General features: G+C 72.6%; 38 protein-coding genes. 10 read left to right on the forward strand and 28 right to left on the reverse strand.

Translation table 11 applies throughout. The features are described 5' to 3' along the window. Positions 1 to 251: 251 nt before the first annotated feature. The 6 genes from ACWD4B_RS23195 to ACWD4B_RS23220 all read right to left on the reverse strand — a co-directional run bounded on the left by ACWD4B_RS23195 (position 252) and on the right by ACWD4B_RS23220 (position 8,045). The gene (locus ACWD4B_RS23195; RefSeq protein WP_451422530.1) at positions 252 to 842 is read right to left on the reverse strand and encodes a TetR/AcrR family transcriptional regulator; all 591 of its coding nucleotides are present in this window, start codon (positions 840 to 842) and stop codon (positions 252 to 254) included. Next, positions 830 to 1,570, reverse strand: coding sequence for an enoyl-CoA hydratase family protein (locus ACWD4B_RS23200; protein ID WP_451422531.1), 741 nt, complete (start codon positions 1,568 to 1,570; stop codon positions 830 to 832). The genes ACWD4B_RS23195 and ACWD4B_RS23200 overlap by 13 nt, the downstream gene beginning before the upstream one ends. Before the next feature lie 65 nt (positions 1,571 to 1,635). Beyond that, a complete protein-coding gene (locus tag ACWD4B_RS23205) occupies positions 1,636 to 2,793 on the reverse strand; it encodes an acyl-CoA dehydrogenase family protein (protein WP_451422532.1) in 1,158 nt (385 codons plus the stop codon). Continuing rightward, the gene (locus tag ACWD4B_RS23210; RefSeq protein WP_451422533.1) at positions 2,793 to 4,715 is read right to left on the reverse strand and encodes an acetyl/propionyl/methylcrotonyl-CoA carboxylase subunit alpha; all 1,923 of its coding nucleotides are present in this window, start codon (positions 4,713 to 4,715) and stop codon (positions 2,793 to 2,795) included. The genes ACWD4B_RS23205 and ACWD4B_RS23210 overlap by 1 nt, the downstream gene beginning before the upstream one ends. A 7-nt stretch (positions 4,716 to 4,722) precedes the next feature. Beyond that, complete coding sequence (locus ACWD4B_RS23215; protein ID WP_451422534.1) at positions 4,723 to 6,321, reverse strand: acyl-CoA carboxylase subunit beta; 1,599 nt, start codon at positions 6,319 to 6,321, stop codon at positions 4,723 to 4,725. Continuing rightward, positions 6,318 to 8,045, reverse strand: coding sequence for an acyclic terpene utilization AtuA family protein (locus ACWD4B_RS23220; RefSeq protein ID WP_451422535.1), 1,728 nt, complete (start codon positions 8,043 to 8,045; stop codon positions 6,318 to 6,320). Before ACWD4B_RS23220 ends, ACWD4B_RS23215 begins: the two co-directional genes overlap by 4 nt. A gap of 164 nt (positions 8,046 to 8,209) precedes the next feature. Between ACWD4B_RS23220 and ACWD4B_RS23225 the strand changes: the two genes are divergently transcribed. Then, a complete protein-coding gene (locus tag ACWD4B_RS23225; protein ID WP_451422536.1) occupies positions 8,210 to 8,770 on the forward strand; it encodes a Uma2 family endonuclease in 561 nt (186 codons plus the stop codon). A gap of 3 nt (positions 8,771 to 8,773) precedes the next feature. Here the strand turns inward: ACWD4B_RS23225 and ACWD4B_RS23230 are convergent, their stop codons facing one another. Beyond that, positions 8,774 to 11,566 (reverse strand): FAD-binding and (Fe-S)-binding domain-containing protein, encoded by a 2,793-nt coding sequence (locus tag ACWD4B_RS23230; protein ID WP_451422537.1) that lies wholly within the window; start codon positions 11,564 to 11,566, stop codon positions 8,774 to 8,776. A gap of 101 nt (positions 11,567 to 11,667) precedes the next feature. Here ACWD4B_RS23230 and serC point away from each other — a divergent pair, with 101 nt between their 5' ends. Then, positions 11,668 to 12,786, forward strand: a complete 1,119-nt coding sequence (serC, locus tag ACWD4B_RS23235; RefSeq protein ID WP_451422538.1) for a phosphoserine transaminase — start codon at positions 11,668 to 11,670, stop codon at positions 12,784 to 12,786. Positions 12,787 to 12,872: 86 nt separating this feature from the next. On the opposite strand, the gene ACWD4B_RS23240 is transcribed toward serC, so the two are convergent. The 3 genes from ACWD4B_RS23240 to ACWD4B_RS23250 all read right to left on the reverse strand — a co-directional run bounded on the left by ACWD4B_RS23240 (position 12,873) and on the right by ACWD4B_RS23250 (position 14,380). Further along, on the reverse strand, positions 12,873 to 13,109 hold the full coding sequence (locus tag ACWD4B_RS23240; RefSeq protein WP_451422539.1) for a hypothetical protein: 237 nt from the start codon (positions 13,107 to 13,109) through the stop codon (positions 12,873 to 12,875). Between the two features lie 58 nt (positions 13,110 to 13,167). Further along, the gene (locus ACWD4B_RS23245; RefSeq protein ID WP_451422540.1) at positions 13,168 to 13,683 is read right to left on the reverse strand and encodes an RICIN domain-containing protein; all 516 of its coding nucleotides are present in this window, start codon (positions 13,681 to 13,683) and stop codon (positions 13,168 to 13,170) included. Between the two features lie 106 nt (positions 13,684 to 13,789). Then, complete coding sequence (locus ACWD4B_RS23250) at positions 13,790 to 14,380, reverse strand: TetR/AcrR family transcriptional regulator (RefSeq protein ID WP_451422541.1); 591 nt, start codon at positions 14,378 to 14,380, stop codon at positions 13,790 to 13,792. Positions 14,381 to 14,484: 104 nt separating this feature from the next. Between ACWD4B_RS23250 and ACWD4B_RS23255 the strand changes: the two genes are divergently transcribed. Beyond that, positions 14,485 to 15,246 (forward strand): SDR family oxidoreductase, encoded by a 762-nt coding sequence (locus ACWD4B_RS23255; RefSeq protein WP_336414714.1) that lies wholly within the window; start codon positions 14,485 to 14,487, stop codon positions 15,244 to 15,246. 73 nt (positions 15,247 to 15,319) lie between these two features. On the opposite strand, the gene pip is transcribed toward ACWD4B_RS23255, so the two are convergent. Further along, complete coding sequence (gene pip / locus ACWD4B_RS23260; protein ID WP_451422542.1) at positions 15,320 to 16,282, reverse strand: prolyl aminopeptidase; 963 nt, start codon at positions 16,280 to 16,282, stop codon at positions 15,320 to 15,322. Between the two features lie 44 nt (positions 16,283 to 16,326). Here pip and ACWD4B_RS23265 point away from each other — a divergent pair, with 44 nt between their 5' ends. Together ACWD4B_RS23265 and ACWD4B_RS23270 are read left to right on the forward strand one after the other, a co-directional pair. Beyond that, a complete protein-coding gene (locus tag ACWD4B_RS23265; protein ID WP_336414712.1) occupies positions 16,327 to 16,746 on the forward strand; it encodes a TIGR03668 family PPOX class F420-dependent oxidoreductase in 420 nt (139 codons plus the stop codon). A gap of 178 nt (positions 16,747 to 16,924) precedes the next feature. Next, positions 16,925 to 17,503, forward strand: coding sequence for a hypothetical protein (locus ACWD4B_RS23270; RefSeq protein ID WP_451422543.1), 579 nt, complete (start codon positions 16,925 to 16,927; stop codon positions 17,501 to 17,503). 60 nt (positions 17,504 to 17,563) lie between these two features. On the opposite strand, the gene ACWD4B_RS23275 is transcribed toward ACWD4B_RS23270, so the two are convergent. The 7 genes from ACWD4B_RS23275 to ACWD4B_RS23305 all read right to left on the reverse strand — a co-directional run bounded on the left by ACWD4B_RS23275 (position 17,564) and on the right by ACWD4B_RS23305 (position 24,236). Beyond that, complete coding sequence (locus tag ACWD4B_RS23275) at positions 17,564 to 19,495, reverse strand: ABC transporter ATP-binding protein (protein ID WP_451422544.1); 1,932 nt, start codon at positions 19,493 to 19,495, stop codon at positions 17,564 to 17,566. Next, positions 19,492 to 20,217 carry a LuxR C-terminal-related transcriptional regulator gene (locus tag ACWD4B_RS23280; protein WP_451422545.1) on the reverse strand — a complete coding sequence of 242 codons (726 nt, stop codon included), beginning with the start codon at positions 20,215 to 20,217 and terminating at the stop codon, positions 19,492 to 19,494. The genes ACWD4B_RS23275 and ACWD4B_RS23280 overlap by 4 nt, the downstream gene beginning before the upstream one ends. Positions 20,218 to 20,336: 119 nt before the next feature. Further along, positions 20,337 to 20,822 (reverse strand): lasso peptide biosynthesis B2 protein, encoded by a 486-nt coding sequence (locus tag ACWD4B_RS23285; protein ID WP_451422546.1) that lies wholly within the window; start codon positions 20,820 to 20,822, stop codon positions 20,337 to 20,339. Continuing rightward, on the reverse strand, positions 20,819 to 21,076 hold the full coding sequence (locus ACWD4B_RS23290) for a lasso peptide biosynthesis PqqD family chaperone (RefSeq protein ID WP_451422547.1): 258 nt from the start codon (positions 21,074 to 21,076) through the stop codon (positions 20,819 to 20,821). Before ACWD4B_RS23290 ends, ACWD4B_RS23285 begins: the two co-directional genes overlap by 4 nt. Before the next feature lie 17 nt (positions 21,077 to 21,093). After that, complete coding sequence (locus ACWD4B_RS23295) at positions 21,094 to 22,950, reverse strand: asparagine synthase-related protein (RefSeq protein ID WP_451422548.1); 1,857 nt, start codon at positions 22,948 to 22,950, stop codon at positions 21,094 to 21,096. A gap of 32 nt (positions 22,951 to 22,982) precedes the next feature. Beyond that, positions 22,983 to 23,096, reverse strand: a complete 114-nt coding sequence (locus ACWD4B_RS23300; RefSeq protein WP_451422549.1) for a keywimysin-related RiPP — start codon at positions 23,094 to 23,096, stop codon at positions 22,983 to 22,985. A gap of 300 nt (positions 23,097 to 23,396) precedes the next feature. Continuing rightward, on the reverse strand, positions 23,397 to 24,236 hold the full coding sequence (locus ACWD4B_RS23305; protein ID WP_451422550.1) for a class I SAM-dependent methyltransferase: 840 nt from the start codon (positions 24,234 to 24,236) through the stop codon (positions 23,397 to 23,399). A gap of 125 nt (positions 24,237 to 24,361) precedes the next feature. Between ACWD4B_RS23305 and ACWD4B_RS23310 the strand changes: the two genes are divergently transcribed. From ACWD4B_RS23310 to ACWD4B_RS23320, 3 genes are all read left to right on the forward strand, one after another. Beyond that, on the forward strand, positions 24,362 to 25,045 hold the full coding sequence (locus ACWD4B_RS23310) for a GDSL-type esterase/lipase family protein (RefSeq protein WP_451422551.1): 684 nt from the start codon (positions 24,362 to 24,364) through the stop codon (positions 25,043 to 25,045). An 89-nt stretch (positions 25,046 to 25,134) separates the two neighbouring features. After that, entirely contained in the window at positions 25,135 to 26,004 is an 870-nt protein-coding gene (locus tag ACWD4B_RS23315; protein ID WP_451422552.1) for an AraC family transcriptional regulator, read from the forward strand. A 98-nt stretch (positions 26,005 to 26,102) separates the two neighbouring features. After that, positions 26,103 to 27,077 carry an aldo/keto reductase gene (locus tag ACWD4B_RS23320; RefSeq protein WP_451422553.1) on the forward strand — a complete coding sequence of 325 codons (975 nt, stop codon included), beginning with the start codon at positions 26,103 to 26,105 and terminating at the stop codon, positions 27,075 to 27,077. Between the two features lie 133 nt (positions 27,078 to 27,210). Here ACWD4B_RS23320 and thpR read toward each other — a convergent pair whose 3' ends face one another. The 4 genes from thpR to ACWD4B_RS23340 all read right to left on the reverse strand — a co-directional run bounded on the left by thpR (position 27,211) and on the right by ACWD4B_RS23340 (position 31,520). Next, positions 27,211 to 27,777, reverse strand: coding sequence for an RNA 2',3'-cyclic phosphodiesterase (gene thpR / locus ACWD4B_RS23325; RefSeq protein WP_451422554.1), 567 nt, complete (start codon positions 27,775 to 27,777; stop codon positions 27,211 to 27,213). 163 nt (positions 27,778 to 27,940) lie between these two features. Beyond that, positions 27,941 to 29,356 (reverse strand): MFS transporter, encoded by a 1,416-nt coding sequence (locus tag ACWD4B_RS23330; RefSeq protein WP_451422555.1) that lies wholly within the window; start codon positions 29,354 to 29,356, stop codon positions 27,941 to 27,943. 79 nt (positions 29,357 to 29,435) lie between these two features. Continuing rightward, a complete protein-coding gene (locus ACWD4B_RS23335; RefSeq protein WP_390780406.1) occupies positions 29,436 to 29,885 on the reverse strand; it encodes a MarR family winged helix-turn-helix transcriptional regulator in 450 nt (149 codons plus the stop codon). Positions 29,886 to 30,017: 132 nt separating this feature from the next. Then, positions 30,018 to 31,520, reverse strand: coding sequence for an NCS2 family permease (locus ACWD4B_RS23340; RefSeq protein ID WP_451422556.1), 1,503 nt, complete (start codon positions 31,518 to 31,520; stop codon positions 30,018 to 30,020). A 164-nt stretch (positions 31,521 to 31,684) separates the two neighbouring features. On the opposite strand from ACWD4B_RS23340, the gene ACWD4B_RS23345 reads away from it, so the two are divergent. Together ACWD4B_RS23345 and ACWD4B_RS23350 are read left to right on the forward strand one after the other, a co-directional pair. Further along, positions 31,685 to 31,957 (forward strand): DUF2530 domain-containing protein, encoded by a 273-nt coding sequence (locus ACWD4B_RS23345; RefSeq protein ID WP_451422557.1) that lies wholly within the window; start codon positions 31,685 to 31,687, stop codon positions 31,955 to 31,957. A gap of 77 nt (positions 31,958 to 32,034) precedes the next feature. Beyond that, positions 32,035 to 34,410: an HAD-IC family P-type ATPase gene (locus tag ACWD4B_RS23350; RefSeq protein WP_451422558.1), complete on the forward strand. Its 2,376-nt coding sequence runs from the start codon at positions 32,035 to 32,037 to the stop codon at positions 34,408 to 34,410. A gap of 155 nt (positions 34,411 to 34,565) precedes the next feature. Here ACWD4B_RS23350 and ACWD4B_RS23355 read toward each other — a convergent pair whose 3' ends face one another. The 6 genes from ACWD4B_RS23355 to ACWD4B_RS23380 form a co-directional block, all read right to left on the reverse strand. Then, positions 34,566 to 34,754: a DUF1059 domain-containing protein gene (locus ACWD4B_RS23355; protein WP_336414694.1), complete on the reverse strand. Its 189-nt coding sequence runs from the start codon at positions 34,752 to 34,754 to the stop codon at positions 34,566 to 34,568. A 24-nt stretch (positions 34,755 to 34,778) separates the two neighbouring features. Continuing rightward, the gene (locus ACWD4B_RS23360) at positions 34,779 to 35,621 is read right to left on the reverse strand and encodes a hypothetical protein (RefSeq protein WP_451422559.1); all 843 of its coding nucleotides are present in this window, start codon (positions 35,619 to 35,621) and stop codon (positions 34,779 to 34,781) included. A 386-nt stretch (positions 35,622 to 36,007) separates the two neighbouring features. Continuing rightward, complete coding sequence (locus ACWD4B_RS23365) at positions 36,008 to 36,817, reverse strand: helix-turn-helix domain-containing protein (RefSeq protein WP_451422560.1); 810 nt, start codon at positions 36,815 to 36,817, stop codon at positions 36,008 to 36,010. 225 nt (positions 36,818 to 37,042) lie between these two features. After that, positions 37,043 to 37,483 (reverse strand): hypothetical protein, encoded by a 441-nt coding sequence (locus ACWD4B_RS23370; protein ID WP_451422561.1) that lies wholly within the window; start codon positions 37,481 to 37,483, stop codon positions 37,043 to 37,045. A 204-nt stretch (positions 37,484 to 37,687) separates the two neighbouring features. Continuing rightward, positions 37,688 to 40,822, reverse strand: a complete 3,135-nt coding sequence (locus ACWD4B_RS23375; RefSeq protein ID WP_451422562.1) for a sacsin N-terminal ATP-binding-like domain-containing protein — start codon at positions 40,820 to 40,822, stop codon at positions 37,688 to 37,690. Positions 40,823 to 40,915: 93 nt separating this feature from the next. Next, positions 40,916 to 41,806 carry a DUF3027 domain-containing protein gene (locus ACWD4B_RS23380; protein WP_451422563.1) on the reverse strand — a complete coding sequence of 297 codons (891 nt, stop codon included), beginning with the start codon at positions 41,804 to 41,806 and terminating at the stop codon, positions 40,916 to 40,918. Positions 41,807 to 42,130: the final 324 nt, after the last annotated feature.

Here is a 42,130-nt window from a genome sequence, read left to right on the forward strand (position 1 = left end):
GAAGTGGTGTTCGAGGCCCCAGCCCCGCCCTTTCACCGTTTCTGGGGGGGCAAGCCCCCCAAACCCCCCGCTTCGGGGGCTGCGCCCCGAAGGGGCGCGGGGAACTGCGCGACCAGCCACGACGCGCCCGCAGTCGACGTCCCGGGGCTGCGCCCCGGACCCCCCAGGTAGTGCGTCGGCTGCAAGTCGTCCGTGGCTGGTCGCGCAGTTCCCCGCGCCCCTGACGGGGCGCACCTCCGGGACAGGGGCGCCTACGGGGCGCCCCCCAGCGCCCCGTCCAATATCCGTACCCACTGCGCCACCACCCGTTCCCGTCGCGCCGCGTCGTCCGTCAGCAGGTTCGCCAGGCCCAGGCCCCGTGCCATGTCCAGCAGGCCCTGCACCGTCTCCCGTACCCCCGGTACCGACTCGTCCGCGTCGAGCAGGTCCACCGCCATGCGGTGGACCTCGCGGCCCACCCTTGCCTCCAACGCCGTTACTTGCGGGCGCAGTTGTTCCTCGTACGTCGCCGCCACCCACAGCTGCAGTGCGGCGCGGAACAGCGGGCCCGTGTAGAGGGCGACCAGTTCGGAGACCACCGCCGTCCGGCAGGCGGGGCCCCGTAGCGCGCGCAGTGCTGCCGAGCGTTCCTCGGCCACGTACTCCACCGCTGCCGTGAACAGGTCCTCACGCGTGCGGAAATGGTGCTGTGCCGCCCCCCGCGACACCCCCGCCCGTTCCGCGACGACCGTCACCGTGGAGCCCGCCCAGCCGTGTTCGGCCAGGCAGGCGATCGCGGCCTGGAGGAGGCGCTGCCGGGTGAGGCGGCTGCGGTCCTGCTTGGGGGCGGTCACCGCAGCCATGCGGGGTCCCGCCGTTCCAGGAAGGCCGTCATGCCCTCGCGGGCCTCGGCCGAGGCGAACAGCCGGGCCGACAGGGCGACGAGTTCCGCCTCGTCCCGGTCGAAGGCGCGCCGTACCTCCGCCGTCGCCAGTCTCTTGGACTCGGCCAGGCCCTGCGGGGAGCCGCGGCGCAGGCCGTCGAGGACGGGGGCGAGCGCCGCGTCCACGTCGTCCGCGACCACGCTCACGAGGCCGATGCGGGCCGCCTCCGCCGCGCTGAACCGTTCGCCGGTGAGGTAGTAGCGGGATGCGGCCCGCGGTTCGAGGCGGGGCAGCAGCGGCAGGGAGATCACGGCGGGCGCCAGGCCCAGCCGCGCCTCGGTAAAGGCGAAGGACGTGTCCGCCCGGGCCGCGGTGATGTCGCAGGCCCCCAACAGCCCGATCCCCCCGCCCCGTACGTGCCCCGTGACCCGGGCGACGACGGGCTTGGGCAGCTCCACGATGCTGCGCAGCAGCCGGGCCATCCCGTCGGGGCCCGTGGGCACCCGGTCGCGCAGGTCCGCCCCGGCGCAGAACGTGGTGCCGGTGTGGGTGAGGACGACGGCGCGGGTGCCGGAGTGCTCCGCCGCCCGGGACAGTTGCTCGTGCAGTTCCGCCAGCAGGCGGGCGGAGAGGGCGTTGTGGTTGCGCGGGGAGTCGAGCGTGAGTGTCGTGACGCCCTGGTCGTGCGTGCGGCGGACCACCGGCATGAGCGAAGCTCCCTTCTTTCAGCAGAACTTTCAGCAGGACCTTCAGCAGGACTTCAGCAGAACTTTCAGTAGGACTTGGGGAGGCCGAGCGTCCGGTGCGAGACGTAGTTGAGGATCATCTCCCGGCTCACCGGGGCGACCCGTGCCACGCGCGACGCCGTGATCAGCGCAGCGAGGCCGAACTCCTTCGTGAGGCCGTTGCCGCCGAGGGTGTGCACGGCCTGGTCGACGGTGCGGACGGCCGCCTCCGCGGCGGCGTACTTGGCCATGTTGGCGGCCTCGCCCGCGGCCGCGTCGTTCCCGGTGTCGTAGAGGTACGCGGCCTTGTACGTCATCAGCCGCGCCAGTTCTGTCTCGATGTGCGCCTGGGCGAGCGGGTGCGCGATGGCCTGGTGGGCGCCGATCGGTACGTCCCACACCTGCCGGACCCGCGCGTAGCCGACGGCCCGGGCGAGCGCGTGGCGGGCCATGCCGATCGCGAAGGCCGCGGTCATGATGCGCTCGGGGTTGAGGCCGGCGAAGAGCTGCTGCAGCCCGGCGTCCTCGTCGCCGACGAGGGCGGAGGCGGGCAGCCGGACGTCGTCCAGGACGAGCTCGAACTGCTTCTCCGGCGCGGCCAGTTCCATGGGGATCGGGCGGCGGACGAAGCCCGGGGCGTCGCGCTCGACGACGAAGAGGCAGGGCTTGAGCCGGCCCGTCCGGGCGTCCTCGGTGCGCCCGACGACGAGGGTCGCGTCGGCGATGTCCGCACCGGAGATGAAGATCTTGCGCCCCGTGAGGATCCAGCCGTCGCCGTCGCGGCGGGCGGTGGTGGTGAGGCGGTGGGAGTTCGACCCGGCGTCCGGCTCGGTGATCCCGAAGGCCATGCGGAGGGTGCCGGCCGCCAGGCCGGGCAGCCAGCGGTGCTTCTGCTCGTCGGTGCCGAAGCGGGCGATCACGGTGCCGCAGATGGCGGGCGAGACGACGAGCAGGAGCAGCGGACAGCCCGCGGCACCGAGTTCCTCCAGGACGATCGCCAGCTCGGTGATGCCGGCGCCCCCGCCGCCGTACTCCTCGGGGAGGTTGACGCCGAGGTAGCCGAACTTGCCTGCCTCGGCCCACAGTTCGTCGGTGGTGCGGCCGTCGCGCGCGGCGGCGGCGAAGCAGTCGTGGCCGTAGCGGGCCGCGAGGGCGGCGACGGCGGTGCGCAGGGTGCGTTGTTCGTCGGTCTCGATGAGGGTCATCAGGCCTCCTTCTCCGTGACGACTGCGAGGACCTCCCCGACCTCGACCTGCCGGCCGGGGACCGCGTGCAGGGCGGTGAGCGTGCCGGGGGCCGGTGCGACGATGCGGTGCTCCATCTTCATGGCCTCCAGCCAGAGCAGGGTCTGTCCGGCTTCCACGGGTCCGCCCACGGTGATGCCCTCGGCCACCCGGACGACCGTGCCCGGCATGGGGGCGAGCAACGAGCCGGACTCCCGCGGGGCGACGGGTTCGGGGAAGCGGGGCAGGGCGGTGAGGGCGTGGCCGCCGACGTGGATACGGGTGCCGGCCGCGTAGGCCGCAACGTCGAACGGGCGGCGCACACCGTCGACTTCGAGGACGACGCGGCCGGGCGCGGCGTGCAGCAGGCGGATGCCGTCGAAGCCCTCGGCGGTGAGTCCGCCGTTGCGGGTGAGGAGGTAGCGGATCTCGTGCTCCGCGCCGTCCGGCTCGGACCGGTAGCGCTTGACCTGCGGCTGGGAGGGCAGGTTGCGCCAGGCGCCGAAGCGGTGGCGGCCCTGCGCGTCGGCGAGGGCTGCGGCAAGCGCGGCGAGCCGGGTCCCCTCGCGCGGGGCCGCGAGTTCGGCGAGGTGCCGGTCGTAGAAGCCGGTGTCCATGCGGGCGGCCGTGAACTCGGGGTGGCGGAGGGAGCCCACGAGGAGGTCGCGGTTGGTGAACGGGCCGTGGATCTCGGCGCGTTCCAGCGCGGCCGCCAGCAGGCGGACGGCCTCCGGCCGGGTGGGGGCCCAGGCGATCAGCTTGGCCAGCAGCGGGTCGTAGTGGGGGGTGACCGTGTCCCCGTCGGCGACCCCCGCGTCGGTGCGGACCGCGCCGTCGGCGGGGACGCGGAGCCGGTGCACCGTTCCCGTCCGCGGCTGCCATCCCCGCCCCGGGTCCTCCGCGTACAGCCGCGCCTCGACCGCGTGCCCGCGCGGCTCCGGCGGCCCCTGCGGGTCCAGCCGGCCGCCCTCCGCCACACGGATCTGCAGGGCCACCAGGTCCACGCCGTGCACGCGTTCCGTGACCGGGTGCTCCACCTGGAGCCGGGTGTTCATCTCCAGGAAGTACGGACGGCCGTCCCGGCCGACCAGGAACTCCACCGTCCCCGCGCTCGCATAGCCCACCGCCCGCGCCGCGGCCGTCGCCGCCGCCGCGAGCTCCGCGCGCAGGGCGTCCGGGAGGGCGGGCGCGGGAGCCTCCTCGATCACCTTCTGGTGGCGGCGCTGCAGCGAGCAGTCCCGCGTCCCCAGGGTCCACACCGTGCCGTGGGTGTCCGCGAGGACCTGCACCTCCACGTGCCGGCCGCCCTCCACATACGGCTCCGCGAAGACCTCGCCGTCCCCGAAGGCGGCCTCCGCCTCCGCGCGTGCCGAGGCCGACTCGCCCTGCAGGGCGGCAAGATCGCGCACCACGCGCATCCCGCGCCCGCCGCCCCCGGCCGCCGCCTTGAGCAGCAGCGGCAGGTCGGCTGCGGTGGCCCGTTGCAGGTCGACGGGCGAGAGCAGGGGCACCCCGGCCTCCGCCATGATCCGTTTGGCGTGCGTCTTGGACGCCATGGCGGCCATGGCCTCCGGCGGCGGCCCGATCCACACCAGCCCCGCGTCCGTCACGGCGCGCGCGAACCCGGCGCTCTCGGAGAGGAATCCGTACCCCGGGTGCACGGCGTCCGCGCCCGCGGCGAGGGCGGCTCGGACGATCAGGTCGCCCCGCAGGTACGTGTCCGCGGGCGCCGCCCCTGGCAGCCGCACCGCGCTGTCCGCCTCGCGGACGTGCAGGGACTCCGCGTCCGGGTCCGCATGGACGGCCACCGTCCGGATGCCCAGTTCCCGGCAGGTGCGGATGATGCGGCAGGCGATCTCGCCCCGGTTGGCGACGAGTACTGATGCGATTGCTGGTGGGATCATCTCCGCCTCACATCCGGAAGACACCGAAACCGCCCCGCACCCCTTCGACCGGTGCCGTGTGGATCGCGGACAGGCAGATGCCCAGCACGGTCCGCGTGTCGCGCGGGTCGATCACCCCGTCGTCGTACAGCCGCCCGGAGAGGAACGCGGGCAGCGACTCCGACTCGATCTGCTGCTCCACCACGGCCCGCAGGCCGGCGTCGGCGTCCTCGTCGTACGGCTGCCCCTTCGCCGCCGCCGACGCCCGGGCCACGATCGACAGCACCCCGGCGAGCTGCTGCGGCCCCATCACGGCCGACTTGGCGCTCGGCCAGGAGAACAGGAACCGGGGGTCGTAGGCCCTGCCGCACATCCCGTAGTGCCCGGCCCCGTACGAGGCGCCCATCAGCACGGACAGGTGCGGCACGCGGGAGTTCGACACCGCGTTGATCATCATGGCGCCGTGTTTGACGATGCCGCCCTGCTCGTAGGCGCGGCCCACCATGTAGCCGGTGGTGTTGTGCAGGAAGACGAGCGGAATGTCGCGCTGATTGGCCAACTGGATGAACTGCGCGGCCTTCTGGGACTCCTCGCTGAAGATCACGCCCTGCGCATTGGCCAGAATGCCGACGGGATACCCGTGCAGCTCCGCCCAGCCCGTCGTCAGGCTCGTGCCGTAAAGCGGCTTGAACTCGTCGAAATCCGAGCCGTCGACGATGCGGGCGACGACCTCGCGGGGGTCGAAGGGGATTTTGACGTCGCCCGGGACGATGCCCAGCAGTTCGTCCTCGTCGAGGAGCGGGGGCACGCCGGGCGGCGGATCGGGGTGCGCCTTGCGCCAGTTGAGGCGGGCGACGATGCGGCGGGCCCGTCTCAGCGCGTCGGTCTCGTCGACCGCGAAATGGTCGGCGAGTCCGGAGGTTCTCGCGTGCATGGCGGCCCCGCCGAGCGACTCGTCGTCGCTCTCCTCCCCCGTGGCCATCCTGACCAGGGGCGGGCCGCCGAGGAAGACCTTGGCCCGGTCCTTGACCATGACGACGTGGTCGGACATTCCGGGGACGTACGCCCCGCCCGCCGTCGAATTGCCGAACACCACGGCCACCGTGGGGATTCCGGCCGCGGAGAGCCGGGTGAGGTCCTTGAAGAGCGCCCCGCCGGGAATGAAGATCTCCTTCTGGGACGGCAGATCGGCGCCGCCGGACTCGACGAGCCCGATGAGCGGCAGCCGGTTGGCGTGCGCGATCTCGTGGGCCCGCAGGGCCTTCTTCAGGGTCCAGGGATTACTGGCCCCGCCGCGCACGGTCGGGTCGTTGGCCGTGATGACGCATTCGACGCCCTCGACGACGCCGATGCCGGTGACCATCGAGGCGCCGACGGCGTAGTCGCTGCCCCAGGCGGCGAGCGGGGAGAGTTCGAGAAAGGGCGTGTCCGGGTCGACGAGCAGCTCGATCCGCTCACGGGCGAGCAGTTTGCCGCGGGCCCGGTGCCGGGCGGTGTATTTCTCCCCGCCCCCGGCGAGGGCCTTCGCGTGCTCACTGTCGAGTGCGGCGAGTTTCTCCAGCATGGCGGCGCGGTGGGCGGCGAATTCGGGCGCGTCGGTATCGAGGGCCGAGTTCAGGACCGTCACAGGAGCACCTCCTCCGGTATCTCCAGGTGGCGGGCGCGCAGCCACTCCCCCACGGCCTTGGCCTGGGGGTCGAAGCGGGCCTGCGCGGCGACGCCCTCGCCGAGCAGGCCGTCGACGACGAAGTTGAGGGACCGGAGATTGGGCAGGACGTGCCGCTCGACGGGCAATGCGGCGGTCTCGGGCAGGAGTTGCCGGAACCGCTCGACGGTGAGCTCGTGGGCGAGCCAGCGCCAGGCGGTCTCGTCGCGGGCCCAGACGCCCACGTTGGCGCTGCCGCCCTTGTCCCCGCTGCGCGCCCCGGCGACGAGGCCGAGCGGTGCCCGGCGGGTGGGCCCGGCGGGCAGCGGCTCGGGCAGCGCATCCTGCACGGGCGGTCCGTGCACCTCCCGTACGGGTGCCGGGAGCACCGGCACCCGGGTGCCGTCGGGCAGCACGGCCACGTGCCGCACGCTCTCCGGCTCGGCGCACGCGGCCTCGAACACCCCGTACACCGAGCCCTGCCCGGGCGGGGCCGTGAGGTGGAACCCGGGGTACGAGGCCAGGGCCAGCTCCACGGCGGCGGCACCGACCGCCCGGCCGACGGTCTCCGGGTCGCGGTCGCGCACGACGAGCCGCAGCAGCGCGCTCGCCTCCTCCTGCACGGGCGCATCGGCGTGGTCGGTACGGGCCAGGGTCCAGCGCACCTCGGCCGGCCGCCGGTCGCCGAGGGCCTCCTCGACCTGGTCCTGCACCAGCCGTGCCTTGTCCTCGATGTCGAGCCCGGTCAGCACGAAGACGACCTCGTTGCGCCAGCCCCCGGCCCGGGTCAGCCCGACCTTGAGCGTGGCCGGCGGCGGCTCGCCGCGCGCTCCGCCGACGCGCACCCGGTCCGGCCCGTCCTGCGCGAGCCGGACGGTGTCCAGCCGGGCGGTCACATCGGGCCCGGGGTAGCGCGGCCCGGCCGTCTCGTAGAGCAGCTGCGCGGTGACCGTGCCGACCGTGACCGCGCCGCCGGTGCCGGGGTGTTTGGTGATGACGGCCGAGCCGTCGGCGTGGATCTCGGCGAGGGGGAAGCCGGGGCGGCGGACGTCGTGCTCGCGGAAGAAGGCGTAGTTGCCGCCGGTCGCCTGGGCCCCGCACTCCAGGATGTGCCCGGCGACGACCGCGCCGGCGAGCGGGTCCAGGTCCTCGGCGCACCACCCGAAGTGCGCGGCGGCGGGCCCGCTGACGAGGGCCGCGTCGGTCACCCGGCCGGTGACGACGACGTCCGCCCCGGCCCGCAGGCACTCGGCGATCCCGGCGCCGCCGAGGTAGGCGTTGGCGGTGATGACCCCCTTGCCCCAGCGCTCGCGCTCGGCACTCAGGTCGTCACCGGTCACGTGCGCGACGCGCACGGGCACCCCGAGCCGCTCGGCGAGGTCCCCGATCCGCTCGGCGAGCCCGGCGGGGTTGAGCCCCCCGGCGTTCGTCACGACCTTGACGCCCCGCTCGACGGCGAGCCCGAGCCCTTCCTCCAACTGCCGCAGAAACGTGCGGGCATACCCCGCACCGGAGTCCTTCAGCCGGTCACGGCCGAGGATCAGCATGGTCAGCTCGGCCAGATAGTCCCCGGTCACGACGTCGAGCGGCCCACCGGTCAGCATCTCGCGGAGCGCGGAGAACCGATCGCCGTAGAAGCCGGAGGCGTTCCCGATGCGGAGCGGGGGCGGGGGCGGGAATAAGCGCGTTGGTGTTGACGCGGACATGCAGAGGAGGGTGGCAGGGGGGCGGGAAACAAGCAAGCATGCTTGAACGGTTTTCGGCCGGGGCCACGGCGCCCTCGTCACCCGGACGGCACTCCTGCGGGGAACGCGCCTGTCGTTGGCATGGCGATAGTGTCGAATCCGCCACCACAGCAAAGGAGTACACGGTGAGTGTGCAGCCCTATCAACCGGCTGACCCCGCCGACCTGGAACGGGCGCTGAAGATCGCCGTTCAGCATGTCGCGGGGGACCGCGCCGAGATCATCGAGGGAGTGATCCAGCCGGTGTCGCCGACATGGGGGCACGAGGGTGCGGCCGAGTCCATCAGGGCTCAGATCCATGCCCGGGTACGCGAGTTGGGATGCCGCACCGGATCAGGCAACGTCGACCTCCCCGGCACACCGAACTGGTACATCCCCGACCTCGCGGTCGTACCACGTGAGGTCGTGGCCAAGGACGCGCCGAGCATCGTTCCCGACCAGAGCCTGCTCATCGTGGAAGTGACCTCGCCCTCCAACGGGGATACCGACCGTGTGACCAAACGCAGGCGGTATGCCCAGTTCGGTGCTCCGCTGTACCTGTTGGTGGACCGGCAGGAGGAGACCTGGGCGCTGTACTCCGCTCCGGGCGCGCTCGGCTACGAGCATGCCGAAGGGCCGCACCCGTTCGGCACGCCGTTGCGACTGCCGGAGCCGTTCGAACTTGTCCTGGACACCGACGATTTCTGAGCCTCACAACCCCTCCGCCAGCACCTCCGCCAGATGGCGGGCCCGAAGTCCCTCCCCCAGCTGGGCGATCTGGGTGCGGCAGGAGTAGCCGTCCGCCAGGAGCTCCGTCCCCTCCGGCCGGTTGCGGAGGGCCGGGAGCAGTTGTTCCTCCGCGCAGGCCACGGAGACGGCGTAGTGGCCGCGCTCGAAGCCGAAGTTTCCGGCCAGGCCGCAGCAGCCTCCGCTCAAGTCGCCGGTCAGGCCCGCCTCTTGGCGGAGGCGGCGTTCCGCCGCGTCGCCGAGGACCGCGTGCTGGTGGCAGTGTGTCTGGCCGGCCACCGGGCGGTCGAGGCGAGGCGGCGACCAGTCGGGCGCCAACTCCTCCAGCGCCTCGGCGAAGGTGCGGACGGAGGCGGCCAGTTGCCGGGCCCTCGGGTCGTCCGGCAGCAGTTCCGGTACGTCGCTGCGGAGGGCGGCCGTGCAGCTCGGTTCCAGGCCGATGACGGGCAGGCCCGCGGCCAGCGCCGGTTCCATCGTGTCCAGCGTGCGGCGCATGACCTTGCGGGCCCGGCCCAGCCGGCCCGTCGAGACCCATGTCAGGCCGCAGCACACCGGGGCCCGCGGGACGGTCACCCGCAGGCCCGCCGCCTCCAGGACCGTCACTGCCGCGCGTCCCACCTGCGGCGACAGGTGGTTGGTGAAGGTGTCCGGCCACAGGACGACCTCTCTGCCCCCGGCGGAGTCCGGTCGTCTGCGCCACCAGCGCTCGAACGGCTCCGGCGGCAGTTCCGGGATGTCCCTCTCCGGCGCCACGCCCGCGATCCTCTTCGCCACCGTCGTCAACGGGCCCACCCCCGCCAGCCGGTTGAGCAGCGGAGCCGCCCGTGACGTCGCCCGCAGCCACACCGGCAGGCCGCCCAGCGCGTAGTGCGCAGCGGGCCGCAGCCGGCCCGCGTAGTAGTGGTGCAGGAACTCCGCCTTGTACGTCGCCATGTCCACCCCCACGGGGCAGTCGCTGCGGCACCCCTTGCACGACAGGCACAGGTCCAGCGCCTCGCGCACCTCCTCCGAGCGCCAGCCGTCCCGTACCACTTCCCCCGCCAGCATCTCGTGCAACAGCCGTGCCCGGCCCCGCGTGGAGTGCCGTTCGTCCCTCGTCACCCGGTACGACGGGCACATCACCCCGGCCTCCCCGGCGGTCGTCTCCCGGCACTTGGCCACGCCCACGCAGCGCCGCACCGCGGCCCGGAAGTCCCCGCCGTCCTCGGGGTAGCCGAACTCCACGTCGACAGGCCGCCGCAGCACCGCGAAGCGCAGGTTCTCGTCCAGGCGGTACGGGCGGACGAGCATCCCCGGGTTGAGGCCGCCCGCCGGGTCCCACAGGTCCTTGAAGCGCTCGAAGAGCCGGACCGTCCCCTCCCCGTACATTCGCGGCAGGAGTTCGGCCCTCGCCTGGCCGTCGCCGTGCTCGCCCGAGAGCGAGCCGCCGTGCGCGACGACGAGTTCCGCCATTGCACGGGAGAACTCCCGGTAGCGACGCACCCCGTCCGCACTCAGCAGGTCCACGTCGATGCGCACGTGGACGCAGCCCTCGCCGAAGTGCCCGAACGGCGCGCCCTGCAGTCCGTACTGGGTCAACAGGGCCCGGAAGTCGCGGAGATACGCGCCCAGCCGCGCGGGCGGAACCGCGCAGTCCTCCCAGCCGGGCCAGGCCTCGCCGCCGTCGGGCAGTCTGGTCGCCGTGCCGGCCGCGTCCTCGCGCACCCGCCAGAGGGTGCGCCGCGCGGCCGGGTCGGTGAGGACGAGGTGGCTGCACGCGTCTCCCGTGCCGCGCAGCGCCGCCGCCCGCGCCGCCGCCTCCGTTGCGGTGGCACCGCCCATCTCCACGAACAGCCAGGCCGTTCCCTTCGGCAAATCGGAGGCGTTCGGTCCGCGGACGAGGTCCGCCGCCATGCCCTCCACCGTCAACGGGCCGTACGGGAGGAGCAGATGGGCCGCGTCCGCCGCCGCGCTCTCGTCCGGGTAGCCGAGGACGGCCAGCGCCCGGGCTGCGGGCAGCCGGACGAGCCGGACCGTCGCCTGCGTCAGCACCCCCAGCGTGCCCTCGCTGCCGGTGAAGGCCCGGGCCACGTCCGTGCCCCGCTCCGGGAGCAGCGCGTCGAGGGCGTAGCCGGAGATGCGGCGCGGCAGGTCGGGGAAGCCGGTGCGCAGCGCCGCCAACTCCCCGCCCACCAGGGCGCGTACGCCGTGCGCGAGCCGCTCCGGCAGCCCGCCGTAGCCCCGGCCCAGCCGGGCGGGTTCGCCTCCGTACGTCAGGACGTCCAGCGTGCGGACGTTGTCGGCCGTCGTCCCCCACGCCACCGAGTGGGCGCCGCACGCGTTGTTGCCGATCATGCCGCCGAGCGTGCAGCGGCCGTGCGTGGAGGGATCGGGGCCGAAGGTGAGCCCGTACGGCCGGGCCGCGGCGCGGAGTTCGTCGAGGACCACCCCGGGCTGGACGACCGCGGTGCGCGCCTCGCGGTCGACGTCCACGACGGCGTTCATGTGGCGGGTGAAGTCCAGGACGACGCCTTCGCCCGTGGCCTGCCCGGCGATCGACGTGCCGCCGCCGCGGGCGGTGACGGGCACGGCGTGCTCGCGGCACACGGCGAGGGCCGCGGCGACGTCGTCCGCGTCGCGCGGGGACACGACCCCGAGCGGCACGCGGCGGTAGTTGGAGGCGTCCATGGTCGTCAGTGCGCGGGCGGAGGCGGAGAAGTCGACGGTGCCGGAGACGACGGCCCGCAGTGCGGCGTGGAGGGCAGCAAGATCGGCCATGGGGAGAGCCTGCCCGTCCGGGGCCGGACGTCACCGGACAGATCGTCTCATCGGGTGGACGCCGCTCCTCGGCGGGCAGGTGCGGCCGATAGTGTGCCCCCGTGGCTGATATCCAGATCCCCGCTGACATCAAGCCCGCCGACGGTCGCTTCGGCGCGGGCCCGTCCAAGGTGCGTCCGGAGGCGCTCGCCGCCCTGGCCGCGACCGGAACCTCCCTGCTCGGCACGTCCCACCGCCAGGCCCCGGTGAAGAGCCTGGTCGGCCGGGTGCGGTCCGGCATCCGCGAGCTGTTCCCGCTGCCCGAGGGCTACGAGGTGGTGCTGGGCAACGGCGGATCCACGGCCTTCTGGGACATCGCCACCCACGGCCTGATCGAACGCAAGTCGCAGCACCTGTCGTTCGGCGAGTTCTCGTCGAAGTTCGCCAAGGCCGCGAAGCTCGCCCCGTGGCTGGAGGAGCCGACGGTCATCTCCTCCGAGCCGGGCACCCACCCGGAGCCGGCGGCGGAGGCGGGCGTCGACGTCTACGCGTTCACCCACAACGAGACCTCCACCGGCGTCGCCGCCCCGCTGCGGCGGGTGGCGGGCGCGGACGAGGGCGCGCTGGTCCTGGTGGACGCGACCTCGGGCGCGGGCGGCCTGCCCGTCGACATCGCCGAGACCGACGTCTACTACTTCGCCCCGCAGAAGTCCTTCGCCTCGGACGGCGGCCTGTGGCTCGCCGCCTTCTCCCCGGCGGCACTGGAGCGGGCGGCCCGCGTCCACGCGTCGGGCCGGCACATCCCCGAGTTCTTCTCGCTGCCGACCGCGATCGACAACTCGCTGAAGAACCAGACGTACAACACCCCCGCCCTGTCCACCCTCTTCCTCCTCAACGAGCAGCTGGAGTGGCTCAACGGCCAGGGCGGCCTGGACTGGGCGGTGCGCCGCACCGCGGCCTCGTCGCAGGCGCTGTACGGCTGGGCGGAGGCGTCGAAGCACGCGACGCCGTTCGTGACGGACCCGGCGAAGCGGTCGCAGGTGATCGGCACGATCGACTTCTCGGACGACGTGGACGCGGCGGCCGTCGCGGCGGCCCTGCGGGCGAACGGCATCGTGGACACGGAGCCGTACCGCAAGCTGGGGCGCAACCAGCTGCGCGTGGCGATGTTCCCGGCGATCGACCCGGCGGACGTCGAGGCGCTCACGGTGTGCATCGACTATGTGATCGAGCGGCTTTAGCAGCCGCGGCAACGCCCCGTAAGGGGCGCGGGGTAGTGCGTCGACTGCGGGCCGTCGGGGGCTGATCGCGCAGTTCCCCGCGCCCCTTACGGGGCGCAGAGCCGGCGACCCAGGTACGGCGCGTCCTCTTCCGGGTCGTGGGCCTGCGGAGTCCGCAAGGCCCAACGGGCCAGGACACCGGAAATCTCGTCCGCCCCGGCCTGCTCGGCCTCGCGTTCGAACTCTGCGCGCTGTTCGACGGGCAACGCTTCACGAATGGCGTGAATGGTGCCCGGCAACTCGACCGTCCGGCCGCCGATCGTGGTCGTGAACGTCTTCGCCATCAGCTCGGCTGGGACTGGCCGACCGCGGACTGACGCCGCTGCACCGCGCGGCCCGCGGTCACTTCCAGAGCTGGTAGTCACCGCCGTTGCAGCGCATGGCGTAGACGTCGCCCTGGGCGTTGCTGTCCAGGCACAGGCCGGTCTCCCGGTTGACGAGGTTGAAGCCGTTGCCGGTCCACTTCTCGTACCACTGCTCGTAGTAGTTCGCCGGGCTCGCACACGGCTCGATGTAGACCGCCCCGCGACCGGAGCCGTCGGCCCAATAGCTGGTCAGGCACTCGTCGTTGCCGCTCTCGCGCTCGGTCCAGGCACCGTTGGGGTCCTGCAGGTTGGACTGGGAGTCGTACCAGTCCGTGGTCTGGCTGCCGTCGCTCCAGCAGTGCACGGCCGCACCGGCGGTCGTGTCGACCGTGTGCATGTTCTGGTGCGGGGTGTACGTCCTCAGGCAGCCCTTCGTCGCCGCATTGCGCCACGTGACCTTGCCGTCCGCGTGCGCGGAGGCGGAGAAGGCCAGGACGAGGGCAGGGGCGGAGACGGCCGCCATGACAACACGGCCGACGTGCTTCTTCGACATGTGGTTTTGCCGCTTTCTCACTTCACGACTGGTGGCGTGATCCTGCCACCGGCCGAAGGGCGGCAGGCCCCCTTTTGCCCGCGTACGGCCAAACATCAACGCGCCCTTAGCGCCCCGGCCACGCGCTCATCGCGATCTCGACCGTGCGCTGCAGCTCCTCGCGCGTGGCGCCGCCCGCCGCCTGGACGGCGAGGCCGGACGAGAGCGTGCTGACGTAGCCGGCGAGCGCGGCGACGTCCGTGCCCTCCGGGAACTCCCCCTCCTCGCGGGCCCGTTCGAAGCGCTCCCGCAGCGCGGCATCCGCCGCCCTGCGGCGCGCGATCACCTCGTCGCGGACGGGGCCGGCCTGCTCGCTCGTGGCCAGGGCGCCGTGGATCATGAGGCAGCCCGGGCCCTCCTCGCGGGTGATCACCCCGACGACGCCGCGCAGCAGGTACTCCGCCACGGCCCGCGCCGTCGGCTCCTCCAGCGCCTCCTGCACATGCCTCGCCGGGCCCTCCCGGTAACGGTCGAGGCACTTGCGGAACAGCGCCTCCTTGTTGCCGTACGCGGCATAGAGGCTCGGGCGGTTGATGCCCATCGCCTTCGTGAGGTCGGAGAGCGCGGTGCCCTCGTAGCCGTGCCGCCAGAACACGCGCAGGGCGCGGTCCAGCCGCTCGTCGACGTCGAACTCGCGCGGACGCCCTGTCGTCGCCACCGCCCACTCCCCTCGGGGGACTTCGAAAGACTTCTGTACCGATCGATATGGTAGCTTCCCTGTTACGTACCGACCGGTACAGAAGTCTTCAGGGGAGGGCTCTCATGAGCAGCAGCACCAAGGCGCTGGCGGGCAAGGTCGCACTGGTGACGGGCGGTTCGCGCGGCATCGGGGCGGCCACGGCACGCGCGCTGGCCGAGGCCGGCGCGCACGTGGCGATCAGCTACGCCGCCTCGGCGGAGAAGGCCGAGGCGGTCGTGCGGGAGATCGAGGACGGCCACGGCGTCCGCGCCGCCGCGTACCGGGCCGACCAGGCGGACGCCGCCCAGGTCGCGGAGCTGGTGGCCCGCGTGGCCGAGGACTTCGGGCAGTTGGACGTCCTCGTCAACAACGCGGGCGTCTTCGCGCACGCCACGGTCGACGAGGCCGACCCCGACACCGCCGCGCTCGACCACCAGCTCGCCGTCAACGTCGGCGGGGTGACGGCGGCGATACGGGCCGCGTCCGCCGTGCTCGGCGAGGGCGGGCGCATCATCACGATCGGCTCCAACCTCGGTGCGCGGCCCGCCTTCCCCGGCGTCGCCGACTACGCGGCGACCAAGGCCGCCGTCGTCGCCTACAGCAAGGGCGCCGCCCTCGACCTGGCCCCCCGCGGGATCACCGTCAACGTCGTCCAGTCCGGTTCCGTCGCCACCGACATGAACCCGCAGGACGGTCCGACCTCCGACGCCCAGCGGGCCGCCAACGCGATGGGCCGCTACGGGCGGCCGGAGGAGATCGCGGCCGGGGTCGCCTTCCTCGCCGGCCCGTCGGCGTCGTTCATCACGGGGACGACGCTCGACATCGACGGCGGGTACCTCGCGTAGCGCCCTGTAGGGGCGCGGGGAACTGCGCGACCAGCCACACCGCGCCCGCAGATATCGAAACAGCCCCGCGCCCCTACAGGGCGCCGAACCGGTCCAGCGCCGCCAGCACATGCCCGCGCATCGTGGCACTGCCGAGATGCCCCGCATCGTCGACGACCGTCAACTCCGCACCGGGCCAGGCGCGGGCGAGTTCCCACGCCGTCACGAGGGGGCTGCCGAGGTCGAGGCGGCCGTGGATCAGCACGCCCGGAATGCCGGCGAGGCCCCCCGCATCCCGGATCAGCGCGCCCTCCTCCAGCCAGGCGCCGTGCGAGAAGTAGTGCGCGCAGATGCGGACGAAGGCCTGGCGGGCGGCGGACGGACGGCCGCTGTAGAAACGGGGCGTTCCGGCGGGCTCCTGCGAGAGCACCGCGTCCTCCCAGGCGCACCAGTCGGCGGCGGCCCGCTCCCGCACCGCGGGGTCCGGGTCGTCCATGAGACGGGAGTACGCACCGAGGACGTCGGCCACGCCGCCGTCCACGCCGGACCCCGCCCGGAACCGCTCCCACTCCTCGGGGAAGAAACGGCCGACGCCGCCGTACAGCCACTCCGTCTCCGAGCGCCGCGTCGTGGTGACGTCCGGGACGACGATCCCGGTGACCCGGTCCGGGTGGCGCTCCGCGTAGGCCAGGATCAGCGTCGAACCCCACGAACCGCCGTACAGCAGCCAGCGGTCGATGCCGAGATGTCCGCGCAGCCGCTCCATGTCGGCGACGAGGTGGTGGGTCGTGTTGTGGAGCAGCGGAGCCCTCGCGGGATCGCTCGCGTGCGGGGTGCTGCGCCCGCAGCCGCGCTGGTCGAAGAGGACGACGCGGTAGCGGGCGGGGTCGAAGTACCGCCGGGCCCTCTCCGTGCACCCGGAGCCGGGGCCGCCGTGGACGACGAGGGCGGGCTTCCCGGCCGGGTTCCCGCAGACCTCCCAGTACACGAGGTTGCCGTCGCCGACGTCGAGCATGCCCGAGTCGTACGGCTCGATCGGCGGGTACAGCTCGGTCATGTCGTCGTGTCCCTCCTGTCCTCCGGGAGGATACGGTCGGCAGCATGCGACTGGAACCCGCACAGGCCCGGGAGCTCTTCAAGCAGGCACGGGTGGCCCGCCTCGCCACGTCGGATCTGACGGGCAGGCCGCACGTCGTCCCGATCACCTTCGCGCTGGGCCAGGACGTGCTGTACTTCGCGGTCGACGACAAGCCGAAGAGCACACAACTCCTGCGCCGCCTGCGCAACATCCGGCAGAACCCCCAAGTCAGCATCCTCGCCGACCACTACGCGGACGACTGGACCGCGCTGTGGTGGGCCCGGGCCGACGGGCACGCCGAGGTCTGGACGGACCGCGACCAGTGCGGCGGCCCGGTCGGACTCCTGCAGCGGAAGTACCCGCAGTACGCGGCGCATCCGCCGGAAGGCCAGGTGGTGGCCGTCGAGGTCACGCGCTGGAGCGGCTGGACGGGAGCGGAGTGACGGCTGCGCCTACCGCGCGGGGTGGAGACCGGTGAGGAGGTACCGCCCAAGTTGCCCTCGGATTCCACCCGTTGCGGGACGCCGCCGGGGGCGCCGATCCGTAACGTCTGGGGTCGGTTCCTCCGGAACCGCGGTCACGACAACGACAGCGACAACGACAACAGGGGGAAACACGTCCATGCGCACTCTGCGGAGCAAACTCGGGGCACTCGCGGCCCTGTCGGTCGCAACCGCCACGGTCGGGCTGGCGCCCGCCGTCGCGAACGCCACCCCGCAGGCAGCGGGCAGCAGTTACACCTACCTTGAGTTCAAGAAGGGCTCCGACCCGCTGAACTCGCGCCTGCGCTTCGTCTACGTCCAGCGGATCAGCGGGGACCGCACCCACACCACGATCCTCGACAGCTGGCGCGCCGGCTCCGGCGACGGCAGCAAGGACACCTGCGCGACGAGCCGGGGCTGGCTGCCCGACGGCACCTACAACATCGGCACCTACTACCCGCACCACAACGGCGGCCCGCACGGCGTCAACGGCATCGCGTGGGACATCGGCAACCACCAGTGCCACAGCGGCAAGTGGCGCACCGAACTGTTCATCCACAGCAGGATGCTCCCCAGCGGCGCCCAGGGCAGCGGCCCGTACCACTGGACGGGCAACTACGCCTCCAACGGCTGCATCAAGCTCAGCCCGCACGACATCCGCGAGCTGCAGAGCCGGTACAACAACTACCCGCACCCGGGCAAGCTGTACGTGAGCTGAGCGGTCAGTCGGTCGGCCGGTCGGTGGTGCGGGCGCGTCCCGCACCACCGGCGGTTCCGGTCACGAGGCGAACTGGTCCGCCTGGAGGTTGTAGTACGAGGCGTACAGGGATCCGGGACGGGCCAGGAGGGCGGCGTGGGTGCCCTGTTCCGTCAGGCGGCCGTGGTGGAGCACGTAGATGGTGTCGGCGTGGCGGCACGACGCCATGCGGTGGCTGATCAGGATCACGGTGTGGCCGTCCGCCGCGAGTTCGCGGATGCGGGCGAAGGCGGCGATCTCGGAGCGGGCGTCGAGTGCGGCGGTGGGCTCGTCGGCGATGATGACGGAGCCGTCGCGGAACTTCGCCCGTGCCAGCGCGAAGTGCTGCCACTGGCCGCCGGAGAGGTTGACGCCCTCGCTGTAGTTGCGGTCCAGCAGGGTGTCGAGCCCCTTGGGGAGTTCGGCGATCACCGTGTCGGCCTCCGCGTAGGCGGCGGCCCGGTCGATCCGGCCGGGGTCCGGTCCGGCGTCCGGCCTGCCGACGAGGATGTTGGTGCGGGCGGTGAACGGCCAGCGCATGAAGTCCTGGGCGATCAGGGTGACATGCTCGAAGAGGCTGCTGCGGTCCAGCTCCGTGACGTCGGTGCCGTCCCACGTGATCCGCCCCTTGTCCGGCACGTACAGCCCGGCGAGCAGCTTGCTGAGCGTGGTCTTGCCGGATCCGTTCTCGCCGACGAGGGCGATGATCTGTCCCCGGCGGACGGTCAGGGAGACGTCCGAGACCGCGGGCGCGGACCGGTCCGGGTAGGTGAACGTCACGTTCTCCAGCCGGATCTCGTCCGGGGGCTTGCCGACGTCGGTTCCGCGCTGCGGGATGGCCCGCTCGGCGGCGCGGGCGACGGCCCGTTCGAGGTCGATGTAGAAGAGGGACTCCTCGTAGAGCTGGTTGACCTGGCCGACGAACGAGCCGAGCTGGAGGGTGCTGGTCCGTATCGCGATCACCGCGGTACCGGCGACCGCCAGCGGGATCATGCCCGTCGTGAGGAGCAGGCCCAGCACGACGAAGGTGGCGGCGGTCGCGATGCCGGACACGGCGCCGGCGGCCAGCCCGGTGGCGGCCTCGGCGCGGGCCAGGCGGGCCTGCTCGTCCTCGCCCTCCTGCGACATCGCCTCGAAGTGGCCGAGCAGATAAGGGCCCACGGCGTGCACCCGTATCTCGGTGGCGGTGCGCTGCTCGATCAGCAGGCCGGCGAGCTGGTGGCGTTTGCGGAGGTGCTCCAGCCAGGCCTGGATGCTGCGGTACCGGCGCCGGGCCGAGCGGACGGCGCCGCAGCCCTTGGGGAGGGCGATCAGCACGAGCATCGGCAGCAGGACGGGGTGCAGCACGGCCAGCACGCCCGCGGCCGAGACCAGGGAGATCAGTGCGTTGACGACGGCGACGTTGAGATGGACCATGCGCCGCGCGGCATCGGTGCCGTACTGCGCGGAGTCCAGCAGCCGCCGGAACTCCGGGTCCTCCATGGCCGCCAGCTCCGCACCGATCACCGGCCGGAGCAGCTGCACCGCGGCCGCCCGCTCGACCTTGGGCTCCAGCCGTCCGGTGGCGGCCTTGGAGATCTCGCGCAGCACCGCGACCAGGGCGCCGGCGGCGGCGACCCACGCCAGCGACGGGAGCGCGGCCCCGACCCGTTCCGCCGTGGGCGCGGCGGCGAACAGCCGGACCAGCACACGGTTGGTGGCGAGCAGCCCGAAGGCGGCCCCGAGCCCCTGGCCGGCCTCCGCCGCGGCGACCGTGCCCAGGGCCGTGCGGTCCACCGACCAGGCCAGGCCGGCGCTCCGGGCGACGAGGTGCGGGATCCTGCGGGCCATGGCCAGGAACGACATCCGCAGGCCGGCGTGTTCGTGCCGCGCGAAACCGCGGTCCAGCACCCTGCGGCCGCCGAAGAGTTCGTCGTCCGCCGTGCGCGGAGGCGACGTCGCCTTCCGCCGTATTCGGCCGAGCAGCCCGCTCATGCCGTACCCCCATCCCGGTTTCCGTCCCTGCAGGTGTGGTGTGCGCCGGGCGCCGGCGTCGGCGGGCGGGCCGGCCGGAGCGCCTGTGCGGGGCCGACGCAGACGCCCGAGCCCGCCAGCCGGAACCCCAGTGCCATACGGGAGTTGGTGCCGAAGCGCCGCTGGAGCCGGGCGACGACGGTGCGCACCGTCCGCGCGCTCACCCCGGTGCGGGTCGCGGCCTGCTCGTCGGTGGCTCCCGCCAACAGCAGGGTGACGATGCCCAGTTCCCGTAAGGAGAGCCCGGCCGCCCCCGTCCCCCCGGTCTCCTGGGGCAGCGAGCAGGCCCACAGGGCCTCGAACAGCGTGCGGTGCGCCGTCGCGAGCGCCCCTTTGCACAGCAGGGCCGTGCCGCAGGCGCCCGGCCGGTCCACCGGCACCACCGAGTACCGCCCGTCGAAGACGAACATCGGGAGTGCCGCACCGGCCGGGAGACCGCAGTGGACGCGTATCTCGGGCCCGTGCCGGGCGACTTCGCCGAGCCACCGCACCGCGGGCCGGCACCGCGCCGCGCTCCCCTCGACGAGCACCCGGCTGTGCTTGCGCGCGGCCAGCAGCCGGTCCCAGACCGTCGGCGAGCGCCGGAGGGCCGAGGGCAGCACGCTCGACACGTGCTCCGCCCCGGCCAGCAGTTCGGTGAGACGGTACTCGAGAGCCTCCGGCCCGAGGAGGACTTCGAGCAAGCCGGGCAGATGGTCCGGGGGATTTTCGACAGATTCTTCCGACACCGCCACAAGACCAAGTCCTTGCAGAATCGCAGCCTGTTCTCCGTGCGTGAGGTTCTACCTACAGGGCACGGGACCTATTCGGTGGACAGCCGGGACCGGTCCAGATCTACGTCACTGGCAGGCACTTCCGGTGCTGCCGGTTTCACCGGGGGCACCGTGAACAATGCGCGGAAATAGCCCGCGGGCACCGATTCGTCCACGAGGCGGCCCTGCGCCTCCACCCAGGCGTGCGCACCGGGCGGCGGCAGCGCCCGTACTCCCACGCACCAGCTCGGCCAGGTGCCGCGCGCCCTGCACACCAGAACCGTCGCCAGGGAGCGCGGCAGGCAGCCCTTCGGACCGCTGCACCGCAGGCTGGCCGCGAGGACGGCGTTGCGCGCGGCGCTCGCCTGCGCGTACGTGGCGGGGCGGGCGCCGTGCCGCAGCGCGCCCAGGACCGACCGGAGACGGTACGGCGGCAGCAGGGCCAGCACCCGGGCGGCCGCCACCGCGACGCGCGCGAGCATCCTGGCCCGCCGGGGGACCGGGTCGGGGCGCAGCAGCGCCGCGGGCGAACTCACGAGGTCACCAGCCTGGCCTCGCGGAGGGCGGCCACCAGGGCGGCCACGTCGCTCCGCGCCTGCTCAGCGCCCACGTCGAACTTCGTGATCAGCGCCTCCGCAGCCTCCTCCGGCTCGTGCCCGTCGAGCAGTATGCGGACCACCGTGGCCCCGGTGCGGTTGAGTTGCCAGTAGGCTCCGGTGCGCTCGTCGAGCAGCACCGTGCCGTATTCGGTGTCCACGGTGGAGAGGTGGGATCGGAAGTGCAGAGCCATCGGTTCCAGCCTCCTGCTCAGGATGTGCCGGCGGTCGGCAGCACGGCGGACGGTCGGTTGTCGAGGGTGCGCAGCCAGATCTCGCACGCGATCGTCGAGTAGAGGATCGACTCGCGCAGTTCGGGCGTGTCCGGCCGCAGCGCCAGGTCACGCAGCCGTCCGGCGTCGACCAGCCCCATCCGGGCCAGCCGCGACCCGCTCCACAGGGCCAGCAGGTCGCCACGATGGCGGCGCAGCCCCTCGGCGGCGTCCAGGGACGCGTGCGCCTTGGTGGAGCGGGCCAGGCACTCGTCGGGGACGATCCCGCGCATCGCCGCCACCAGCAGCGGCTTGTACTCCCAGGGCGAGACGCGGTCCTCCGGGCGGACCGCCAGGCACTCCTCGATCACCCGGTCGTCGAAGTACGGATGGGAGGTCGGCAGGCCCTCCCGCACACAGGCCCAGTCCCACTGGCGGATGATCCGCGTGGTGCTCCTGATCTGCGAGATGTCCAGGTGCTCACCGCGGGTGGGAGCCATGGGTTCGGCGGACTCGGCGGCCTCGCAGAGGAGTTCCCGGATCATCCGGTGCGCCTCGGGCGTCACCCAGGGGAAGAGCCGCGGCGGCATGCCCCAGCCCAGGGCTCCGGCCACCCCGGAGGGCCGGACGCTCCCCAGCCCGTCGGCGGCGTCGCGCAGATACCGGCGGTACGGGCGCGCATCGGCGAGTTCCCGCATCATGCCGGTCAGCGGCCAGGTCCACAGGGCGCGGAACCCGCGCAACTGCCGTAGCGCGAAGAGGGGTTTGCGCCGCAGCAGGGTATGGAAGTGCGCCTCGGCCGACCAGGCCACGTGGTCGCCGCCGATGCCGGTGAGATGGCGCCGGCTGCCGCGGGCGAGCAGGGCGGGGAAGCGGGTGACCAGCCGCGCCCGGTCCATCACCCCGATCGTCGGCTCGTCGAGCGCGTCGTCGATCCCCAGCAGGTCCTGGTAGACGAGGGGCTTGGCCTCGGGCGACCAGACCACGTGCTCCACGTCGGGCAGGTGGGTCATGGCGAGCCGCGCCCACATCAGGTCGTCGTCGGCGGGGTCCCGGCCGGGCCGGGTGCCGGCCAGGACACGGGCCTTGCCCCGCGCGGCGAGGAAGGTCATGGAGGTGGAGTCGAGACCGCCGGAGAGATCGCAGCTGATCACGCCGCCCGCACCGGTGCGCACCTCCACGGCCCCGGCGAGGGCGTCGCGTATGGACTCGGCCTGCGCGGCCAGCGGCCGCACCGGTTCGGGCGGCGTCCACCAGCACGTCCGCCGGTGGTCGCGCCCGCCGGCCGCGATCTCCAGCGCTTCGCCGGCGGGCACGCACTCGACGCCGTGCCAGAGACAGTGGTCGGGCAGCGGATGCGGCATCGGCCACAACAGCCGTGCCGCGACCTGCCGTTCGTCGATCTGCGCGCCGGTGAGCGCCGCCAGGGTGTCGGCCCGGTCGGCGGCGATCTCCATGCCGCGTATGCGGGTGTGGAACACCAGGCGGAGGCCGGATGCGGGGCCCTGGACCCGCGTCACCCCGTCGACCAGCGCCACCAGGTGGGAGCAGCCCGGCAACCGCCCGGCCAGCGGACCGAGTTGGCCCGGGTCGCGCAGCCGGGCGGCCTCGGCCTCCAGCCAGGCCTCGTCCACCGCGTGGTCGCCGATCACGACAAGCCGGGTGCCGCGGACGGCCGCGGCCACCAGCTCGCCCTCGGCCCACCGCCCCACCAGCCATGGCCGCCCCGAGGGGTGGCACAACCGTGGCGCTTTCGCGCCGCCCATGAGCGGAGCCACGGCGAGCGCGGCCACACGGTCCGGCAGGACCGCGAAGCACGACTCGCCGTGGCCCGGCATGACGCTCGGTTCGGACATCACAGTCCTCGGCGTCTCAGCCGTTCGCGCCGTCAGACATGCTTGTCCAGGACGATCTCGTCGTTGCCCCTGAACCCGAGGAGACCGGTGATCTCGCGGAATTCGCCCATCGCGACGAGCATCGGGGTCTCGTAGGCCTGCTTCATGGTGTCCTCCTTTTTCCCGGTGGATCGGGCCGACCGGCCCGAGAGCAGCGGTCCGGAGCGCTCAGATCAGAAGGTAGGAGGACGTACGGTGCCTCCGGAAGGTTGAGAGGACTTCCGGAACCGGCAACTGCCGGAAGCGGCGAAGAGGTTGGCAGCGCAGCGTTTCACTGGGTAGGCGGTTCTGCGGGTGCGGGTTGTCGCGCGGGTTTAGGGCGTGTCCGGCGGATCTTCACCCGTGGGTGCGGTGCGCCCCGTCAGGGGCGCTGCGGTGCCGCGCGACGAAGATCCGCCGGACAGGCCCTAGAACCCGTAGCGCAGTATCCGTGCGACGTCGCGCCAGCCCGGGGTGCGGACCATCGCCCACACCCCCAACCTCCCGGCGGGCGAAAGCCGTTGGGCGCAGCCCGGGGTGTCGAAGGCGCGCACCGCGTCCAGGCACCGCAGGCCCTCGTGCCAGCCCTCCAGTTCGGCGGGGTCGTCGATGGCCCAGTAGAGCGTGGCCTCCGCGTGCCGGACGAGGGGGACGAGCTTCTGGAGGCGGATGCCGAGGGAGCTGAAGGCGTCGAAGAGCAACTCCCCTGCGGGGAAACGGCCGGTGACGGCCTGGACGAGCCGCTTGCCGTCCTCCTTGCGCAGGTACATCGACAGGCCCTCGAAGACGACGACGGCCGGGCGGTCCGCCGGCACCTCCCCGAGCCATCGCGGATCGGTGACGGAGGCGCCGATCACGCGATAGTCCCCGGCGGGGCGGGGCACCAGCCGGCGCCGGAGGTCGACGACCTCCGGCAGGTCGACGTCCACCCACCGCACCGACGGCCCCGGCCCGATCCGCCGCACCCGGCTGTCCAGGCCGCACGCGAGGTGCAGCACGGTGCACACGGGGTGCCGCTCCAGGAACTCGGCGGTCCAGTCGTCCAGCAGCTTGGCCCGCAGGGCGACACCGGCCGCGCTGGTCCTCGTCATGCCGGTGCGGCGGAAGTCGTAGTCGATGCGCCGCACGGTCCGGTCGGCCTCGTCGTCCCCCAGCACCGGCACGGGGGCGCGGCTGTCCAGCGCCCTGCCGTACAGCGTGGCGAGCATGGTCTCCGGGGCACCGTGCAGGGTGACCTTCTCGCGGCTCGTGCCGTCGCCGTCGCCCATGTATCCACGCTACGCCGTGGCACTCCCGCCGGGGTGCGGAGCTTTTTCGGGTGCGGGTCCATTGTGGCTGGTCGCGCAGTTCCCCGCGCCCCTTCGGGGCGCGGCCCCGTGCTTTGATACGGCCCATGCGATTGATGTTCGTCGGCGACTCCATGACCATCGGCAGCGCCGGTGACCTCACCTGGCGCTACCGGATGTGGCAGCACCTGTGCGCCACCCACGGCGGGCCGTTCCGGATCGTCGGGCCGCGGGACACCCTCCACGAGCCCGCCGCCGACGCCCCCGTCTCGCACGCCTACGGCGCACCGGACTTTCCCGAGAAGTGCCGGGTGCACCTCGCCGGCTGGGGCGAGGGGTGGTACCACATGGCACCCCTCGTCCACGACGCCGTCCGCACCCACCGGGCCGACACACTGCTCGTCTCCCTCGGCCTCATCGACCTCGGCTTCTACACGGATCCCGGGCAGACGGCCGACAACGTCCGCCGCTTCTTCGCCGAGGCCCGCGCCGCCAACCCGCGCGTGCAGGCCGTGCTGCTGCCCGTGCTCCCCAACGTGCGCACCCTGGGCGACCCCGCCTTCGCCGCGCAGTGCGAGGACTTCAACGAGCTGCTCGCCAAGACCGTCGCCGACCTCGACCGGCCGGGCTCGCCGCTGCTGCTCGCCTCTCCCCCGCCCCACTGGGACGTCGCGCTCGACACCTACGACGGCACCCACCCGAGCCCGCACGGCGAGCACCGCCTCGCCGCCGCCTTCGCGGACGCGATGCACCAGGGCTGGGGAATCGGCGAGCCCTACACCTCCGCGTGACCCGACCGTTCCGGGCACGGGATGTCGGGTCCGGGAAGGTGCGCCCTCCGTAGCGTGAACGACCGTAGGAAGGAAGGAGACCGGGGGCAGTGCTGGAACAGCTGAACCGGGCCCTGGAGCACATCGAGGAGCACCTCGACCGGCAGATCGACGTGGCCGAACTGGCCCGGATCGCCGTGACGTCGGAGTACCACTTCCGCCGGATGTTCTCCGCGCTGGCCGGGATCCCGCTGTCCGAGTACATCCGGCGCAGGCGGCTGACCGTCGCCGGCGCCGAGGTGCTCGCCGGGGAGCGGACGCTGCTCGACGTCGCCGTGCGCTACGGCTACACCTCGGGCGAGGCGTTCGCCCGGGCGTTCCGTGCCGTGCACGGCATCGGCCCGGGCGAGGCCCGGCGGACCGGTGCGGCCCTGTGCTCCCAGCCCCGGATGTCCTTCCGTCTCATCGTCGAAGGGAGCAGCAGCATGCAGTACCGGGTCGTGGAGAAGGACGAGTTCCGCATCGTCGGGCGGAAGGCCCGCGTCCCGCTCGTCCACCAGGGGGTGAACCCCGCCATCGCCGAGTTCATCAAGGGGCTGGGGCAGGAGACCGTCCAGCGCATCACCGCACTGTCCGACGGCGAGCCGGAGGGGATCCTCGCCGTGAGCGACAAGCTCGACCCCAGCCGCGCGGAGGGCACCGAACTCGACTACTGGCACGGCGTGGTGAGCGGCGCCGACGTGCCCGAGGACCTGGAGGCCCTCACCGTTCCGGCGGGCACCTGGGCCGTCTTCGAGAGCTCCGGCCCGTTCCCCCAGGCGCTCCAGCTCATGTGGCGGGACGTCTTCACGCAGTGGTTCCCGTCGAACCCGTACCGCAGCCGGCCGGGGCCGGAGATCCTGCGCGTGCGCGTCCTCCACGAGGGCCGGGCGGACGCCCTGCTGTGGATACCGGTGGAGCGGGAGCCCGCCCGCGGCTGACCGTCCGGTCGGATGTCCGGCTGTCCGGGTGTGCACACACGTGTACACCCGGACAGCCCCTTGATGGGAGCGCACTCAAGGGCGTTGGCTAAGGACCCATGGAGTACACGCAGCTCGGACGTACGGGACTCAAGGTCAGCCGCATCGTTCTCGGCACGATGAACTTCGGGCCCCGCACCGACGAGGCCGAAAGCCACGCCATCATGGACGCCGCGCTCGACGCCGGCGTCAACTTCTTCGACACCGCCAACGTCTACGGCTGGGGCGTCCGCAGAGGCCGCACCGAGGAGATCATCGGCGCCTGGTTCGCCCGCGGCGGCCACCGCCGCGACCGGGTCGTCCTGGCCACCAAGGTCTTCGGCGGCATGCAGGGCGAGGGCGAGCCGTGGCCCAACGAGGACCGGCTCTCCGCACTCAACATCCGCCGCGCCGTCGACGCCAGCCTGCAGCGGCTGCGCACGGACCACATCGACCTCTACCAGTTCCACCACGTCGACCGGGCCACGCCCTGGGACGAGATCTGGCAGGCCATGGACGTCCTCGTCCAGCAGGGCAAGATCCTCTACGTCGGCTCCTCCAACCACGCCGGCTGGCACATCGCCCGCGCCAACGAGACCGCCCGGCGCCGCAACACACTCGGCCTGGTCAGCGAGCAGTGCCTCTACAACCTCGCCGAGCGGCGCGCCGAGATGGAGGTGCTCCCGGCGGCCGAGGCGTACGGGCTCGGGGTCATCCCCTGGTCGCCGCTCGGCGGCGGCCTGCTGGGCGGCGCGATCCGCAAGGCCGCGGAGACCGGCCGGTCCGCGGACGCACTGGCGAAGACCGGGATCCGCGAACGGATCCAGGCCTACGAGGACGTGGTCGACAAGCACGGGCTGGAGCCCGGCGAGGTGGCCCTGGCCTGGCTGCTGACCCGGCCCGAGGTCACCGCCCCGATCACCGGGCCGCGGACGCGGGGACAGCTCGACTCGGCGTTGCGGGCCGTCGAACTGACTCTGCCGGAGGAGCTGTTGGCGTCCTTGGACGAGATCTTCCCGGGGCCGGGGCCGTCACCGGAGGCGTTCGCCTGGTGAGCCGACGGGGCCGTCACTTCACCGCGGCCACCACGGCGACGACGACGAGTATCACGGCAAGCGCACCGGTCATGATCCGGTTCCTGGTCTTCGGGTCCACCCCCCGAGCGTATCCGGCCGGGCGCGCCGCCCGTCATCGACCCAGGCTCCAGGCCTCGACGAGCTCGTAGCGGGGCCGCTCGCCGGGGACGCCCCCGGCGGGCAGCCGGCTGCGGATCAGCTCCAGGCGGCCCGCCGTCCACGGGGCGCCCCGGAAGTCCGCGAGCCCCGCCGCGTACGGCACCAGGCTCACCCGGCCGGTGGCCGAGCGGGCGAGGGTGAGGTGGGGGTGGAAGGGGCGCCTGTCGTCGACCGCCACCCCGGCCCGCCGCGCCCCCGCCGCGGCGGAGCGGGCCAGCCCGCGCAGCGTCTCCGTCTCGCCCTGCGCCCCGGCCCACAGGATCCGGTCACCGAACCGCCCGCCCCCGGCGAACCGCAGCTCGTGCGGCGGATGCCGGTGCGCGGCGCGCGCGAGCCGCTCGCCGAGCTCCGGCAGCCGCTCCTCGTCGACCTCGCCGAGGAAGGCGAGCGTGAAGTGCCAGGTGTCCGGCTCGGCCCAGCGCAGCCGCCCGGCTCCCGGCAGCGAACGCAACGGAGCCACGGCTTCCGCGAGTTCGGCGACCGCGGAGGGGGGCGGGGTCACTGCGACGAACAGACGCATGGGACCAGTGTCCCTTGGATCCGCTGGATGCGCGGTTCTTCGACTGCCGGTCCGTCGTGGCTGGTCGCGCAGTTCCCCGCGCCCCTTACGGGGCAGAGGTTCCCCGCCCCGCGCCCGTAAGGGGCGCGGGGAACTGCGCGACAAGCCACAGCGGACCCGCACCTCACACGGCGGCGGTAGCCACTGGTTCCGCCCGCGCAGCGGACCGCGGCACGAAGGCCACACCCCGGTGCCCCCGGCGAAGATCCACCTTCAGGCGGAGCCCCCCGGCACGGGCAAGGGCGAAGCCCACCCCCGCGGCGGCGGCCAGCGAGATCGCGCCGCCCGCCAGAAAGCCGACCCGCGGCCCGTACACGTCCGTCACCCAGCCCACCAGCGGAGCGCCCAGCGGCGTACCGCCCATGAAGACCATCATGAACAGGCTCATGACCCGGCCCCGCAGCGCGGGATCGGAGGCCAGCTGGACGCTCGAGTTCGCGATGACGTTGATCGTCAGGCCGCACATCCCTATCGGGACGAGCAGCAGCGCGAAGACCCAGAACTCCGGCGCCAGCGCCGCCGCGATCTCCAGGGCGCCGAACGCCGCGGCCGCACCGATCAGCAGCCGCTGCCGCGAGCTGCCGCGCCGCGCCGCGAGCAGGGCGCCCGCCAACGACCCGGCCGCCATGAGGGTGTTGAGCAGTCCGTACGTACCGGCTCCCGCGTGGAAGACGTTGTTGACGAACGCGGTGAGCCAGATGGGGAAGTTGAAGCCGAAGGTGCCGATGAAGCCGACCAGCACGATCGGCCAGATCAGCTCGGGCCGTTCGGCGACATGCCGCAGCCCCTCCCGCAACTGCCCCTTGCCGCGCGGGGCGCGCTCGGCCTTGTGCAGCTCCGAGGTGCGCATCATCAGCAGCGCCGCGACGGGCGCGGCGAAGGAGATCCCGTTGAGCAGGAACGCCCAGCCGCTGCCCACGGCGGTGATCAGCACACCGGCGACGGCGGGGCCGACGAGCCGGGCCGACTGGAAGTTGGCGGAGTTGAGGCTGACCGCGTTGCGCAGGTCGGCGGGGCCGACCATCTCGGAGACGAAGGCCTGGCGGGCGGGGTTGTCGACGACGGTCACCACGCCCAGCACGAATGCTATGAGGTAGACATGCCAAACCTGGACATGTCCGGAGAGCGTGAGCGCCGCGAGGGCCAGCCCGGTGGCGCCCATCGCGGCCTGCGTGACGACCAGCAGGGGCCGCTTGGGGCAGCGGTCGGCGATGACGCCGCCGTAGAGCCCGAACAGCAGCATGGGCAGGAACTGCAGGGCCGTGGTGATGCCCACGGCGGCGGAGGAGCCGGTCAGGCCGAGGACCAGCCAGTCCTGGGCGATGCGCTGCATCCATGTGCCGGCATTGGAGACGACCTGTCCGCCGGCGTAGAGACGGTAGTTGCGGATGCGCAGTGAGCTGAAGGTGCCCCCCTTGGCGGGCGCGACGGGCGCGTCAGGCGCAGCGGGCGCCGTCCCGGGCTGCAGGGAGGTCGTGCGGGTGTCGTCGTCGTGGCGGTTCGGTGCGGGTGCGGAGTCTGCTCCGGGTCCCGTACTCAAGGTGGGTTCGCCTCTCTTTCCGTGCGGCGTACTCCGTGCGTCGTGCGGCAGGCCCCCGGCCCGGCCGGGTCCGAGGTCCCTACAGGTGCGCGAGCTTCTCCAGGACGGGCGCGGCGGCGCGCAGCGTCGCCCATTCGTCCTCGTCGAGCTGTCCGGCCAGTTCGGAGAGCCAGGCATTGCGCTTGCGACGGCTCTCCTCGAGCATCGCCTCGGCCTGTTCGGTCTGCCGGACCACCTTCTGGCGGCGGTCCTCGGGGTGCGGTTCCAGCCGGACCAGTCCCTTGGCCTCCAGGAGCGCGACGATGCGCGTCATCGACGGAGGCTGCACATGCTCCTTGCGGGCGAGTTCGCCCGGGGTGGCGGAGCCGCAGCGGGCGAGGGTGCCCAGCACCGACATCTCGGTGGGGCTGAGCGACTCGTCGACACGCTGGTGCTTGAGCCTCCGCGACAGGCGCATGACACCCGACCGCAGTGCATTGACGGCGGCCGTGTCCTCGGGGCTGGTGCGGGATGAATCCGGCATGTTCATTAGATTAACTCATTACCTGGACTAAGGAAAGTGGGGCACGAGGGCGCACAGATGCAGGAGAAAGCACATGGGCGGCCGGGCACGCGGCCCGGCCGCCCGTTGCGGCCTCGTACGCTGCTGAGCGCGGCTTGACTACTTCACGCCCAGCGCCTGCTCGATCGGGTTGAGCATGAAGTACACGAGGAAGCACAGCCCGACCGCGTTCAGCAGCCAGGGGATCTCCCGCGCCCGCCGGTCGGCGATCCGCAGCAGGATGAAGGCGAGGACGCCGATCCCGATGCCGTTGGTGATCGAGTACGTGAACGGCATGGAGACAACCGTCAGGAACGCCGGGATCGCGATCGTGAAGTCGCTCCAGTCGATCTCCCGGACGTTGGACGCCATGATCAGGAAGCCGACGACCAGCAGGGCGGGGGTCGCCGCCTGCGAGGGCACCACCGTGGCGAGCGGGGTGAAGACCAGGGCCAGCAGGAAGAGGCCGCCGGTCATCAGGTTGGCCAGGCCCGTGCGGGCACCCTCGCCGACACCGGCCGTGGACTCCACGAAGCAGGTGTTCGCCGAGGACGAGCCGAGGCCGCCGGCCGCGACGGCGATGCCGTCGACCATGAGGATCCGGCCCATGTTGGGCAGCTGGCCCTTCTCGTCCATCAGTCCGGCCTCCTCGCCGACGCCGATGATCGTGCCCATCGCGTCGAAGAAGCCGGACAGCAGCACCGTGAAGACGAAGAGGCAGCCGGTCAGCAGCCCGACCTCACGGAAGCCGCCGAAGAGGCTGATGTGGCCGATGAGGCCGAAGTCGGGCGCCCCGACGATGTGCGACGGCACCTTGGGCACGCTCAGGCCCCAGGCGGTGTCCGGCAGTCCGGCGGCCGCGTTGACGACGATCGCGAGCACCGTCATGGCCACGATGCCGATGAGGATCGAACCGCGCACCTTGCGGACGACCAGGACGAAGGTGAGCGCGAGCCCGAGCACGAAGATCAGCACCGGCCAGCCGTGCAGCTGACCGCCCTGGCCGAGGGCGAGCGGGACGGTGGTGTGCGCGGCGTCCGGGTTGCGGGAGACGAAGCCCGAGTCGACCAGGCCGATCAGCGAGATGAACAGGCCGATGCCGATGGCGATCGCGCGGCGCAGCCCGCCCGGGATCGCGTCCATCACCCGCTGCCGCAGTCCCGAGGCCACCAGCAGCATCAGCACCAGACCGGCCAGTACCACCATGCCCATGGCATCCGGCCAGCTCATCTTGGGGGCGAGCTGGAGCGAGACGACGGCGTTGATGCCGAGGCCCGCGGCGCAGGCGATCGGCACATTGCCGATCACGCCCATGAGGACCGTGGAGAGCCCGGCCATCAGGGCGGTGGCGGTGACGAGTTGGGCGTTGTCCAGCTGGTGCCCGAACTTGTCGTGACCGGCCCCGAGGATGATCGGGTTCAGCACGACGATGTAGGCCATCGCAAAGAACGTGGCCAGGCCGCCGCGGAGTTCACGGGAGACGGACGAACCGCGCTCGGTGATCCGGAAATACCGGTCGAGGACGTTCCGCGGCCCGGGGTCCGGTTCGGGGTTCGGTATCTGGTGCGGGACAGCGTCGGACTGCTGCCGGTCTTCGACCGCAGGGCTGGCCGAGGTGGTCATGCAGGAACCTCAGTCGTTCGGGCCGGGGAGGCCGGGACGGAAGAAAAGGATCACGATTGGAGGATCAAACAAAACCACTCAATCAAATCCAGGCTTATTCAGTATGAACAAACAAAGCCCGGATGGCTAATCGCCCACTTCAGGGACGCACTAGGCTGAACGCCATGACGAAATGGACTCCCCGGCACGAAGCACCCGAGCCCTTGGAGGGCCCGGTCGTCGGCACCATCACCGGCGGCACGATCCTGTGGTTCGTCCTCTTCGTCGCCCAGCTGCCCTTCTACGGCTGGTTCCGGGACCACGGACACCTGTGGTGGCTGTGGACCTGCCTGGCCGGCGGCGGGCTCGGCCTCGTCGGCATCTGGTACGTCCGCAAGCGGGACGCCGCCATCAAGCGGCACAAGGCCGCGCAGCAGGCCGAATCCGTCCGGGGCTGACCACTTTCGCAACGCTCCGGGACCCTCCGGACCGCTCCGAAAGGTGAACGGGCCCGTCCGCCCGTACCGTCGGATCCATGAGCGATCCGGTGGAGACTGTCGCCCCCGCGCCCGGACTCACCGCCCGCGAGGTCGCCGAGCGCGTCGCCCGGGGCGAGGTCAACGACGTGCCCGTCCGCTCCTCGCGCTCGCTGGCGGACATCGTCCGCGCCAACGTCCTCACCCGGTTCAACGCGATCATCGGCGTGCTCTTCCTGATCATCCTGGTGGTCGGACCGATCCAGGACGGTCTCTTCGGGTTCGTGATCGTCGCCAACACCGCGATCGGCATCTTCCAGGAACTGCGCGCCAAGAAGACCCTGGACTCCCTCGCCCTCATCGGCGAGGTCCGCCCCACCGTGCGCCGCGACGGCGCGCCCGTCGCGATCCCCACCGACCGGATCGTCCTCGGCGACCTCATCGAACTCGGCCCGGGCGACAAGTGCGTCGTGGACGGCGAGGTCGCCGAGGCCGACGGGCTGGAGATCGACGAGTCGCTGCTGACCGGCGAGGCCGACCCCGTGCTGAAACGGCCCGGCGACCCGGTGATGTCCGGCTCCTTCGTCGTCGCCGGGAACGGCGCCTTCACCGCGACCAAGGTCGGGCGCCAGGCCTACGCCGCCCAACTGGCCGAGGAGGCCTCCCGCTTCACGCTCGTCCACTCCGAACTGCGCAGCGGCATCAGCCAGATCCTCAAGTTCGTCACCTGGATGATGCTCCCGGCCGCCATCGGCCTCATCGTCAGCCAGCTGGTGGTGCAGAAGCACGACTGGCACGAGGCGGTGCGCCGCATGGTGGCCGGTATCGTCCCCATGGTCCCCGAGGGCCTCGTCCTGCTGACGTCCGTCGCCTTCGCCATCGGCGTCATCCGGCTGGGCCGGCAGCAGTGCCTGGTCCAGGAACTGCCCGCGATCGAGGGCCTCGCCCGCGTCGACACCGTCTGCCTGGACAAGACCGGCACCCTCACCGAGGGCGGCATGGACGTCAGCGAACTGCGCGTCCTGCCCGGCGCCCGCGCCGACGAGACCTACGTGCGCCAGGTCCTCGGCGCCCTGGGCGAGTCCGACCCGCGCCCCAACGCCAGCCTCCAGGCCATCATCGACGCCTACCCCGACGGCTCCGGCTGGCGCTGCACCGAGTCACTGCCCTTTTCCTCCGCCCGCAAGTACAGCGGCGCCGCCCTCAACAGCCCCGACGCGGAGAGCAGCAACTGGCTGCTGGGCGCCCCCGACGTGCTGCTGCCCGAGGGCGACACGGCCCTGACGGAGATCGAACAGCTCAACGCCCAGGGACTGCGGGTGCTCCTGCTCGCCCGCACCGAGCGCGACCTGGACGACCCACGGGTCGCGCACGGCGCCCGCCCCACCGCCCTGGTCGTCCTGGAACAGCGGCTGCGCTCCGACGCGGCCGACACGCTGCGCTACTTCGCGGAGCAGAACGTCTCCGCGAAGGTCATCTCCGGCGACAACGCGGTCTCCGTCGGCGCCGTCGCCGCCAAGCTCGCCCTGCCGGGCGCCGACGCGCCCGTCGACGCGCGACGACTGCCGGCTGAGCCGGAGGCGATGGCCGAAGTCCTCGACCGGGGCGCGGTGTTCGGCCGCGTCACCCCGCAGCAGAAGCGGGACATGGTGGGCGCCCTGCAGTCGCGGGGCCACACGGTGGCCATGACCGGCGACGGCGTCAACGACGTGCTCGCCCTCAAGGACGCCGACATCGGCGTGTCGATGGGCTCCGGTTCGGAGGCGACGCGCGCCGTCGCCCAGATCGTGCTGCTCAACAACAGCTTCGCGACGCTGCCGTCCGTCGTCGCCGAGGGCCGCCGCGTCATCGGCAACATCACGCGCGTGGCGACCCTGTTCCTGACGAAGACGGCCTACTCGGTACTCCTGGCGATCCTGGTGGTGTGCACGCGGGTCCCGTACCCCTTCCTGCCACGGCACTTGACGCTGCTGTCGACGCTGACGATCGGCGTCCCCGCCTTCTTCCTGGCACTCGCCCCCAACAAGGAGCGCGCGAGGCCGCACTTCGTGCGCCGGGTGATGCGCTACGCGATCCCCTCCGGGCTGATCGCGGGAACGGCCACCTTCGTCGCATACGTCCTGGCCCGCGCCCACTACGCGGGCCAGGACGGCGCGTTGGGGGCGGAGACGAGCGCGGCGACGCTCACGCTCTTCCTCGTCTCCCTGTGGGTCCTCGCGATCATCGCGCGCCCGTACACGTGGTGGCGCGTCGCCCTGGTCCTGGCCATGGGCGCGGGCTTCGTGATCGTGCTCCTGACGCCGTGGCTGCAGCGCTTCTTCGCGCTGCGGCTGGTGGGCACGACGATGCCGTGGGCCGCCGTGGGGATCGCGGTCACGGCGGCTTGCATTTTGGAGTTCACCTGGCGGTGGGTGAGCCGGCGCTGGCCGGCCTAGGGCGCCCCGTAAGGGGCGCGGGGAACTGCGCGAGCAACCCCCACCGGCCCGCAGTCGACGCACTACACCAGAGGTCCGGGGCGAAGCCCCGAGTACGTCGGCTGCGGGCGCGTCGTGGCCGGTCGCGCAGTTCCCCGCGCCCCTTACGGGGCGCCCTAGGCGGCCTTCTCGTCCTCCAGCAGCCCGCGGATCTGCTCGCGGAGCTCGGGGGTGTCCTCGTGCTTGTGCACGGAGACGGCGTGCGCGGTGGCGGCGCGCAGGACCTCTTCCTCCTCACCGGCGATGGTGAGGGTGCAGTGGGACTCACTGGGGTACTTGCGGCAGTCGGCAACTTTTCTGGTCATGGTGGCCTCGCCTCCACGACCAGTTTAGGACGGGGTGTTTGTGCTGGTCAGGGCGTTACGAGGCACCCGTTCCGAGCGGGCCAGGGCGCGCAGGCGGGCGACGTGGGCGCGGACGTTGTTGTCGTCCGCTGTTTGAGCCTCGCGGTCGTCGTGGCGGCAGGTGCGGCACAGTCCGCCGGGCAGGGCCTCGGGCGGCCCGGGGACACGGCACCCGGTGCACTCCATGATGCGGAGGGGCGCGGCGACCGGCTCGGGCTCGGGCGGCATCTTGTCGGTGAGCCGCTTGCGGGCAAGGGCGCCCGGGGCATGGACGGGAGAGGGGAGCCGGTCAGTGAGCACCTGGACGAGGTGCGCTGCGGGGACGCCTCGGGCCAGCCACTCGGCGGCCAACGGCTCCAGGGCCGCGCACTCCTTCGCGGAGAGCGTCATACGGGCGTCGGTGCGGCCGAGTGCGGCGAGGGCGGTGTAGGCGGCGGTGCGCTCGGGCGGGTGAACGGGCTGCGGTGGTACGGCTGCCGTCCCTGCGGGCGAATCGCCGGACAGGAACTGCCGCCACCAGGCGTCGGTGCGCGGGGTGCGGGAGAAGTAGGTGCGCTGGACCCACTGCGTACGGTGGCCGTCGACCCGTTCACGGACGCGGCGCAGGTGCCCGGCGGCGGAGATCGCCTTGAGGGCGGAGGCCACGGCCTGCTGCCCGTAGGCGGCGATCTCCTTGGCCAGGGTCTTGATGTCCATGGCGGCACCGTCGGGCAGCCGGTCGATGTGCGCGGCGACGGAAGCCTCACGGGGCGCGAGGTGCGCGAACGTGCGGGCGGTCCGGGGGGCTTGATCGGGAACGCTGCGCTTCCCGTAGCCGGATCGAGCCATTGGGGCCGCGTACGGGGACGCGGCAGGGCTAAGCTTGGCGTCAGCCATGAGATCGTCCTTACCGATCTTGTTGGTCAGACCCCCGTTCCGGTGCTCTAACACCGGGCGGGGGTTGCTTGCTGATGGGCACGCTACACGGCGGGGGCGCGCCGGAGCGCCGTGCACGAGAAATGTCATCCGCACGTGTGCATACGGGAGTTGGGGAGGGTGGGTGGGTCTGACGACCCACCATTCCTTGGAAAGAGCGCTCGGATCCCGGGGCCCGAAACTCGGGGTGGGTCAGGGTATGGATATGCGCTGGACCGTGAGAGGGCCAGACGCGTCCCGCCGAAGCCGAGCTTCGAGTCCCGGACTCCGATGCCATCAGGGCATGCAGCAACCTTCGCTCACACTCCATCCGCCAACTTGCCGATCAGTTCGGCCGATTCCTCGGGCCTGAGAGCTTGCCCTGCAATGGCTGCGTAGCGCCGGGACAGGAGGCTCACCTGTTCAGCGGATTCGCAAAACATCTGAACCAGTTGCCCCTCCACGTAGGCAAGGCGGTTGTGATCCGGCAGATCCAAGAGGGTGAAGGCCCCGCAGAGTCCAGAGTGCCAGCCTCCTGTCGCCATCACCTGAACCTTCACATTCCGCCGGGCGCCCACCTCCAGCAGCTGCCGCAGCTGCCGCCGGTGCGCCTCGGCACTCCCGAGCCGATGGCGCAACACAGCTTCCTGAACAACATAGTTGAACGTTCTATCCTGATCCTGCAGAAGCGACTGCCGACCCAACCGGTTCGCCACGAGTTCGTCGACTCCCTCATCGTTCACGGGTGGCCAACGAGCGGCAAACATCGTGCGCATCGTCTCCTCGGTCTGAAGGAGCCCCGGAAACGTCAGCGGGTGATAGGCACTGGTGGCGACCGCCTCGACCTCGTACCGCCTGTAGTCCCGTTGCTGCACCAAAATAGAATCGGGCTGCAGATACTCCAGTCCGGCGAGCAACTTCCCCCGCGCCCCACACATTTCATCCGCGATCTGCAGCACCCGCTCAGTAGGCCGCCGCCGACCCAGCTCCATCGACTCGATGGTCGCGTACCCGTACCCAGCCTCTTTGGCCAACTCCTCCCGCGTGAACCCGGCGCCCGTCCGCCACAGCTTCACCTGGTTCCCGACATACCGCCAGCCGAGCGGCGGCTGGGACGTCTCGTCCGTCACCGCACCCCACCTCCCCGGAGCCCGAGGGGCGCAGGCCCGTCACCCGCACCCACCTCGCTACCGCGGATCCTGCTCGGCAACCAGCCCGCTTTCAGCTCAAACGGCCGAACTCACTGCTTGGGGTGACGAAGTGCGGTGCGTGATCGCGCCCCAAAGGGGCGCGGGGAACTGCGCGACAAGCCACGACGAGCCCGCAGCCGACGCACCGCACTTCCCACGGAGCGCTCAGCTGCACGAACCGTTGCCGAGGGCGTTCAAGTGGCAGGTGAGGGTGGCGATGTCGGTGACACTCTCAGTCGATTGGTTGGTCTGCAGGTCGGTGACCGTGACGTGCGAGACCTCCCCGTTGTGGACCGTTCCGAGGTCCAGGGTGAGCGGGACGGTGTAGCCCTCGTTCCCGCCGTTGCCGGGTTCCGACGTGCTTCCTTCGCCCAGTTCCAGTCCGGTGTCGAGGGCGACTGCGGTCAGGCCCTCCCTGGCCGGGAAGGCCGTGTTGATGAGTTCACCCCTGACATCGACGGGGATGTGGGCCAGCACATCCATCCGCGTGATGGTGACGGCGAGAGCGTCGGCGGGGGCTGCGTGGGCGGCCGGTGCCGTCGCCAGCCCTGCCGCGGCGACGGCCAGGGCTGCGATACCGGCGAGGCGAGGTCGTACGTTGCGCATTGCCTGTTCCCTTCCTGGCTACGGAGCCAGGTGGATCCGGGTGGATCCGGTGAAACCCTGCGGTGCGCGACGGCTCCGTAGTGCTCGGAGTGTCACCCCGGCGGAATGATTTCCTCCAGACAGGTGAAAGCAGTAAACAGGGCGCATTGGGTTACGAAACGGGCGCTCGGCGCATACGACCGCGTATCGAAGCCCCCCGGCCTTCTACTCGAACCAGCGCAGCCGCCCCAGTTCCTCACCCCGCGACGAATCCTCCAGCAGGGCCGCCACCTCGAAACGGCGTGCCCATGCGCCCGCCGACCAGGCCAGGCCCGCCGCCACGCCCTCCAGGGTCGCCGCGTGGAGGATGCCGTCCGGGCCCAGGCGCCAGTCCAGTTCGACGCCGTCGATCACCAGCTCCTCGTGCTCCACGTACGTCGCGGGAGCGCCCGGCAGCAGCGACTGCACCTCCTCCGGGACCTCGCGGGTCTCACCCGCCCCCGCCTCCGCCGTCGCCACGACGAACTCGCCGAGGCGGCGCACCTGGAGCAAGTCCGCCAGTTCCGCCGCCCAGGCCGGCGGCACGGGGAGCAGGGCGTGGCCGGACGCCAGGGGGAGCAGGTCGGGGGCGTCCGCGACCAGCGCCTCCGCCGCGTCCACGACACGGACCTCGCCGTCGACGACGGCGCGCAGCTCGTCGGGGAGGGTGACCTCATCGGGATCCATGGACGCCAACGCGCCGTACAGGCCGTGCAGTTGACCGGCCGTCACCTCGCGCTCCGGGTCCGCCAGGCGGGACAGGAGCTCGGCCGCACCACCGGGCTCGTCCAGCAGGGCCGCGACCGACGTGCGCACGCCCAGCGCGCGCAGCACCTGCTCGTCGGCGAGGCCCGCCGCGTCCGCCGCCTCGTACAGGCCCGCGAGCAGCGGGTCGCCGCCCTCCGCGCGCAGGCCGGCGGGGCGGCGGCCGTCCAGGACGGGGTGGCCGCGCAGCCACCACGCGGCGTACGGGCGCACGGACTCGGTCGTGCCGTCCGGCAGCAGGACGCGTACGGGCGCGGTCAGCGCGTCCCGCAGCGGCGGCTGTGCGAGCAGGGCGAGGGCCTGCGGCCAGGCGTCGTCGTCGACGAGGTCCAGGTCGCGCACGGCGACGATCTCGGTGGCGACGGGCGGCACGGAGGTGTCGGGGAGGCGGTCCAGCACGTCCTCGCACCACACGTCGACGGCGTCGAGCAGACCCACGTCGTCCGGTTCGGCGAAGTCGCCGTCGCGGGGCTCCAGTTCGTCGGGGTCGAGGACGACGTCCGTGGCGCGCACGAGCGCGAAGCCGGCCAGCACGCCGACGGCGGTGAGCGGCTGTTCGCCCCAGCGTTCGGCCAGTTCGGCGTCGCACGCGGCGAGTTCACCGGGACGGATGACCTGTTCGAACGGGCTGCCGGGGAGGACGAGTTCGCCTGCCGGTGCCAATTCGCCGTCCTCGTCGGGGAGGGCGAGGGCGGCGAGCCAGGGCTCGTCGCCGGGGGCGAGGTCCGCGTCGCGGACGAGGGTGAGGACGGTCTCGACCAGCGCGTCGGGGTCGAGGCCCTCCTCGTCCCAGATCTCGTCGGCGTCCAGCGACGCCGCGACCGCCGCACGGATCTGGGGCGTCGTCAGGATCGCGCGCGGCGACGCCGGGGTCGCCCCCAGCTTCTCCAGCAGCGGGTGGGCCGCGTCGGGGTGGACGACCTTCAGGCCGAGCCGGGACAGGCGCTGCGAGCCCGTCTCGTCCGCGAGGGGCAGCAGGACCTGGCGCGGCCCGACGGCCGTCCGGCCGTCGGCAAGGGGTACCGGCAGGCCGGTGAGCCGGTCCGGGTCGACGCCGGCGAGGCTCTCGTAGAGCCGCCACCACCACCCCGCCTCGCGCTCCACGCCCGCCAGGCGGTCGACGACCTCGCCCAGCGGCACGCGGGCCACACCGAGCGCACGCAGCTCCTGGCGGCGCTCCAGGCCCGCGGGCAGCAGGCTGGGGAACAGCTCGCCCAGGACGGCGACGGTCCCGGCGCCCGCGCCCTCCGCGACCTCGGCCTCCACGGGCCGCAGGGCGTGCGGCTCCTCCGTGGTCTCCCCCTCGTCCCCCTCCTCCGGCTCGCGGGCCGCGCCCGCGCTCGGCAGGAAGGCCACGCGGGGCAGCCGGTCCAGGATCCGGCGGCGCAGCTCGGCGTCCAGCGGGCTCGTCGCGAGCGGCGACGGTACGAGGTCGAGGGTGCCGGCGGAGACGGGGTGCCAGTCGGCGAGCAGCGCCGCGTAGGTCTCGGCGGCGCGCTCGGTGAGGAAGTCCGTGAGCGGGCCGGGGGCCGTGCGGCGGCGGGTGGGCTCCAGCGGGAACGTCGCGATCAGCAGCGCGGGCAGGCCCAGGGGCTCGTCGGTGGGGGTCGGCGCGTGCAGCACGGGGGCGGTGCCGGGACGGACCGGGACACCGTCCGGACCGGCCGGGACGGCCCAGGTCAGGGACCAGGCGGGGCGCAGGCGTTCCTCGACGGGGCGGTCCGCGAGGAGGGCCGCGTCCAGCCGGCCCCCGGCGTGCTCCACGCGCCAGCGGGTGGCGGTGCCGCGGTCCGAGTCGTCGACCAGCACGTACGGGCCGTCCTGACCGCGCGTCAGGGTGCGGGTCCGCCCGTCCGGGGTCTCCACGGCCACCTCGGCCAGGCCGGGCAGGGCGAGCAGGAGCGCGTCGTCGACGTCCCGGAGCAGCCGTTCGGCGAGGTCCTCCGCGGCGCCGTCGCGCAGCGGCATGACCACGACCGTGTCGTAGCCCTCGGGAGCGGTGCCCTCGGCGGGCAGCGGCAGGCGCAGCAGGGGGACGTGACCGTCGCGGCGGCGGATCTCCTCGGCGAGCTCGGGGGTGTCCCCGGCGGCGGCCACGGCCAGGTCGTGCGCCTCCGACAGGGACCAGCGGACGCCGCCGGTACGGCTGATGACGGCGGGTTCGTCGGTGACGGAGAGGACCGCGGAGAAGCCGACGCCGAACCGGCCGACGGTCCCGGCGAGCTCCGCGTCGTCGCGCTTGGCCGAGGCACGCAGGGTGGAGAGGGACTCCACGCCGGCCGCGTCCAGCGGGGCACCGGTGTTGGCCGCGGCCAGGACCGGCCGCTCGCCCGGCCCGGCGGCGTGCAGCGTCAGGCGCAGGCGGCCCGTGACGCCGGCCCGGGCGGCGGCGTCGGCGGCGTTCTGGGCGAGCTCCACCACGAGCCGGTCGCGGTAGCCGCCGAGGACCAGGTCCTCCTCGGCGTTGGCGTCCTCCCGGAACCGCGCGGGGGACGCGGCCCACGCGTCCAGCACTCCGCGCCGCAGGCGTGCGGTGCCGAAGAGGTCGTCGGTCACGTTGGTGGTCTCCTAGCTGCTGAGCGCCCCGAAGGGGCGCGGGGAACTGCGCGACAAGCCAGAACGAGCCCGCACCCGAAACCCGGCGCCCCGTCAGGAGTGCCCGAGGTCCTCCTCGGCGGCACCCTCCGCGGCCTCCGGCCGCAACGGCATCAGATCGACGAGCGTCTCGTCGATGACCGGCGGCGCCGGCCGCGGCGGCTTCGGCATGACGGCGGCCTCCGAGTGGCCGCCGCAGCCGTAGGACAGGGACACCACGTGGCCGTCCGCAGGACCGAACTCGTTGCCGCAGACGCCGAACGCCTGGCCGAGCGATCCCCCGATGGGGATCAGGAAGCCGCAGCTGACGCAGGACGCGGGCGCCGCCTGCGCCATCGGGGTCTTCGCGCCGTACGACTCGTCCCAGCGGTCGGCGGCCGTGTGCAGCCCGTAGCGGGACAGGACGCGGGCGCGGCGCATGCCGAGCTCCTCGGCCAGGGAGGCGATCGAACCGCGCACGGGCGCGGTCGGCTGCGCGGACGGCGGCCCGGCGGAGACCTCGGCGTCCTCGGCGTCGACCAGCTCGGTCATCTCCCGGGAGACGGCGGAGTTCGGCGGCGGCACGTCCTCACCGGTCCAGCCCGGCTCCAGGCGCAGGTCCTCCGCGTCGGTGGGCAGCAGGTCGCCGGGGCCCATGTCGCCGGGGCGCAGGCGCTCGCTCCACGGCACCCACTCGGGGGCGAGGAGGGCGTCGGGCCCGGGCAGCAGCACCGTCTCGTCGACGGTGACGGCCTTGGCACGGGAGGCGCGGGCGACGGTGACGGCCCAGCGCCAGCCCCGGTAGCCGGGGTCGTCGCAGGCGAAGTAGTGCGTGACGACCCGGTCCCCGTCGGCGAGGGCCTCGACGTGCTCGCCGACCTTCCCGGGGAGCGCCGCCTCCTCGGCGGCCTCCCGGGCGAGTTCGACCGCCTCGGCGCACAGGCGGTCCGGGGTACGGCTTCGCATCGCAGCACTCACAAGAATCGATTCTCTCTTCCACGCCGTCTCACGAGTGCGCCTGCCGGACGACCGGGGCGGCGGACGGAGCGGACCGGGGGACCGCGTCGACGTCCGCGCCCGATCGGTTTCGAGCGCACCTGGTCCTCCCTATTCTGCGGGATCAGGACCCGGAGTGCGGCCAACCAAACGACCAGCGACGGCGCGCTGTGCACGCTACCCCGCAAAGCCGCTCGGGGGATACCCGGGCTCCCCCCTCCAGGGGGTTGCCAGGCCCGCGCCCCGCAGGGGCGCGGGGAACTGCGCGAGCAACCACCGACGGCCAGATCGGAA

This window comes from Streptomyces sp. NPDC002536, from assembly GCF_053594995.1.

Excerpts from the sequence above, each read along its gene's own strand:
- ACWD4B_RS23265 (WP_336414712.1), top strand. The coding sequence starts at position 16,327 with ATGCGACTGGAACCCGCACAGGCCCGGGAGCTCTTCAAGCAGGCACGG.
- ACWD4B_RS23335 (WP_390780406.1), bottom strand. The coding sequence starts at position 29,885 with ATGAACATGCCGGATTCATCCCGCACCAGCCCCGAGGACACGGCCGCC.
- ACWD4B_RS23270 (WP_451422543.1), top strand. The coding sequence starts at position 16,925 with ATGCGCACTCTGCGGAGCAAACTCGGGGCACTCGCGGCCCTGTCGGTC.
- ACWD4B_RS23360 (WP_451422559.1), bottom strand. The coding sequence starts at position 35,621 with ATGGCTCGATCCGGCTACGGGAAGCGCAGCGTTCCCGATCAAGCCCCC.
- ACWD4B_RS23370 (WP_451422561.1), bottom strand. The coding sequence starts at position 37,483 with ATGCGCAACGTACGACCTCGCCTCGCCGGTATCGCAGCCCTGGCCGTC.
- ACWD4B_RS23310 (WP_451422551.1), top strand. The coding sequence starts at position 24,362 with ATGCGATTGATGTTCGTCGGCGACTCCATGACCATCGGCAGCGCCGGT.
- ACWD4B_RS23320 (WP_451422553.1), top strand. The coding sequence starts at position 26,103 with ATGGAGTACACGCAGCTCGGACGTACGGGACTCAAGGTCAGCCGCATC.
- ACWD4B_RS23290 (WP_451422547.1), bottom strand. The coding sequence starts at position 21,076 with ATGGCTCTGCACTTCCGATCCCACCTCTCCACCGTGGACACCGAATAC.
- ACWD4B_RS23205 (WP_451422532.1), bottom strand. The coding sequence starts at position 2,793 with ATGACCCTCATCGAGACCGACGAACAACGCACCCTGCGCACCGCCGTC.
- ACWD4B_RS23355 (WP_336414694.1), bottom strand. The coding sequence starts at position 34,754 with ATGACCAGAAAAGTTGCCGACTGCCGCAAGTACCCCAGTGAGTCCCAC.
- pip (WP_451422542.1), bottom strand. The coding sequence starts at position 16,282 with ATGACCGAGCTGTACCCGCCGATCGAGCCGTACGACTCGGGCATGCTC.
- ACWD4B_RS23295 (WP_451422548.1), bottom strand. The coding sequence starts at position 22,950 with ATGTCCGAACCGAGCGTCATGCCGGGCCACGGCGAGTCGTGCTTCGCG.
- ACWD4B_RS23345 (WP_451422557.1), top strand. The coding sequence starts at position 31,685 with ATGACGAAATGGACTCCCCGGCACGAAGCACCCGAGCCCTTGGAGGGC.
- ACWD4B_RS23210 (WP_451422533.1), bottom strand. The coding sequence starts at position 4,715 with ATGATCCCACCAGCAATCGCATCAGTACTCGTCGCCAACCGGGGCGAG.
- ACWD4B_RS23230 (WP_451422537.1), bottom strand. The coding sequence starts at position 11,566 with ATGGCCGATCTTGCTGCCCTCCACGCCGCACTGCGGGCCGTCGTCTCC.
- ACWD4B_RS23300 (WP_451422549.1), bottom strand. The coding sequence starts at position 23,096 with ATGAAGCAGGCCTACGAGACCCCGATGCTCGTCGCGATGGGCGAATTC.
- ACWD4B_RS23275 (WP_451422544.1), bottom strand. The coding sequence starts at position 19,495 with ATGAGCGGGCTGCTCGGCCGAATACGGCGGAAGGCGACGTCGCCTCCG.
- ACWD4B_RS23220 (WP_451422535.1), bottom strand. The coding sequence starts at position 8,045 with ATGTCCGCGTCAACACCAACGCGCTTATTCCCGCCCCCGCCCCCGCTC.
- ACWD4B_RS23305 (WP_451422550.1), bottom strand. The coding sequence starts at position 24,236 with ATGGGCGACGGCGACGGCACGAGCCGCGAGAAGGTCACCCTGCACGGT.
- ACWD4B_RS23350 (WP_451422558.1), top strand. The coding sequence starts at position 32,035 with ATGAGCGATCCGGTGGAGACTGTCGCCCCCGCGCCCGGACTCACCGCC.
- thpR (WP_451422554.1), bottom strand. The coding sequence starts at position 27,777 with ATGCGTCTGTTCGTCGCAGTGACCCCGCCCCCCTCCGCGGTCGCCGAA.
- ACWD4B_RS23255 (WP_336414714.1), top strand. The coding sequence starts at position 14,485 with ATGAGCAGCAGCACCAAGGCGCTGGCGGGCAAGGTCGCACTGGTGACG.
- ACWD4B_RS23200 (WP_451422531.1), bottom strand. The coding sequence starts at position 1,570 with ATGCCGGTGGTCCGCCGCACGCACGACCAGGGCGTCACGACACTCACG.
- ACWD4B_RS23340 (WP_451422556.1), bottom strand. The coding sequence starts at position 31,520 with ATGACCACCTCGGCCAGCCCTGCGGTCGAAGACCGGCAGCAGTCCGAC.
- ACWD4B_RS23245 (WP_451422540.1), bottom strand. The coding sequence starts at position 13,683 with ATGTCGAAGAAGCACGTCGGCCGTGTTGTCATGGCGGCCGTCTCCGCC.
- ACWD4B_RS23380 (WP_451422563.1), bottom strand. The coding sequence starts at position 41,806 with ATGCGAAGCCGTACCCCGGACCGCCTGTGCGCCGAGGCGGTCGAACTC.
- ACWD4B_RS23195 (WP_451422530.1), bottom strand. The coding sequence starts at position 842 with ATGGCTGCGGTGACCGCCCCCAAGCAGGACCGCAGCCGCCTCACCCGG.
- ACWD4B_RS23240 (WP_451422539.1), bottom strand. The coding sequence starts at position 13,109 with ATGGCGAAGACGTTCACGACCACGATCGGCGGCCGGACGGTCGAGTTG.